Genomic DNA, 57,671 nt, shown 5'->3' with positions numbered 1-57,671 from the left:
CATCGGGTCCGGTATGGGCGGCGGGATCGTGGTCGATGGTCGCCTCGTCCCCGGCCCCAACCATCTTGCCGGTGAATGCGGGCATATTCCCCTGCCGTGGGTCCGTGCCGACGAGTTCCCACTGCCGCGCTGTTTCTGCGGCAATGAAGGCTGTCTTGAGCGATTCCTCTGCGGTCCGGCGCTGGCCGCATCATGGAAAGGCGAAGGTGAGCGCAATGCCCATGGCATAGAGGACGCTGCCGATAATGGTGACGTGCGTGCACAGAAGGCACTCGACCGCTATGTCGATCACCTTGCTCGCGCCTGCGCCCTGTTCATCAACTTCCTTGACCCGGACGCCATCGTGTTCGGTGGCGGTGTTTCCAACCTCAAGAAAACGCTCGCTCGGGTGCCGCCCCTGCTCTCTCGGCACATCATCACGCCGGAATGCCGCACGGAACTGCTTGTGCACAAGCACGGGGACAGTTCAGGAGTCAGGGGAGCCGCATGGCTCTGGAACACTGCCGAGGAGATTCGCGGCTGACCGAAGCCCCCCACCCTATTCTGTGCCGGGACTGCCCGGACCTGTTCTGGCCAGATTCCCCAGTTCCACCCAGCCGCTGTCCTGTCTGCGGCTCCCGGCGACTTGTTTCCCACCCTGACCTCACGCAGCTGACCATCGCTCACATGGACTGCGACGCTTTCTTCGCCAGCGTGGAGAAGCAACGCCGTCCCGAACTGGCGGGAAAACCGCTTCTCGTGGGCGGTATCGGGGACCGGGGCGTCGTCAGCACAGCCTGTTACATCGCGCGTCTGAGCGGGGCGCGTTCGGCCATGCCCATGCGACAGGCCCGAGCCCTGTGCCCCGACGCCATCATCCTTCCTCCAGATATGGCGGCTTATCGCAGGGTGGCGGAACACATCCGCACCCTGATGCGCGATCTCACTCCACTGGTTGAAATCCGCTCGATCGACGAAGCGCTGCTCGATCTCTCAGGCACACGCCAGCTTCATGGAGCGCCCGCCTGCGTCGTACTCGCGCGACTCGCGCTCAAGGTTGAACGGGAACTGGGCGTGACCATTTCCATCGGGCTGGCGGCCAATCCCCTGATGGCCAAGCTGGCCGCCGGGCTGGACAAGCCGCGCGGGTTCGGCGTCATCGGACGGGAAGCGCGGGAATGGCTGGCCGACAAGCCCGTTCGCATTCTTCCCGGCATCGGCAAGGCACAGGAACAAAGCCTTCATCGTCTCGGCCTGACGCGGCTGGGCGCGATTGCCGCCCTGACATTGGACGAAGCCGTGCGACGCCTTGGGCCACGTGGAGCCGAGTTGCTCGCCCGTGCCCGTGGCGAAGACCGACACCGTGTTACGCCCCACCACCCGGTAAAATCCGTCAGTTCGGAAGTCACATTCGAGCGCGATATCCGCGATCCGGTCATTCTGGAACGCGAACTGTGGAAACTGTGCGAGCAGTTGGCCATGCGCCTGCGCCGTAAGGAGGTCTCGGCCACCGGCGTCTCGCTCAAGCTGCGTACAGGAGATTTTCAGACACGCACCCGCGCGGCACGGCTGCATTCGCCCACGGTGCTGCCCGATCGACTGTTTCAGGCTGGGCGCGAACTGCTACGCCCCGAAACCGGCACACAGGCTTTCCGGCTTCTCGGCATCGGCTCAAACGGCGTAGCGCCACTGGACGCCGCCGATCCACAGGATCTGGCCGACGCACGATCCGTCGATCGCGTCGCGATGCAGAAAGCCATCGACACGCTGCGCTCCCGCTTTGGGCGCGATGCCATCAAACGCGGTCGCGCGCTGGACAGCTAATCTTTCAGACGTGAAAGCTCTGACCGCAGCCGCACCGACCTTTCTCGTTCGGGTTCTCGAACACAAAGCCGGATTCGAGATCGCTCGTACGGTAATCCATCTGAGAGCCGATGAGAAAAAGGATCGCCCTGCGGTCGATCAGAACGGTAACACCTTTGTCCGTTACACGTTCATCGCCCGCTTCCCCCGCTTCAGGCACAAACGCCATATCGTAGGCATGGCCGGAACACCCCTTGGTCGAGACGGAAATACGCAGAAGCTGGCCCGCATTCGCGCCAGCATAAAGCGTGCGCAGACGGGATGCTGCAGCCTCCGAAAGTGTCATGACAGGCGGCAGTTCACGCACGGGACGCGGGGCGGTCTGTTCGGTGATTGGCTGCGTGGTCATTGTCCGTCCTTCCAGATCAGAACATGTTCAGAGCAAGACGGGCTTCATCGCTCATGCGAGACATATCCCACGGTGGATCCCACACCACATCGACATCCGCAGACGTGACACCGGGGATTTTCTCGACAGCATCCTTCACCGCAGCAGGTAATTCCTGCGCGCTCGGACAGTTGGGAGCCGTCAGCGTCATTTCGACTTTCACCCGTCCGTCATCGTGCAATTCGATCGCATAGATCAGGCCGAGTTCATAAATATTCACCGGAATCTCAGGATCATGCACGGTTGAGATCGCCTCGATCACCGCATCCTCTGATGGGACGTCGGTTGTGGGCGCCACTTCTCCCTCGGGCGTCCAATGCGCCACCTTCGGCGTTGCCGTATCCGCTGGCCCCGTTGCGACAGGCTCAGACGTCGTCTGGGTTTCTGCCGAAGTGGCCGCCTCGGTGTGAATGGTATCGGATTCCGTCATTGCGTGAGCGCCTCCCCCAGCGCCGTCCAGGGCAGTGTGGCACACCGCACGCGGGAACGGTGTGATTTCAGTGGCAGGAAGACCTCAAGAGCTGGCGGCAGAACCGCACTTTCATGGGCCTCTTCTTCCGTGGAGCCGTTTTCCAGCATATTGGAAAACCTTGCTGCCAGTTCAAGAGCCTTCGCAGGTGATTGTCCGACCACGGTCTGGGCCATCAGATCGGCCGAAGCCATACAGATGGCGCAGCCGCGTGTCTGATGCCGGATCTCGGCAATGCACGCATCGGTCGCACGGAGCGAGAGTTTCACCCGGTCCCCGCACATCGGATTGCTCCCCTGCGCCGTTCCCGTAGCTTTTTCCGTCACACCTGCGAACAAAGGCTTTCGCGCCCGCTGCACGATCTGCTCACCATAAAGATCCACCACGTTCAGCATGGCAGCGCCTTACACGAAGAACGAACGGATACGCGTGAGCGTCTGCGCCAGCACATCGATCTCCGCCTGAGTGGTGTAGACGCCGAAACTGGCGCGCGCCGTGGCCGTCAGCTCCAACCGACGCATCAGCGGTTCGGCACAGTGATGACCCGCGCGGACCGCAATGCCATTGCGGTCAAGCAGCGTCGCAATGTCGTGCGGGTGCACATCGTCCATCGTGAACGATACCACCCCGCCCCGTTCCTTCGGACGTCCGACAATGTTCAGACCGGGCACGTCCGGCAGAACCTTCAACGCGTGCGCCGTCAGCGTTGCCTCATGCGCGCCAATGGCCTCAAACCCGATATTTTCCACCCAGTCGATGGCCGTGCCCAGCCCTACCGCTTCCACGATGGCCGGTGTACCCGCCTCGAACTTTGCGGGAACCGGCGCCCATGTGGAGGCTTCGAACGTGACAGACGAAATCATGTCGCCTCCGCCGAGGAACGGCGGCATGGCGTCGAGCAGTTCGCGTCGCGCCCACAGCACCCCGATACCCGTGGGCCCATAGAGTTTGTGCCCCGTAAACGTGTAGAAATCCGCACCGAGTTCCGCGACATTGACCTTGCGATGCACGACCGCCTGGCTACCATCAAGCAGGATTTTCGCGCCAGCGTCATGCGCCATCGCGACAAGCTGCTCCGCCGGCGTCACCGTGCCCAGCACGTTGGACATATGCGTGATGGCCACAAGCGCCACCTTGCCGTCCGACAGCAGACGACCATACGCCTCAAGATCCAGATCGCCCGTATCCGTGATCGGAGCCACACGCAGTTCGATACCCACCCGATCACGCAGCATCTGCCACGGCACAAGATTGGCGTGATGCTCCATCTCGGAGATCAACACCGCCTGCCCCGGCTTCAGCAGAGAGCCAAACGAATACGCCACCAAATTGATGGCTTCGGTGCTGTTGCGCGTGAACACGATCTCTTCGCGGGAAGAGGCACCAAGAAACTCACCCACCCGCGTGCGTGCGCTTTCATACGCCTCGGTCGCCCGCTCACTCATCCAGTGCAGACCACGATGAATGTTCGCATACTGCGTACGCATCATCGTACTCATGGCGTCGATCACAACATCCGGCTTCTGCGCCGAAGCCGCGCTGTCGAGAAACACCAGCGGCTTGCCATGCACTTTCTCGGACAGGATCGGAAACTGCGCCCGCAGATGCGACAGATCGGCGCGGGTCAGTGTGTCGTGAGGAGCCATGTTCATGCTGCCTTTTCTCCCGCGCTGACCCGCGCTTTCAGCGCCCGCTCCACCCGCTGCATTAGGAACGCCCGCACAGCCTCGTCCTGCACAAGCTCCACGGTTTCCGTGAGAAACGCCTCGACCAGCATACGACGCGCCTGATCGTCAGGAATACCGCGAGCACGAAGATAGAAAAGCTGGTCTTCATCCAACGCGCCGACCGTCGCGCCGTGACTGCACTTCACATCATCCGCGTAAATTTCCAGCTCAGGCTTGGCGTCGATCTCGGCATTGGGTGAAAGCAGAAGCGCCTGATTCATCTGATACCCGTCGGTCTTCTGCGCAATGCGCTCGACCAGCACCTTGCCCTGAAACACGGCACGCGCATGATCCATCAGCACATTGCGCACGGTCTGACGGGAGATCCCGTCCGGCGCACCGTGAAGAATGACGCTGGTGATGTCTCCCACCTGCCGTGCGCCTAGAATCTGCGCGCCATTCACATGCACACTCGCGTGACTACCCCGCAGGGCTGCGTGAACCTCGTGCCGCGCCAGCACTGCGCCAAGACCCAGCGTGAAACTGTCATACGAACCGCGCGGCTCGACATCGGCGTAAACCGTCGCCAGATGCACGGCGTTTTCTGCCTCTTCCTGCACCTTCACGTGCGTCAGATGCGCATCTTCCGCCACGTCACAGCTCAGAACTGGATTGTGAAGATACATGGCCGGACCGGCATCTTCCACGGACACAGCCAATTCGAACAACGTCAGCGAAGCACCTTCACCAAGTGCGACAGCATGGCGGGGATGGAACGAAGCATCCTCGTTGCCGGCCCCCGCCACGGAAATCAGCAGAAAAGCGCCCGCCTTCACACCTGCGCCGACGGACAGACACACACCATCTTCCGCAAGAGCCGTGTTGAGCGCCACCATCGCCTCACGGTCCGGTGCGGACTGCGTTCCGAAATCCTGCGTTGTGGCAAAGGATGTGCAGGACACACCTTCTGGAAGACGTGTTGTGGAATGGGCTGCGGAAAGGCGTCCATTCACCAGCACAAGCCGCGGCAATTTTGCCAGCGCTTCCGTGTCGCCAAACAACGCAGCAAGTGCCGCAGTAACTTTCCCCTCATCCACCATTCCCGGCGTGGCAAAAGCATGCCCGGACAGCGCGCGCAGGTTGGTGTAGTGCCACGCTTCCACCTTCTGCGTGGGCAGTCCCAGACGTTCCAGCTCACCCACAGCGGCGGCGCGCACATCGTTCGTAATGCCCGTCAGACGCCCTTCAAACGGAGCAAGTCCGCGCGAAATCGGTGTAATGGCGTTCATGCCGCCTCCTTGAGAAAAGCAGTGTAGCCTTCCTCATTGATCTGCTTTGCCAGTTCCGGCCCACCACTGCGGATGATGCGTCCCTTGGCCATGACATGCACGCGGTCAGGACCGAGATAATCCAGCAGCTTCTGATGATGCGTAATCACCAGCGCAGAGAAATCCGGGGAGCGCAGGTTCTGCACACCTTCCGCTACGATCTTCAGAGCGTCCACGTCCAGTCCGCTGTCGGTTTCATCCAGAATGGCCAGTGTCGGCTTGAGCATGGTCATCTGAAGCACCTCGTTGCGCTTCTTCTCACCGCCGGAGAACCCGACATTGACGTTGCGCTTGAGCATATCATCCGACATGGAGAGATTCTTCGTCGCGGCACGCACGGCTTTGAGAAAGCCCACCGCATCCAGTTCCGCCTCGCCGCGCGCGCGGCGCACGGCATTGACGGCGGTGCGCAGGAAATTCGCGTTGTTCACACCCGGAAGTTCCACCGGTGTCTGGAAAGCCAGAAACACGCCCGCCGCCGCCCGTTCTTCCGGCTCCATCTCCAAAAGATCACGCCCTTTGAAAAGAGCTTCTCCAGCAGTGACTTCGTAGTCCTCACGTCCCGCCAGCACATAGGACAGCGTGGACTTGCCGCAGCCATTCGGCCCCATGATGGCATGGACCTCACCCGGCGGGATCACCAGATCGACGCCACGCAGGATTTCCTTCGGACCGCCTTCCGTCTCGATGCTGGCGTGCAGGCCGGAAATCTTCAGTAATTCACTCATATCTTTCACTCCCTGACCGCACACTCAGCCAACGCTGCCTTCAAGACTGATCTGGAGAAGCTTTTGCGCCTCCACAGCGAATTCCATCGGCAGTTCCTTCAGCACATCCTTGCAGAAGCCATTGACGATCAATCCCACCGCATCTTCTTCGGACAACCCGCGCTGGCGGCAATAAAACATCTGGTCCTCGGAAATCTTCGAGGTCGTGGCTTCATGTTCCACACGCGCCGTCATGTTGCGGTTCTCAATGTAGGGCACCGTGTGCGCCCCGCACTGATCGCCGATCAGAAGACTGTCGCACTGCGTGAAGTTCCGCGCACCCGACGCTTTGGGCATGATCTTCACCTGCCCGCGATAGGTGCTGTCGGATTTTCCGGCGCTGATGGTCTTGGCAATGATCGTGGAGCGCGTGTTGCGTCCCAGATGGATCATCTTGGTGCCGGTATCGGCCTGCTGATGGTTGTTGGTCACAGCCACCGAGTAGAACTCGCCCACCGAACCTTCACCCTGCAGAATGCAGGACGGATACTTCCACGTCACCGCCGACCCGGTTTCCACCTGCGTCCATGAAATACGTGAGCGCGCCCCACGACAGGCGCCACGCTTGGTGACGAAATTGTAGATACCGCCGCGCCCGTTCTCATCGCCCGGATACCAGTTCTGAACGGTGCTGTATTTGATCTTGGCGTCTTCCATCGCCACGAGTTCAACCACGGCGGCATGAAGCTGGTTCTCGTCACGCATCGGAGCGGTGCAGCCCTCAAGATAGGAGACGGACGCACCGTCTTCCACCACGATCAGGGTACGCTCGAACTGGCCCGTGTTGCGGGCATTGATACGGAAATAGGTGGACAGTTCCATCGGGCAGCGCACGCCCTTGGGCACGAACACGAACGATCCGTCTGTAAAGACAGCCGAGTTCAGCGCCGCGAAGAAATTGTCCGCCACCGGCACCACGCTCCCGAGATACTGACGCACGAGATCGGGATAATCACGGATAGCTTCCGAGATCGGGCAGAAAATCACACCCGCTTCCGAGAGGGTTTTGCGGAAGGTCGTGGCAACCGACACACTGTCGAACACCGCATCGACCGCAACCGGAAGACGCGCCTCCTCCCCTTCCGGGACTTCCACACCGGCCAGCATCGCCTGCTCATGCAAGGGGATGCCAAGCTTCTCGTATGTGCGGAGCAGTTCCGGGTCCACCTCGTCGAGAGACTTCGGTCCCGCCTTCTTCTTCGGCGCGGCGTAATAATGCGCGTCCTGATAGTCGATGGGCGGATAGGACACGTGCGCCCAGGTCGGCTCCTTCATCTTCAGCCAGGAACGATAGGCCTCAAGGCGCCATTCGAGCATCCACTCGGGCTCTTCCTTGCGCGTCGAGATCAGACGGATGATGTCTTCGTTCAGACCTTTCGGCGCGAAGTCCATCTCGATGTCGGTCTCGAAGCCCCACTTATAGGAGGACTGGCCGAGCTTTTCGACCTGCTCACGGGTTTCAGTAACGGCTGGCATGACCCATCATCCTCCCAACGCCCCGACCGTCTCGGTCGCTGTCTTCTTTTCTCGCACGGCGGTCTCGTCCGGCAATGCCGGTCCCACGCATGGCCGTCGTGCCGATGCGCTCATTTCCGCCATTCTGGCAATCGATATGCCCGCAAGAGCCGCTCGGATGGCCTCATTGACCACTTCCCAGCTCCCATAAAGCGCGCAGTCCGCCCCATTGTCGCAACCGGCCCCGCCATTGACACAGGCGGTCAGGGCAATCGGTCCATCCACAGCCGCAATCACCCGCGCAATGGAAATATCCCGCTGCGGCATGGCCAGCCGGTACCCCCCGCGCGCGCCACGCTGGGACACCACCAGACCATTGGCTGCGAGTGTTTTGAGCACTTTCGCCACGGTCGGCTCCGGCACGCCTGTCCCCGTCGCAATGGCTGAGGACGTCACGACATCTTCGTGCCGCCCCAGTTCCACGAGGGTGAGGACGGCATAATCGGCCAATTTCGATAGCCTGAGCATGGTTCCCATCCGGTGTGACGGCCCTTTGGACCTATTGTGGACCGCATAGGTCCTGTTTCAGAACACAGATGAGGCCGTGACCCCGCCACGTCAAGCTCAAAGCTGCGCGAGGGACGTGCGCGGGACGCATGCGGCGTCCCGCTTCCGTGGCGTAGCGTCAACCGAACGCGCCAACCCCGTGGACGATGGCCACGCTGATTTCACGCATGATCTGGAACATCTCCCGCATGGGGCGGAAAATCTCTTCATGTTCCTGACGGTAGGAGTTGTCCGCCTGCGGCCCGGCGGGCTCGTGAAAATCCAGATCCGGCTTGCTGCCTGCCAGCGGAAAGACCGCGTCGAGTTCCCGCAGCACCGAGGGGATTTCCAGACACAGAATACGCTGCATCATCACTTCGCGAGTGAAGTTGCCGCGTGGCATAAAAAACGGAACACGGGTGGCCAGCAGCCAGATACGCTCGATCAGCGCGATACGGATGGCGTGCAACAATCTCTCGGGCTGGGCCATGGTGGGGGCATCTGGCCACGCCGCGCGCAAGGCCAGATGATCGGCCTGAATACGGCGGAACATGGATTGCGTGTCGGCCCAGAAATCCAACTTTTCCAGATCGTGCATCACCGAAAGATAGCGCTCACGCTGAGAGGCTTTGGCTTCCACCGTCGCCCGATCCAGCCAATAACCGGGATCGAGTAGCCACACGACACTGCGCAACACCTGATCGTTCGAGTGAGTCAGCGCATGTGCCGCGAAATCCAGCGCACGGCGGAAACGGGGACTATCGCCCAGAAAGGTTTCGAAAGTCTCGGGATGGCGGCGTGCCGCCGACCCCAATCCCTGCACCGTATTCGCCAGCCAGCCAAGCTGCTGGAGAATAGCGTTGTTGGGAATGGCGCGAAGCTGCCCCGGATGCGTGATACGCGGCGTGACTCCACGCCCCTCGCTCTGTCGCGCCGCCGGACGCGAACCTGTCTTGTCGATCAGCGATGGCCCGAACGCGCCCAGCACATCGGCATATCCACGATCCGCCACCAGTTCCGTCATGGCATCGGCAATGGTGGAGAAGAAATCCGCGGAGAAATCCGGCTGGTCATAGACCGGATCCCCCTGTCGCTGGGGGGGCGCGAACACATGCTCGGCAATCGTGATCACGCTGGCCGTCGCCAGTTCGGGCGTGCCGAACAGCAGATAACCGTCACCGCCCTGAAACGCGCTTTCCTCACGCCACTTCACATTGCGTTCGGCAAAACGCGCCCGCACATGATCGGGAGAGAGATAGGCCAGACGGTCCGCCAGGCGGAAGGGGTGCCCGCCGCGCCCGACACTCTCGCCATGCGTATCGAACAGGATGACCTCAATGTCTTCCAAATCCCACTTGCGCAGAAGATCGAGGATTTTCAGCCGTAGCCGCTCGATCAGATACGTGGCCGCAAGCTGTCCGACATATCGGCCCGAGTCGGAATAACCGAACTGGAGGCTCAACCGTCCCGTCGCGCGCAGATAGGCGCGCCAGTGCGGAGAGCGGAGCGCTTCCTCAATGATCTGTGCGCCGCCCATCAACGCCTCGCGCGTCTCGAACAGCGGCGAGATTTCGATCTTTTCCGCGATCCCGAAATGCCGGGCCAGCCAGAGCGCCGAAAGCAGCGTGTAACCGCTTTCCGTCTCCGCAATCAGGAAACGGATGGGCGTTGCGGAATCGATGTGCTTGACGATCTGCGCGATGGTCATCATCAGCCGCGCGGCCGAGGCCTGCTCGACCAGCAGCGCGCCAAAATCCACCGGCACGGCCTGCACTGTCTCCAGGGCTTCGTTGATACGCGCCAGCAGAGCGCGGCGATGCGCAGGGTCAGCCGGGTCATCGGTCAGGCGCAGACGCTGACGGATGACGTTATGGATCTGGGTGGCGTTCAACCGTGTATGACTGTGTGAGGCGGACATACCGTGTGCGAGGAAACCGGCACGGGCCACGGCCAAAGTCAACGCCGCCTGAGGCTCGGCGGTATCGATGGCGTCCTGAAGCGCATCCGCCAGCACCATCGGATCGGCAATGGCGTCGTTGGCATGCTCCACCAGCAGTTTGGCGAATTCCGCTGTCTCGACCTCATCGCCGCTCTTGGGACACGCCGCGATCTGGGCCTCCACCGTATAGCAGGCACGGACCAGCCGTGACTGGAGCGTTGCCGCCTCTACCCCGCTTGCAGCGACCTGAGCGCGAAGTCGTTGGATCTGAAAAAGCTTCATGCGCAGACGCAGGCGCAGCGTGTCCCACCAGCCGATATCGGTGCGCCCATCCGTGTCGTATCCCACCCAACTGGTCATCACGACAGGACGCGGAACAAGGGTGGACCATGATTCCGGCCATTTCTCCCGTGCGTGTGTCAGCAGGCTTTCGGTCAGTTGATCGAGCGCATCGCGTCCCCGCAGAATGGCGGCGGACGCCAGCCCGAACTCCTCTTCCAGCGTTGGCGGACCGTTGCGACGATGCGTTTCGAAAAACGGAGCGTCCTCCAGCGGCTCGGGCGCGGACGCAATAGTCGCGAGTGCCGCATAGACCTCGTTGGAGAGCGCAAAAGTGGGGTGAGCCGTGAACACGGCGGCAAAGCGGATGCGCTCCACCTGCTGCCGAAAGGTTGCCAGCGCTTCGGCTTCCGGCTTTCCCGCTGATGCTTCCGCCGTTTTCTCGATGACGAGACGCACCAATCCGTCCAGACGGCTTGCCGTGTCGGACACATTCGTCCCGCCGGGATAACGGTGTAACCGCGTGGCCCGACGCAAAAAGGCATCGTCACGCAGGCGGCGGGTGACGGCCGCGAGATCGGCTATCGTGAGCGTCTGTTTCTCCAGCATGGCGGAGACCTGCCATGACATGGACAGCACATCGTTGCTGCTGACTTCCGCCGGTTTGATCTCTTCGACATCTCCGCCCGGCTGCGCCTGCGGGCAGCCCAGCGCCAGCACGGCGCGCGCAGCGGACGAAAGATTTTCGTCACGCGCAGGAGTGGAGGAAATGTCACGCTGAACCATGCAGACCGGCCTTCTCGTGCAACGGGGAAAGAATATCGCCATTAAAGACGATACGGAAAAGTAACTTTCATCCGATCACGTCCGGTAAGGTTTGGGAAGGCTTCACGTCGATGCTATCCAGCACGTGATGAACACACGCCCTCTTACCGACGACGAAGCCCGGCACGCTCTCACCCGCCAGAAACGGGCCGCGACCGGGCTTCTGGCCTTCATGGGAGGGCTGACGGCAGTGGGCTATCTCGCCCCACTCTATGGCTGGGTCTCCGAGAATCTGTGGCTCGACACGTTGCGCGCCGGCGCCAAGGCCGGAGTGGTAGGCGGGCTGGCGGACTGGTTTGCCGTCACGGCCCTCTTCCGGCACCCGATGGGACTGCCCATTCCCCACACGGCCATCATCCCCGCCCAGAAAGAACGACTCGGACGTGCGCTCGGGCGTTTCGTGACGACGCAGGTGTTCACGGAAGAAGAAGTGGACCGGGTTCTCGCCCGCATCGACCTTCCCGGCTTCGTGGGACGTCTCCTCTCGGACCCGGCCACGGCCGCGACACTGACCAGCGGGCTGGTCGGGGCGGTGCCCCAGTTACTGGAGCGGCTGGAGGATGGACGTGCCAGCGCCGCCGTGGACCGTACGCTGCCCCTGTTGCTGGGCGGAAGCAATCTCGCACCGGTCATCGCCCGCGGCCTGCGGGCGCTGGTGGACGGCAACCATCATCAGGAAGTTCTGACTTTTCTTCTGCAACAACTGAAGTCCGGGCTACAGGCGCGCGAACCGGCCCTGCGCACCATGATCGAGGAGCGGGTGCGCGAGCAGGGAGGGCGCCTGCTTGGATGGGCCATCGGCGGCTCGATTGCCAGCAAGGTGCTGGTTGCCGCCAGCGAAGAGCTCGATCGCATCAATCCCGATGATTCCTCCATTCGGGAAGGGTTCACGGCATGGGTCCACAGCGAGATCGATCGGCTCGAGAACGACCCGAAACGGGCCGATGATCTCTCTCAGGTGCTCAAGGCGGTATTCTCGCATGAGACGATGCAGACATGGGGCACGGATATCTGGGCGCGTGTAAAACGCATGATCGGCACCGATCTTGAGCGCGAAGATGGCTGGTCCGCGACCCTTATCCGTGAGGCGCTTTTTCGGCTGGCGGCACAGGCGCAGGACGATCCCGCCATGCGCGCGCGTATCAAGGAGACGGCCCGTAAAAGCGTGCACCGCTCCCTGCCCTATCTGCGCGAGCATCTTTCCAATTTCATCGCGTCTGTCGTGGGCAACTGGGACGCCGTGAGTGTCTCGGAAAAGCTGGAACTGCGGGTTGGACGCGATCTGCAATATGTGCGCGTCAACGGCACTCTGGTTGGCTTTGGCGTGGGCGCGCTGCTCTCGCTTTTCCTCGAACTCGTCTTTGGGGTAACGGGTCAGTAACCCTTTATCCCCATTAGATTTTCCGCGCGGTCTATGCCGCCGTGATTCCGTCTGTTACGGTAGCGCCGCAAGGACAGCCGTTTGGCCTGTCCTCATCATCTTGGCCCGATGCAGGGCCAGACAACCACAGCAGGGATTCCATTCATGCGGTCGTTCGTTTCCAAGGCTCTTCTCGGTGCCACGCTGCTCGGCGGCGCACCGGCCTTCCTCGTCTCCGCTCATGCCGAGACGACGGCCCATCACCATCTCCATGGTCACCATGCCTCTTCGAAAGCTGACAATGCCGCGCACACGGCCGACAGCGAGACCGACGACCTGAACGCGAAGAGCCTTTCGGCCGCGCAGCAGGACAAGGTTCCGGCCATCGGCGCTGAGGCTCCTGCAACGACGGCCCCCACGGCTCCGGCTATGCCGATGGCGCCGGGCATGGCCATGCCGACCGTCAAGGCTCCGACCGTGACCGCACCCTCCATTTCCGCTCCGACGGTCGCTGCTCCGGCAGCAGGCACTGGCGTGACGGCCCCGGCCCTGCCGACGGCTCCAACCACGCTTCCGGCCAACGCCCCGGCTGCCGCTCAGTAATCTGCGGATTTCCCCATGATGGCGTGCTCCTGTGGACGCGCCATCATGGCTCCACGCCTTTCCGAACTATGGAAACGCTGCCCCGATCCATATGATCCGGCGACGTGATCGTCTCTTCGAAGCCAGCAAACGCACCTTATGTGATGTTTGACGCGGTCTTCACTTACTATTTCCAAGAGATTTGGTGTCCGCGGAGGGATTCGAACCCCCGGCCCCAGGATTCATACCACTTCGACTTTCGTCGCCGTGCGCTCATCGCTGCACGTTCGTGGTCTGGACTGTCCCTTCACCATAGGCCCAATGGCCGACAGGCGCTGCCCTACCAGTCTCTACACCTTTCCGGACAAAGACCCGGACTTGGCTCGGGATCGGCACGACCCGAGTAGGTCAAGCGTTCCCCGAATTTGAGCAGATCCACCACGGAGTTTCCCACCGTGGCGCCCAATTGATTCAGGAATCCTGTGCTCTATCCTACTGAGCTACGCGGACACTGTGTGCTGTGTAGCGGACCTCTGCTGCCCTCACAAGCCGGAAGGCCGGAGTGAGCGAACCCACGATCAGATCACCATATCCAGATAGAAGCCACGACGACGAAAGATCGGCATGGAGCCATCGTCGGGCAGGTCTCCCGGGGCCAGATTCACATGTGTGGACCGACTTTCTCCCTCATCCGTAAAAACAGTGAGAGAGGTGGAAGGCGCGCGGCGCGTCTTGCGTGCGATCGCAGGCTGTCGTCCGGCCAGAGCCAGCAGACTGGGCAGGTCAGAGGGAATCATGGACAGAACCTAGACAGCATCATCGGCGTCGAGCGTGCCCGACGCCGATTAAGGCTCTCTTAAAGAGGAGCGACGTCCTCGCCAGCCTGACCAAGCGCCACGACGCCGGGCAGCAGCTTGCCTTCCAGCCATTCAAGGAACGCGCCGCCCGCCGTGGAGACATAACTCATGTCATGCAGCACGCCGGCATGACGGAGCGCGGAAACCGTGTCACCTCCACCCGCTACCGTCTTGAGCTTGCCTTCCTTGGTCAGTCTGGCCGCCGCCTGTGCAACAGCGTTCGTGCCTTCGTCGAAAGGCGGGAGTTCGAACACACCCAAGGGGCCGTTCCACACAAGGGTCTTCAGGCCAGCCAATTTTTCCTTCAGAAGCGCCACCGTTTTCGGCCCCACATCCAGTGCCATCCAGCCATCGGGAATGGCTGAGACCGAAACGGTCTCCATGGGTGCTCCGGCCATGAAATCGGACGCCACGACCACGTCCACCGGCAGGACGAGTTCACAACCACGCTCTTTCGCCTTGGCGGCAATGGCCCGGGCCGTGTCGAGCATGTCCTCTTCCTTGAGCGACTTGCCCACGGACAGTCCCTGTGCCGCAAGGAACGTGTTGGCCATCGCCCCACCTACGGCGAGCATGTCCACTTTCTCGATCATGTTGTTGAGCAGATCGAGCTTGGTGGACACCTTTGCGCCGCCCACAATCGCACCGACCGGCCGAGCCGGATTTTCCAGCGCAGCTTCCAGAGCGCTCAGTTCAATCTCCATCAGACGCCCGGCAAAGGACGGCAGATGGCGCGCAACGCCCTCTGTAGAAGCATGGGCACGATGAGCCGCGGAGAAGGCGTCATTGACGTAGATATCCGCAAGGGAAGCGAGCGCCTTCGCCATATCGGGATCGTTGCTCTCTTCCCCGGGATAGAAGCGCGTGTTTTCCAGCACCACGACATCGCCGTCGTGCATGGCCGCCGTCGCGTCCTGCGCCACCTTACCCACGCAGTCCGGCACAAATGTCACTTTTTTACCGAGCGCCTTGGCGAGAGCCTCTGAAATGGGCGCAAGCGACATCTCCGGCACCGGCTTGCCCTTGGGACGATCAAAATGACTCACGACGATCACGCGACCGCCCTTCTCCGCCAGTTCCTTGATGGTGGGCGCCAGCCGCTCAATACGGGTAAGATCGGAAATCGCACCATCGCGCACCGGTACGTTGAGATCGGCACGCAGAAGGATGCGCTTGCCGCGCGGATCGAGGGAATCGAGTGTCTTGAACGACAGGGTCGCCATTGGAGCGTCCTTCCTGTTGTCCCACGCGGAAATCGTGCCCGGTCCGGGGCTGCGCCACGCGGGAACCGTTTTCAAGGGAGAAAGGGGCCAAGATCAGGCCCCTTCCGCTATGCCCTCAGAGTGAGCCGAAGAGCGCCGCCGTGTCGGACATGCGGTTCGAGAAACCCCACTCGTTGTCGTACCATGAACAGATGCGCACAAGTTTGCCACCATCGACCAGCGCCGTCTGGGTTGCGTCGAATGTGGAGGACTCGATGGCGTGGTTGAAATCGCCACTGACCAGCGGGGCCGTGTTGTAGCCAAGGATGCCCTTGAGCGGACCGGACTCAGACGCCTTTTTCAGCGCTTCGTTCACGGCTTCGACCGAGGCCGGAATGGTCTTGGGCACGAAGTCGAGCGAGACGAGCGAGACGTTGGCGGTCGGCACGCGAATGGCCGTCCCATCCAGCTTGCCCTTGAGATGCGGCAGCACGAGACCGACAGCGCGGGCGGCACCCGTGGACGTCGGAATCATGTTCAGGCCGGCTGCGCGGGCACGGCGCAGATCCTTGTGCAACGTGTCCACCGTGCGCTGATCGCCCGTGTAGGAATGGATCGTCACCATGTAGCCGCGTTCGATGCCAAAGGCGTCGTCCAGCACCTTGGCCACAGGGGCAAGGCAGTTGGTCGTGCAGGAGGCATTGGAGATGACCGTCATGTCCTTGGTGAGAACATCCTGATTCACACCGTAGACGATGGTGGCGTCCACATCGGTGGCCGGAGCCGAGACGATGACCTTGCGCGCGCCAGCGGCAAGCAAAGGAGCGGCCTTTTCCTTGGACGTGAACAGGCCCGTGCATTCCATGGCCACGTCAACACCGCTCAGCGGCACCTTGGCCGGGTCACGTTCGCAGGAAACGGTGATCGGATCCCATGTACGACCATTGGCGGCAATGATGAACTTGTTGCCATCCACCTTCACCTCGGCCGGGAAGCGGCCATGGATGCTGTCATAAGCCAGCAGATGCGCATTGGCCTCGACGCTACCGAGGTCGTTGATCACGGTGGGGATCACGTCCGTGCGACCGCTCTCGATAATGCCGCGCAGCACAAGACGCCCGATGCGACCGAATCCATTGATCGCGATTTTGACTGCCATCAGATCTCTCTCCGTCTTTTTCTTGTTGTAGGCCCTCGGTGAAGAAGGCCGGTCGTTGACCTTACGATGGAGTGGTGGCGCGCATCCGCCGTCCTTGCGGACGGAGCGATTGCGCCCCACCTGTCTGGTCCGCTCGACTCTCCCGGTTGAGGCACGCATGGACGTGCGCACAGACGACAGTCGGCGTGACACCGAAGCTTTGGTACAGCGGGTCGAACCCCGATGCCATACCGAATTCTTCCGTGCCGATGAAAACTCCTCTTTCACCGATCCAGCGCTCCCAGCCGAACCCGGAAGCCGCCTCAATCGCGACGCGCGGCTGCGTGCCCAGAACCGCGTCACGATAGGTTCGATCCTGCCGTGTGAACAGTTCCCAGCACGGCAGGGACACCACGGCTACACGGATGCCATCCGCCGCCAGCATGGCGCGGGCCTGACGGGCAACGGACAGTTCTGGACCGGAGGCAATGAGCGTCACGTTGCGGCGACCAGCGCCTCCTGTTGCTTCTTCCAGCACGTATCCTCCACATTCTGGCCCCCGCGCCGTCCGTCGCGCACGGGCGGAAGGAAGTGAGAAAGCGTCTGTCTGCTCGGACAGGTTTCGACCCAGCACGATGACGGAAGGACCATCACTCCACCGCAGCGCACCGAGCCACGCAGCAGCCACTTCCTCCGCATTGGCGGGACGGAAAAGCGCCAGATGCGGCATCGCGCGCAGGCTGGCGAGTTGCTCCACCTGCTGCCACAAGGCGCTTGCCGCGTCCGGTGAATCTTCGACCAGAACGCAGAGCAACCGCTTGCGGGCAAGCGAGGCAAATCGGAGGGCCGGACGCATCCGGTCGGCGGAAGAGAGCGGGGCCGCACCACACGGCAGCAAACCACCATGCAAAGCCAGCCCGTTCATGAGCCCCACCATCGCAGGTTCACGCGGCCCGCAGGCCAGCGTGGTGTGATGCGAAGTTTTTGTGGGAGCACCGAGAAGGGAGGCCGCCTCCGCCCCTCCGATGAGCGAAACAAGTTCGGGCAACAGATCCGCTAGTGTCGCCTGCCCCAGAAGCCCCTCCTGAACGAGAGCGGCTTCGTCCTCCTGTTCGTCATGCGGCGTCATACGCCACAGGCGTAGGAAATCCTCTTCCAGACGCGGAATGGTCCGGCTGTCCATAATGCGCTCGAATTCGGCGCGCTGTGTGTGCTGGTTGAGCCTGCGAAGCCATGTGCGTCGTGCCGCCTGACCACGCGGCACCGTCGGCTCGGAGGGCAGGACGAGCGGTGTTTTTCCCGGATCGCAGACAAGCAGACTCGGCTTGCGGGCGCGGCGGATCCCCGCCAGGGCGTTCATCAGAGCCTCGGGATCGTCACCGCTCGTGCGGCGCACGGACCACCCGGACGCCTCGATACGATCGAGCGCCCGCGTGAGGTCTTCCCGTGTGGCCGGAAAGGCGGCGTCAGGACTTGCAACGATCACCGCCAGCCGCTCCAGGCGGAAGCGTCCGGCCAGAACCGCCGCCTCAAGAGCCACACCGGTTTCCAGATCGCCGGGAAGCGCCAGCAGCCACGTCCGGTGATCCACCAGCGAGCGCCCAAACCGACGGGCAAGAAGCTGTTCCGCCAGCGCCATGCCGGAGGCGGCGGCTATAGCCTGCCCCGGAAGACCGCCCGCCAGACCGAAAAGTTCGTCCTGCGTCGAGCGCGGAAGGGATGACGGGGGAGCCGTCTCCGCCAATGCAAAAGCCGAGCGCAATGGAAGCAGTGAGGGAGACGAGACGACGAGGCGATCCCGATCCGGCCAGAGCGGCGCCTGTGGATCGAACCGCAGGATGCGATCGCGCAAAAGCGCTGTGACCGCCCACAACACTTCTGGAATAACCCGCTCTGCGCCCGCCCTCACACCGGCAAGCGGTTGGGGAGAACGTCTGGTCAGACGGGAAGAACCGGAGACATGAGGCATGGAAGAACTAAATCCTCCCTGTCGGAAGGGGCCGCGGCTCCTGCGGGTCTTGTGGATCGCGTGCAGTCGTGGCTATAGGCTCCAAGCGGTCCCGCGACAAGTGCGGTGACGGCTTGCCGTATCTTCAACTTCCTGCAAGCGTCTGCCTCATGCCGCACCCCTTCCCTGCCTCCTTTTTGTTCCGCTCTCGCAGACGAGATACGCCGTCAGCGGTGAAGGTGAAACCGCAGGCCACCCGTCGCCATGTGTTGCGTGGCGGCCTGATCGGGGGAGCGGGATTTCTTGCCGGATGCAAGCTGCTCGATCAGCGGACATTCGACCCCAATGCGAGTCGACCGCCAAAAGTCTATATTCCGCCGCCGCCGCCCGGTCCGCCGCCCATCCCCCCACTGATCGAAGTGCTGGCCGGAACGCCCCGGTCACAGTGGGAAAGCGCCGTCCAAACCGTGACGCGCAAAGCCCTCGACCGCAAACCGAACATCCTTTTTCTTGTGCGTGTTCTGGCCCCGCCGGGCATCAGCGAAGACGCCACGCGCGACGCTCTTCAGCGTGTTCTGGCCGAAGAAGGACAGCCTATTGCGGACACCATCGTGGGGGCCGGAGCCGATCCCGCACAAGTGGAGATGTCGGCCATGCCGGATTCGAGTGTGGCGAGTCCGCGGGTGCAGGTGTATGTTCGCTGACATTTCCCGATAACCAGTAAGTGTTGCGGGTTGTAGGTGCGCGTGTCCCGATTGTATCTGGGAACAAACGGCACATGGGAGACGGCTTCGGACCGGCCGGAGATCGTCGACAGAAGGCAGAGCCGGATTTTGCATGTTCTCAGGGGCTTGGCCCACTGAAGAAATCTTCATGACTCTCTTGAATCCTTGGCTTTTCGGCTTGGGAAGAGAGAAATGGACCGTGCGGAAAGGCCCGAACAGGAGTGGAGCAGGGTGAGTATTCGTAACGCGAGACACCCGTTTTACGATTTTTGTGACGATGCTTTGGCGGATATCCGCAGACAGGGACGTTACCGGACCTTCACTCCCCTTGCCCGTGATGCGGCCCGCTACCCGGTCTATGAAGAAGAATTGGCCGATATTCCGCAGGGCCGTGAAGTCGTGGTGTGGTCCTCCAACGACTATCTCGGCATGGGCGTGGAGCCGGAAGTGTGCGAGGCGGCCATCAGCGCCATTCGTGAACATGGTGCAGGCGCTGGCGGAACCCGCAACATCGCCGGCACAAGCCCGCTGCACAAAGCGCTCGAAGCGGAACTGGCGTCCCTTCACGGCAAGGAAGCGGGGCTGCTCTTTACCTCCGGCTATGTTTCCAATCAGGCCAGCCTGCAGACGATCCTCACCTCCATGCCGGGCTGGATCTGTTTCTCCGACCGCCTGAACCATGCCTCCATGATCGCGGGCATCAAGGGTGCGCGTGGGTCCACGACCATCATTTTCGAACACAACGATCTGGCAGACCTCGAAGCCAAACTTGCAGCGGCCCCGGTCGATGCCCCCAAGTTGATTGCGTTCGAGAGCGTCTATTCCATGGACGGCGACATCTCGGACATCGCAGGCATCTGCGCGCTGGCCCGTCGCTACAACGCCCTGACCTATATCGATGAGGTCCACGCGGTTGGCCTGTACGGCGAACAGGGTGGCGGCGTTACGGACCGTGATGACGTGTCCGATCAGGTGGACATCATTGAGGGCACACTGGCCAAAGGGTTCGGTGTGCATGGTGGTTACATCACCGCTTCCGCCTCCATCGTGGATTATCTCCGCTCAGCCGCATCGGGATTTATCTTCACCACCTCTCTTCCGCCATCAGTCGTCGCGGCTGCGTTGACGAGTGTGAAAATGGTGCGCGCCCAGAACTGGCGGCGTGAGAAAATGTTCGAGCGCGTAAACACCTTCCGCGCAAAGATGCGGGCGGCTGGCGTGCCCTTCACCATGACGCCAAGCCATATCGTTCCGGTGCCTGTGGGCGATGCCGAGCGCTGCAAGATCATCAGCCGCCGTCTGCTCAACGAATACGGGCTGTACGCCACACCCATCAACTATCCGACCGTGCCGCAGGGAACGGAACGTCTGCGGCTTACGCCCGGCCCGTTTCACACAGACGAGATGATGGATCAGATGGTTGCGGCTCTGAAAACACTGTTGGCGGAAGTGCCGCTTCCAGTGGTGTCCGACAACGTGCGCGGCATGGCGGAAGCAGCGGCCTGAAGCATTGGGCAATGTGACCACGTGGACTGCCTTGATTGGGTCTCTCCACATGGTCGCGATTGCATATGTCGATGTGCAGTCTGTCCGCTACTAAATGATAAGTGCAACGGAAGCATTTTCGCATTGCCCTGCCTCTGCATGACAAGTCAGGGGTAGGAAACGCTTCACAAGCACTACCGAGAAAAGTTCCATCAAAGACGCAAGAGGCTTTTATCATCAGGCTTGCTGGATAAACTCATCGACCAGCCACCCAATTCACGCCTCCACCGAAGAACGGAGAGACCATCATGAAAAAGAAGCCTCTCATAGCGCTGGCTATCGTGGCCCTTATCCTCTCCGTCGCAGGCCGGAGCATCTGGAACATCGTCCGGCCATTGGCCCAACTGGTGTGAGAGGGAATTTCGTGAAGAAGCGTCACCTCTTCCTCATCGCAGCGCTTATTTCTCTTGGGGCCTGCTGTGACAGACCATCGCCCCCTACGCCGACGGATGCAGCGCTTTCATGCAATTTCGATCATCTGCCGGGTGAGAAAACCGTCTGCGGACAATCGCAGTGATCCTACCTCCATAAACGCAAAAAGCCGTCCCGAAGGACGGCTTCTGGTCGGAAATCCCGGCGCTTTACGCAGCCTGAAGATTCACCGCCGATTCCTTGCCATTACGGCCAGCTTCGACGTCATAGGAAACTTCCTGACCTTCGGACAGAGTTCCCATTCCGGAACGCTCAACAGCCGAAACGTGAACGAAAATGTCTTTCGTTCCGTCCTCAGGCTTGATGAAGCCATAACCCTTGGCAGTATCGAACCACTTTACGGTGCCTTTTGACATAACAAGGCTCCTTCTTCTCAACACGACGGTCGCACGTAAAACACGCACGAAAACACTAACTTTTAGAGGGATGATGAACGCAGCATGCGTCGAAAACCCGGATAAAAGCATCCGTCGAATTCGACTCTGCACAGATCGCCGTCTGGAACACAAGCGAAAACGCACGGCGAACCCGGAATACTTTCCCGCCCCTCCAAACGTCCGTCCCCTTCTCCTGCGTGCATGACCATCCTAATGTGGCACGCCGCCGCACATCGGCAGCCGGATCACACAACGATGAAAACGGGGACAGGATGAGTGTTCGTAGAGCCAGACTGCGGGCCAGCGCAGCCTTCATGCTGCTGGCATGTGCGCCAGCTCCTCTTTTCCCGGCTCAGGCCGCTCAAGACGCCCCGCCTCCTTCTTCTACCACAGCGTGCTCCGGAAACTGTTCGGACGCGGCGCTGATCGACGATCTCGAGCAGCGCACCTTTCGCTGGTTCTGGGACGCATCCGATCCACGCACTGGCCTCGTGCCGGACCGCTATCCCTCTCCCCAGACCTTCGCCAGCGTGGCATCTATCGGTTTCGGCCTGACAGCCTACGGTATCGGAGCAAGCCGCCACTATATCACCCGCGAAGACGCCGCTGACCGTACACTGGTCACGCTCCGCTATCTCTCACAACTTCCCCAGAACGATACGCCGGACGATGCCGCCGGGTTTCACGGCTTTTTCTATCATTTTCTGAACAACCAGACCGGCCTGCGCTTCAATCACGATATCGAACTGTCCAGCATCGACACCGCGCTGCTGATGCAGGGCGTGCTGTTCGCTCAATCCTTCTACGACCGCGACACCTCAACCGAACAACAGATCCGCTCCCTCGCCGACCAACTTTACCGCAATGTGGACTGGCAGTGGATGCGCCGCCCCGACAACCGACTGAGCATGGGATGGAGTCCGGAGCACCAGTTCATCGCCAATTACTGGGAGGGCTATAGCGAGGGGATGATGGTCTATATCCTCGGCCTCGCCTCCCCTTCGTCTCCATTGCAGGCCGCCTCATGGCAGGCCTGGATCTCGACCAATGACAAACGCTGGGGCGATTCCAACGGCCAGACGTTCCTGAACTTTGCTCCTCTTTTCGGTCATCAGTACAGCCACGCATGGATCGACTTTCGCGGTATTCAGGATGAATGGGTCCGCACCAAGAACATCGACTATTTCGAGAACAGCCGTCGCGCCGCCTACGCCCAGCGTGCCTACGCCATTGCCAATCCCGGAAAATGGCAGGGCTACGGCGCCAATGTATGGGGGCTGACGGCCTCCGATGGACCGGGAGAGACGGATCGGGACGTGGACGGTCAGAAGCGTCACTTCCTTTCTTATTCCGCTCGCGGTACCGGTCGCGACTACACACAGGATGACGGCACCATCGCTCCCACAGCCGCCGCCGGCTCGATTGCCTTCGCGCCCGAGATCGTGCTGCCCACACTTCGCAATATGAAAACACTTTATGGCGGCCAGATTTATGGGCGTTATGGTTTCGTCGATGCGTTCAATCCAACCTTCAAGGACGGCAAATCCTATTGGTCGGACAAGGAATATGTCGGCATCGATCAGGGTCCCATTCTGCTGATGATCGAAAACTGGCGCAGCGGTCTTGTGTGGAACGTGATGAAGCGCAGCCCCTATATCCGCACGGGACTGGAGCGGGCTGGATTCCAAGGTGGTTGGTTGGAGAAAACCACGCCTCCTGTCACCCATTCGCAGGCAACGCCGGTGGCTGCGCCTTCCAAGGGCTGAAACGTCCAAACGCGTCCTCATAATCCCGCCCAGCAAGGAGATACCTTACTTATGGCCGAAGCTCCCCACTCTTCAGCGGACACTATGGGAGATCGGCTGCGCCGCCTCCGCGCGCTCATGGAGGAACACGATCTCGCGGGCCTGATCGTTCCCCACAGCGATGAATATCTGGGCGAATACACACCTGCCTGCGCCGAACGTCTGGCATGGATCACGGGCTTCACCGGCAGCGCGGGACTGGCGATCGTTCTGCGTGAGCGGGCGGCCGTCTTCTCGGACGGACGCTACATCACCCAGATGGACGATCAGGTGGACGGCGAAATATGGGACCGGCTGCACATCAGCCAGACCCCGCCACAAGAATGGCTGAAAGACCACGCTACCCCGGCCGAGCGTATCGGCTACGACCCGCGTATCATCAGCGCTGCAACACTGAACACCTTCGCCCAATCCGGTGCGAACCTCGTCCCCACTTCCGAAAATCTGATCGACCGTGTGTGGGCAGATCGTCCAGCCGCGCCACATTCCCCTGTCATCCTTCATCCGCTTGCCTTCGCAGGAGAGACAAGTACCGCCAAGCGGGGTGCGCTGGCCGCCGATCTTGCGCAGGATGGGCAGGACGCCGTTGTTCTCGCCGATACGACATCGGTGGCGTGGCTGCTCAACATTCGTGGAGCGGACGTGCCCTGCACGCCGGTTGTGCTCGCCTTTGCCATCCTGCACCGCGATGCCCGTGTGGACCTGTTTGTGGAGCCTGACCGAGTGGCGACCGATGTGCGCGACGGCCTGGGAAGCGAAGTCTCCATCCTTCCACCAGCGCACCTCGAAGCGTCTCTGGCCGCATTGGGGAAGAAAACCGTCGCTCTCGATCCCACGACAACGCCCGTATGGTTCACGCAGGTACTGGAACGGCACGATGCCCGGATCGTGGAGGCGAACGATCCCTGCGCCCTTCCCCGCGCCCGCAAGAACGACGTGGAACAGCAGGGCGCCCGTACCGCCCATCTGCGCGATGCCGTGGCGGTCTGTCGCTTCCTGCACTGGATGGACCAGCACGCCATAGGCTCGACCGAACTGGGGTTGGTGAAGCAGCTTGCCGCCTTTCGCGCCGAAGCCCCGGATTATCGCGGCGACTCGTTCGACACCATAGCCGGTGCGGGTCCGAACGGAGCGATCATCCATTACCGCGTCACACCGGAGACGGACCGCACCATCGAAGCCGATACGGTGTGTCTGATCGACAGCGGCGGCCAGTATCCTGACGGCACCACCGACATAACCCGCACGGTCTGGACCGGGTCGGGCACACCGCCTGCCGAAGTGAAGGCCGCCTTCACCCGCGTGCTCAAGGGCAACCTCCGACTGGGAGCGGCCGTCTTTCCCCAATGCGCGCCGGGGAGCGCCCTCGATGCCCTCGCCCGACTCGCGCTGTGGGAGGGACGGCTCGATTTCGATCATGGCACCGGTCATGGAGTGGGCAGCTATCTGTCCGTGCATGAGGGTCCGCAGCGCATCTCCAAGATGGCCAACAAGGTAGCGCTCGAACCGGGCATGATCGTTTCCAACGAGCCGGGTTATTACCGCCCCGGCGCATTCGGCATCCGGCTGGAAACGCTCGTGCTGGTCACCGCTCCCGAGCCGGGACCGGAAAACCGCATGTTCCTGTCATTCGAAACGCTGACTCTGGCGCCCTTCGACAAACGTCTGATCGATGTGGAACTGCTGGGCGCGGACGATGCGGCGCGGCTCGATGAATATCATGCGCAGGTGCTGAAAAAGGTCGGTCCGCTGCTGCCTGCGGAGACGGCTGCATGGCTCTCACATGCCTGCTCTCCCATCAACAGGAAGTGAAAACACGCGATTGCGCGTCGCCATCGGAGCCATTGCGGGGCAGAACAGGCGGCGGATGCACAGGGAGTTCAAGATGAGCAACAGTAAAACCATCCCCGCCACCCTTATTCCGGGCGACGGTATCGGTCCCGAGATCATGGACTCGGTCGTCGAAATCCTCGACGCGGTTGGCGCGCCGTTCAAATGGGAACGCCACATCGCTGGCATGGCGGGCGTGGATGCGGTCAACGATCCGCTGCCGAAAGAAACCATCGAGAGCATTCGCAAGACAGGTCTGGCGCTGAAAGGCCCGCTGACCACCCCCGTCGGCGGCGGCTTCAAGTCCATCAACGTCACGATGCGTCAGGAGTTCGAACTCTACGCAAATCTTCGTCCCACCAAGACCATTATCCCCGGTGGCCGCTACGAGAAGATCGACCTCGTGATCGTGCGCGAGAACCTTGAAGGCTACTACGCCGCGATGGAGCACACGATCCCCGCGAACGGCGACTCCAAGGGCATTGCGCTCTCGGGTGGCTACGTCTCGCGCAAGGAATGTGAGCGCATCGTCCGCTTCGCCTTCGATTACGCCGTGAAGAACAACCGCAAGAAGGTGACGCTGGTCCACAAGGCCAACATCATCAAGCAGATGTGCGGCATGTTCCTCGAAGCCGGTCGCAAGGTGGCCGAGGAATACAAGGGCCGCGTCGAGTGTGACGAGCGTATTGTGGACGCCTGCTCCATGCAGCTCGTCACCAATCCGTGGCAGTTTGACGTCATCGTGACCACCAACCTGTTCGGCGACATCCTGTCCGATCAGGCCGCCGGTCTGGTGGGTGGCCTCGGTCTCGCGCCGGGCGCGAATATCGGTGAAAAAACCGCGATCTTTGAGGCCGTGCATGGTTCGGCTCCCGACATCGCGGGCAAGAACCTCGCCAACCCGCTGGCCCTGCTGCTCGCTGCGGTGATGATGCTGCGCCATGTCCGTCGTGACGATCTGGCCGACCGGATCGATACGGCAATCACCAACCTGATCACCAGCGGCAAGGTCCGTACCCGTGACATGGGTGGTGAAGCCGGCACCAAGGAACTGACGGCCGCGCTGAAGCAGGCGCTCGTCTGATCCCCGGTTCCTGCTAACGCCGGATCTGTTCCGGCGCTGACTGCCAGAGACCCCGCTGATTTTTCAGCGGGGTCTTCGCGTATCGGGGCTTTTCTTCACCAGTTCGGGAAAACGTCTGTAGAGACACGAAATTCTGGTGCGGTTTACCAGAAAATTACCACTCTCCCCCATTCTCCCACGAGCCTTGCAAATGGGAGATCCCCTACCCGTGACCGTCACCACGGCACAGTCCGAACCACCACGCCGCAAGGCTCCACGCAATGTGGAGACGCGTCCGGATGTCCGGCTGGCCCCACCCCTCATTCTTTCTCCGCGTCGCTGCCTTTCGACCCTGCGTCTGACAGGCGCCGATCTCCAGCCCGCGCCGACACCCATCATCAGCCGCCCTTCTGTACGACGTGGCCGACAGAAAGATCCGGCCTGGGGGCGCCTTCTCTCGGATGGATGCGCAGCAGCAGCGAGTCTGCCGCCCGGATGTCGCCTCTCACTGCCAATCGAACATGCCGGACCGCTTCCCGAAGACCTGCTGACGCGCCTGACGACGGCCCTGACGACGCACGATTTCGAAGCCAATCGTCTCGACCTTGAATTTACCGAGATCAGCCTGACGGAAGACACCGATACTCTGTTCTATTCCCTCGCCGCGTTGCGTGATGTTGGCGTGGGCCTGATTCTGGCGGGCTTCGGGTCCGGTACGTCCAGCCTAACCCTTCTGAGAGACCGCACATTTGCCGGTCTCCTGACCGGGGTGAAGCTCGATCGCCATCTCTTTCAGACAAGCGATGATGAACAGCAAACCGTTAACCGCAGCATGGCCCACGCCATTATCCGACTGGCCAGCGATATGGGGCTGACCACGCGCGCGGATGGGGTGGATACGGCGGACACTCTTTCCTTTCTTCAATCGATCGACTGTCGGGAAGGCGGTGGCATGGCGCTGGGAACAGCGGAACCGCTGCCTGACTTCCTGCGACTGTATGCCGACGAGAACGTGTCCCCTCTCACCACCTGAAATCAGACATGGACAGGCAGGCGGTCGAACTCTATCTCCGCCCGTCATGACGTCCTCCTACGCCCTCACCCGGATCGGTATCGATTTCGGCACGACCAACAGCGTCATCGTGATCGCGCGGCCCGACCGCACGATCCAGACCATTCATTTTCCCATGCAGGACGGCTCCACCACCGAAACCTGCCGCACATTGCTGGCCATCTGGCAGGAAATGGAAGGTGGACGCCGCGTGCTGGAACGTGCCGTGGGCGCAGACGCAATCGAGGCGCATCTGGACGACCCGGCCGAGACCCGCCTGATCATGTCCATGAAGTCCTATCTGGCGCAGGCCAGCTTCCGTGAAACACAGGTGTTCGGCCAGCGGCTGTCACTGGAACGCCTTATCGCCACTTTCTTGCGCGAACTGATGAAGCTGGGCGGCCTCTCCCCGGCCGATTGCGCCGTGACGGTTGGGCGGCCGGTACATTTCGTGGGCGAGAACGCCGATGATGCTCTTGGAGAGAAACGCTTGCGGGCCGGTTTTGCCGAAGCGGGTTTCGCCGATGTTTCTGTCATGCTGGAGCCGGAAGCCGCCGGATGGCGCTTCATGCAGCGTCTTGATCGCCCCGCCACTGTGCTGGTGGGGGATTTCGGCGGCGGCACAAGCGATTTCTCGGTCATGCGCTTCGATCCCGGCGGAACGCAGGCCACCCAGCCACTAGGACACGCCGGTGTAGGACTGGCAGGGGACCAGTTCGACTTCCGGATCATCGATAACGTGGTGGCGCCGTCTCTCGGCCGCGACTGCACTTTCCGCATCATGGGCGGAGAACCTCTGCCAGTGCCCATCGAATGGTTCCGTGCGCTCGCCCGCTGGCACCGCCTTTCGCTGATGCGCACACCCCGCATTCTCAATGAAATCGCGGATGTCGCGCGCACCGCCTCCGAACCACAGAAGCTGGAAAACCTCATCGAGTTGATCCGCGAACAGCGCGGACAGGAACTCTACAATGCGGTCTCGGCAACCAAACGCGCCCTCTCTTCCGCCGAAACCGCACAGCTCAGCTTTTCTCAGCCCGGTCTGAACATCGAGACTTCCATTTCCCGTGAAGAGTTCGAGCGCTGGATTGCTCCCGACATCGCACAACTCGATGAAGGCATTGATCGCGCCATGAATGAAGCGAATCTGACACCCAATCAGATCGATCGCGTCTTCCTCACCGGCGGCACCTCCTTCGTGCCCGCCGTGCGCCACCTGTTTACTTCGCGTTTTGGAGAAGAGCATGTGGAACTCGGAGGCGAGTTCGTCTCGGTGGCCGAAGGTCTGGCGCTGGCCTCCGCGTAATCCATTCTGGACGAATCAGGTCAGCGTCCAACGGGTGTTGTCAGTCGCGGCTCCAGAAGCGACATTCATCACCATGAGACGGTTTCCCGCACGCGCCCGCCTGCCGCTTCTGGCGGCCCTTCTTCTCTCGCCCCTCATTACGCCAGAAATGGCGTGGGCCGTTCCCATGCCGGAGAAACCGGAAGTCGCTGGGGACGCGCTTTCGCCCGCCCTCACCTCCTCCACGCAGATATGGGACGCTGTGCAGGCTCTTCCCGATGGACGCCTGATCCTCGAAGCGCCGGGCTGGCTGGGCAATCCCACCCCACAGTTGAGCGTCAGCGCAAAAGGCGCGGCCCCCACGCCCTATCCCAACAGCCGCTGGAATACGGACGCAGGCGATCCGGCACAGCGTTTCGTCGCCATCACCGGCATGACGCTGGCCTCCGATGGGAGTCTGTGGGTCATCGATAGCGGTGTCCCGGACCGTGAGAAGCCACCTGTGGCGGGACCGAAACTGATCCAGATCGAAACTCAGAACAACACCGTGCAGAGAGTGATCGAACTTTCTCCCAATGTTCTGCGACACGGCAGCGTCCTCGGTGGCATCGCCATTCATGGCAACACGGCCTATGTGCCGGATTCCGGTGATGCCGGGCTTGTCGTGGTCAATCTCGATGACGGCTCGGCCCAACGGTTTCTCGATCACGTGCAGGCACTGACCGCTGGACGCCCCATCACCACCCCGTCCGGCACAGTAAAAGCACCGGACGGGCGGCCCATCGCCATTGACGCCAGCCTGATCGCCATCAGCCCGGATGGCCAATGGCTCTATGTCCAGCCCTATTGCGGACCGCTTTACCGTATTGCCACCTCTCTGTTCGACGATCCCGACTCCACGAACACTGCCCTGCAGGAGAGCGCCACGCTGTGGTACAAAACGCATGCTCTCGGTGGTTTGACAGTCGGACCGGACGGCACGCTCTACTGGTCCGATGTGACGACTGGCAGCATCGACAGCTACACGCCGGGCCGCATCCCGCATCATCTCATCACCGATCCGAGACTGCGCTGGCCGGGCGGCGCTTCGCTTTCTGGCAACACCCTCTACGTGCCCGCCTCGCAACTCGATCAGGCCGCACGCTTCCAGAACGGCCACGCCACAGTGCAATGGCCTGTCACGGTCTATGCGCTGCACCTGCCCGATGACGCCACATCGGACGTTTTGCGCAAATAGTCCCCTCCCCGACGGCGCCTAGACCGGCTATGGAAGACACATGAAATACGTTTCCACCCGTGGTCAGGCCCCGACCCGCTCCTTCTCCGACATCCTGCTTGCCGGTCTGGCGGAGGATGGCGGCCTCTACATGCCCGAGAGCTGGCCGCAGTTCTCGAAAGACGAATGGCGCGCCATGCGCTCGCTGTCCTACCCGGAACTGGCGGCGCGCATCATCGCCCCCTTCGCGGAAGACTCGCTAACGCATGAGACGCTCAGCAAGCTGTGCCACGATGCCTATGCCCGCTTCGATCACGCGGCCATCGTGCCGCTCACGCAGATGGAAGACGGACTGTTCGTGCAGGAGTTGTTCCACGGGCCGACTCTGGCCTTCAAGGACATGGCCATGCAGTTGCTCGGGCGGCTGTTCGACCATGTGCTGAACGAGCGTGACGAACGCGTGACCATCGTGGGAGCGACCTCCGGCGACACCGGCTCCGCCGCGATCGAAGCCTGCCGTGGCCGCGAGCGCCTGACGGTGGCCATTCTGCACCCTGAAGGCCGCACTTCCGAAGTGCAGCGTCGCCAGATGACCACGGTGCTGGACCCGAACATTCACAATCTCGCGGTTCAGGGCACGTTCGACGACTGTCAGGATCTGGTGAAAGCCATGTTCGCGGATCTTCCGTTCCGCACAGACATGCACCTCTCCGCCGTCAACTCCATCAACTGGGCCCGCATCGCCGCCCAGATCCCCTATTACGTCTATTCCGCGCTTCAGCTTGGCGCGCCGGATCGCGAAGTTTCGTTCGCTGTCCCCACCGGTAATTTCGGCAACGTGCTGGCCGCATGGGTCGCACGCCAGATGGGTCTGCCGGTGAAGCATCTATGCGTTGGCTCCAACCGCAACGACATCCTCACGCGATTCCTTCACAGCAACGACATGAGCACCCGCAAGGTTGTACCCAGCCTGTCGCCGTCGATGGACATTCAGGTCTCCTCCAACTTCGAGCGCCTGCTGTTCGAGGTGATGGGACGGGACGCACAAGCCTGCGCCAACCTGATGACCGGCTTCCGCACGACGGGAAAGATGGACGTCCCTTCCAAGGCATGGGAGGCCATCAGCACCCTGTTCTCCGGCAAGGAACTGGACGACGCGGCCACGACCGCCGAAATCCGCTCGCTGTACGAGAAAAACCGCTATCTGGCCGATCCACACACCATCATTGGCATTGCCGCAGGCCGCGCGTTCCGTGAGCCGGGTGTACCCATGGTGGCCATGGCGACGGCGCATCCGGCGAAGTTCCCAGATGCCATGCGTGAAGCCACTGGAATTACGCCCGCACTGCCCCCATCTCTGGCGGACCTGTTCGAGCGCGAGGAGCGCTACCGCGTGGTGTCCAACGATCTCACGGTCGTGGAAGACGCCATCCGGGCCAGCGTCCTCGCCAACTCACGCTGATCCCCTTCCGGGCGGGAGGCACTCCCGCCCCCTTTCAGGATACACATGACCGATCCCATCCAGACGACCCGCCTGCCTTCCGGCCTGACCGTTGTCACAGAGCGCATGGAGCGCGTCGAGACCGTCTCATTCGGAGCCTATGTCGCCACCGGCACCCGCGACGAACGTCCCGAGGAAAACGGCGTTTCCCATTTCCTCGAACATATGGCCTTCAAGGGCACGACCTCGCGTTCTGCCGCCCGAATTGCGGAAGAAATCGAGAATGTGGGCGGCCACATCAACGCCTATACGGCGCGCGAGCAGACGGCCTATTACGTCAAGCTGCTCAAGGGTGATCTGGGGCTGGGCATCGACATCATCGGTGACATCCTCTCCCACTCCACGTTCCTGCCCGAGGAAGTGGAACGCGAACGTGGCGTCATCCTTCAGGAAATTGGGCAGGCCAACGACACGCCTGATGACATCATCTTCGATCATTTTCAGGAAACGGCGTTCGCAGGCCAGCCGATGGGGCTACCCACGCTCGGAACGGAAAGCCTGATCCGCGAGATGAGCCGCGACACCCTGATGGGCTATATGCGCGCTCACTACACTGCGGACAACATGATCGTCGCCGCCGCAGGCAACCTCCATCATGACGATGTGGTGGAGCGGGTGAGCCGTCACTTCGCGGATCTGCCCTCCGGCAAGAAAATGCCCCGCGTCACCAGCCATTACACCGGCGGCGAATACCGCAAGGAAAAGGAACTCGATCAGGCACATATCCTGCTCGGCTTCCCGTCTGTGCCCTATGGAGACGCGGACTATCATGCAGCCCTGCTGCTTTCCACCCTTCTGGGCGGAGGCATGTCCTCACGGCTGTTTCAGGAAATCCGTGAAAAACGCGGACTGGTCTATTCGGTCTATTCCTTCATCACGCCCTTTCTCGATGGCGGTCTGTTCGGCATCTACGCCGGAACCGGCAAGGAGGAAGCCCGCGAGCTTCTGCCCGTGACACTGGATGAACTGGCCAAGGTGCAGCAGGCCATCACCACACCGGAACTGACCCGCGCCCGCGCCCAACTCAAGTCTTCGCTGCTCATGTCACTGGAAAGCACGGGTAGCCGGTGTGAGCAGATCGCTCGACAGCTTCAGATCTTCGGTCGCCTGATCCCGATTGCCGAGACCGTGGCGAAGATCGACGCTGTAACACCCGATGACATCAGCCGCGTGGCGCGGCGCATCTTCCGCGCGCAGCCCACACTCGCCTGCCTCGGTCCGGTGGATGGCGTGATGTCTTTCGGCACGCTTGAGGAGCAACTTGCGGCATGAGCACCTCTCCCCTCGACCTCGCCTGCGAGATTGTCGCACGCGCCACGAAACACGGTGCCGATGCCGCTGACGCCGTCTATGCAGGCGGTACAGCTTTGGGCGTGAGCGTGCGCAACGGCGTCACGGAAGAACTGGAACGCTCCGAGACCACCGATCTCGGCCTGCGGGTGTTCGTGGGGAAACGCTCCGCCATCGTCTCGACCTCCACACCGGATCCGGCCGGATTCGATGCGCTGATCGAGCAGGCGCTCGCCATGGCCCGTGTGCTGCCTGAAGACGCCAATGCTGGCTTTCCCAACGGCGTGGAACTGATCGGGCGGGTGGAAACCAACACGCTCGATCTGATGGACCCGACGGAGACGGATGCGACGCAGTTGCTCGATCGCGCCCGTCGCACGGAAGATGCCGGACGAGCCATTGAAGGCGTGACCAATTCAGCCGGAGCCAGCGCCTCATGGGGGCGCACTCAGGTCGCGCTGGCAACTTCACGCGGCGTGGCCGGACAGTACGGCCGGACGCGGCACTCCATTTCCATGAGCGCGCTTGCCGGTCACGGTACCGCCATGCAGCGTGATTACGACTACCACAGCACCGTTCATCTGGCGGATCTGGATGCTCCGGAAACTATCGGTGCCAGCGCAGGACGCAAGGCCGTCGCCCGTCTGGATCCGGTACAGCCGCGCACCGGCGTCCTGCCGATACTCTTTGCGCCGCGCATAGCGAACAGCCTGCTTGGGCATCTTGCCGGTGCGATCAACGGTGTGGCCATCGCCCGTGGGACATCGTTCTTGAAAGCGCATATGGGCAAGCGCATTTTTCCGGCAGATCTGCGTGTGATTGATGATCCGCATCGTCAGCGCGGCCTTCGCTCGCGTCCTTTCGATGGTGAAGGTGTGCAGGGAGCAACGCTCGATCTCGTGGCGGATGGCGTTTTGCAGCACTGGCTGCTTGATGGCCGCAGCGCACGTCAGTTAAAGCTGCTTTCCAATGGACGAGCGGTCCGTGGCGCGTCTTCCCCTCCGTCTCCGGGCGTGTCCAACCTGTTTTTCGCGCCCGGAACCGCCACGCCTCAGGAACTGATGTCCGATATCGAGGAAGGTATCTACATCACCGAAATGATGGGCTCCGCCGTTAACGGCATTACCGGCGATTACAGCCGTGGCGCCTCCGGTTTCATGATCCGCAATGGCCAGCTTGCCGATCCGGTTGCAGAATTCACGGTTGCCGGCAATCTTCTGGACATGTTCGGGCGAGTACAAGTGGCAAACGACCTGTCCTTCCGCTTCGGAATGGATTCACCCACCGTTCGCATCGACGCCATGAGTGTCGCGGGCAACTGAATCTTTCCTCAACCGTAAGCAACGGGTTGCCGGGTGATCTTCGATCATCCGTTTCTGTGTAATCGGAGGTGCGTTCTGTCCACCATGAAGTCTCGTTCCACCACGGCTTTTGCCGCCGTGGCCATTGCCCTGTCTCTCTTCTCCGGTATCGCGCAGGCGCGCCCCGGCGAAGGAGGATCGATGGGCAGTCGGGGAAGCCGCACATGGTCGGCCCCTGCTCCCACGCGCACATCCCCCTATGGCGCAGCCCCGATGGAACGCTCCATCGCTCCGCGTCAGACACCGGGTTACGGGATGCCGGGTCAATCCGCGCCGCGTTATGGCAACGCGCCGATGATGGGCCAGTCGCGTCATCCTTTCCTGACCGGCTTTATGGGCGGCATGCTGGGAGCGGGCGTGTTCGGTCTTCTGTCCGGGCATGGTTTCCTCGGTGGCGTGCATGGTCTGTTCGGGTTTGTCGGACTGCTGCTCCAGATTTTTCTGGCCGTGATCGTGATCCGCTGGCTGTTCGCCCTCTTCACGCGCAACCGTAATGGCGGCGCCGGCTCTGCCGGAGCGTTTCCTGTGGGAGCCGCCGGGAGTTCAAACGGTCGCACAGCGCCATCCACGCTTCAGATCGGGGCGCAGGATTATCAGGCTTTTCAGACACTGCTGCTGAACATTCAGACCGCATGGAGCCAGCAGAACATCCCCGCATTGCAGGGCATGGCGACACCGGAAATGGTGAGCTATTTCAACCAGCAGCTTGGCGCTCTTGCCAGTCGGGGCGAACGCAATGTCGTCTCGGACGTACGTTTCCTGCAAGGCGATTTGGCCGAAGCATGGACTGAAAACGGCTACGATTACGCCACGGTCGCCATTCGTTACAGCCTGATCGACCTGACCACGGACATGACCGGTCGTGTCGTGGCGGGAAGCTCCACCGAACCGGTTGTAGTGACGGAACTGTGGACCTTCGTGCGGCCGTCGTCGGGCGGCGCATGGCTTCTCTCAGCCATCCAGCAGGCCCGCTAATCTTTCACGGCGTTGTCGTCGCTGTCGCTCCCGCTCCGACGGGAGGCGACGGTGACGATGGCTCCTCATCGCCCCACTCTTCCTGCAAAGCCTTGAGCCGGGCCGTCCACTCCGCTTTCTGCCGTGTCATCTGATATTGACGCCACAGGCGAATGCCGAGCACTCCCCCTTCAAAAGTGAGCCATGCCAAAGCGGTCGCGCCCCAGCTCAAAATTGACGTCATGGGATCGGAAAGAATACCGAAAGCCGCATCCAGCGTTCCATCGGCCGACCACAACTGATGAAAAGGATGGATCAACGCGGCAAAGGCATAGGGCGCCAGAATCCGCGCCATTTCTTCACTGCGACGAAAATCAAGAATATGAAGTATCAGCACAGGCGCGAGCAGGACTCCGATCAGCAAGGCATAGCCGGGCATCCATGCCAGTGCCGCGCCACAGACCAGCCCATGCCACCACTTCATGCCCCCGATCCGGCGTGTTCCCGCTGAAGACGCACTCACAGCACCAGCTCCACACACAATGCGCCCACCATCGCCATCATGCCCACCGATGTAGCTATACGTACAATCTCAAGACGCGCACGAGGTGTTATCTCAGGCTTCCAGGTGCGCGCCTGTGCAAGTGAGGCTTCAATGCTCGCCGCTTCACGTTGCGCCGCCGTCCATTCCTGCTGATCCCGGGTAAAGGCCGCCTTATCGGACAGCAGTTCGTTCATTTTCTGAAGGTCTCCCTCACCCGCAGCAGTCGCGAGAGCTCCCCCCGGGCCGTCCGGGTTTTCCGACTGCGCCAGCGTTTCAGGGCTGCGGTCAGATGAGGAAGAAGCTGGCGGCCGACACCCGGCAACGGTCCCGTCGCCAACTGCTTTTGAAGGCGTGCAAGCAAAAGCAGGTCTGAAGTCCATGACGAGCGATCGGGCATCAGATCGTCAAAATATTCAATGACACCGCTGCGATGAACGGACGCCACCAGAAAAGCCGTCATATGTGCGTCCAGAAGAGCATTAGAGCCTTGGGGAATGGCCGAGCGTGTGGCGTTGAGCCAATGAAGAAGGGCTCCAGCGCTGGAAAGACGCTGTTCGATGCATCGTGACGACAAACAGGACTGGAAATGATTGAAGACATAGGCCAGACGCACAACGGACGTCGCATCGTCCACCTGCGCTTTTCGGGCCGCCGCCTGCATCTGCTGGCAGGCCGTATCCTGAATGGGCACTGAAGAGATTTGGCCGAACCGCGCCAGCTTTCCGCTGCGCAGAATGGTGACAATCGTCGTAGGCACATCGAAGGGAAACGCTCCGGCGCTTTCCATAGAGCTAACCACCAGTTGCCCCAAAGCATCCGGCCAGAACCACATTTTTCCCCAGAACATGGGCAATGAAGGTTCAAGAAGCGCCACAATCTCCATGAGGACGGAGTTACCCAGCACTCCGTCCTCAGCGAGAGTAATATCCTTGGCAATCGATGCTAGACGTCCGGCCGTCTGCGTCATCCCCATTTCATGCAGAAGCCAGCGTTCGACGGTCCCGCGCATGAAAAGGTCCGTAAACTCCTTGGGATGCAAGGTCGCCCGCCAAGCCAGATCTCGCGTCGTCCTCACCTTCATCGGGCCGACCTGAATTGGGATGGTCGCAACAGGAGTTTTACGTGCCACATATCCCTTGTGTGCTGCGGCATTGAGCAGATCGCGCGGCGCTGGCCGGGCTGCCGGATCATCCGCCAACATGGCCGCAAGCATCGCCTTCGCTTCGACCGAAAGGGAAAGATGGCCCGCGAGCGCTGCAAAACTTCCCTTTGCGAAGCGCTCTTCCAGATTGGCACCTACCACATCGGCAGCGTAGGACGGACATCCGCTCAGAAGCCACGCGGCGACGGCCCCCAGAGCGAACACATCATCCGCGATCGTGCCGCGCCCTCGTCCTGCAGGAAAACACAGCACGGATGACAACGGTTCGAAACGGTCAGGTTGCCAGAAGGCGGACGGTCCGGCTACGGCCGGACCAAGTCGGACAGGCAACCGCCCCCCCGGATCGAACATGTTATCGGGCCGAATGGCGCGATGCGTCAGTCCAGCTTCCTTGTAAGCATGCAAAGCGGCTGCGACTGGCTCGATCACGCGCTCAAGAACGGATTTTTCCGTCCACCCGCCCGTTTCCATCAGGGAAGGGCCGGGGGGCGCGTCACAGACGATCCAGACCGAACCGGAACTGTCATCTACCGCGTGGATTGTCAGGGTATTGGGAGCCCGAACGCGGGCGAAAGCTGCGGCGTTTTCCCGAGCCGCATGAAAGGCATCCGGGGCCAGAGCCACCAGTTCTGCTGAATGAGATATCTGGTCGCGGACGACGCACGTCTTGCAATGAGCAAGTTCGGGAGCGGCGTGCTCCGTTTCCACGACATAACGGCCACCGATGACAAGGCGTCCGGAAGTCCCGGTTGCAGACAGATCGTCCTCTGCAATGTCCTCGTCGTCGGCCATGTAACTCTTTCCCAGTTTGTGAACGGGAAAGAGTTAGCAGCCGGTGCTTAACGGACCGCTTACATCATGCAGCCCAAAGCCGGTTCAGGCGTCGAAAGGATCCTTCACCAGAATCGTGTCGTCACGCTCAGGACTTGTGGACAACAGCGTCACCGGTGCTCCCACCAGTTCCTCAATGCGGCGCACATATTTCACCGCCTGCGCCGGGAGATCGGCCCAGCTACGGGCGCCCTGAGTCGATTCGCCCCAGCCTTCCAGCGTCTCATAAACCGGCTTCACACGTGCCTGCGCCGCCGAACCTGCAGGGAAGCGACGGATCACCTCTCCATCCAGTTCATACCCCACGCACACCTTGATCTCGGCCAGACCGTCAAGAACATCCAGCTTGGTCAGCGCCAGCCCGTTGACGCCACCGACCTGCGCCGCATGCTTGACCAGCACGGCATCGAACCAGCCGCAACGACGCGGACGCCCCGTGACCGTGCCGAACTCGTGACCGCGCTCACCCAGCGTCCGGCCCGTTTCATCGAACAGTTCGGAAGGGAATGGTCCCTCACCCACGCGGGTGGTGTAGGCCTTGGCGATGCCCAGCACGAAACCCGCGGCGTTCGGCCCCATGCCCGAACCGGTCCCGGCGTTGGACGCCACGGTGTTGGAACTCGTCACGAAGGGATAGGTGCCGTGATCGACATCCAGCATGACGGCCTGCGCACCTTCGAACAGGATGCGCTTGCCGCCCTTGCGTTCCGCTTCCAGAAGATCGGCCACAGGCGCCATATAGGGCAGCACTTTCGGTGCTATGTCGATGAGGAAGGCGATAACTTCCTCCTTTGTGAACTGCTCCGCGCCCAGCCCGGCCAGCAAGGTGTTATGGTGCAGCAGCAGTTCGTCCACCTTCCAGTCCAGCGTCTCCGGCTCGGCCAGATCGCACAGACGGATCGCGCGACGCGCCACCTTGTCCTCATAGGCCGGACCGATGCCCCGTCCCGTAGTGCCGATCTTGCGGTCACCGCGCGCGGCTTCACGCGCGCGGTCCAACGCGCCATGCAGCGGCAGGATCAGAGGCACGTTTTCAGCCACTTTCAGGGTTTCGGGAGAAACCGGAAGACCTTGTGCCTGCACACGTCCGATCTCGGCCAGAAGCGCCTGCGGGTCCACCACCACGCCATTACCGATGATGCCCAGCTTGCCCCGCACCAGCCCTGAAGGCAGCAGCGAGAGTTTGTAGACCTGATCGCCCACGACAAGCGTGTGACCGGCATTGTGGCCGCCCTGAAAGCGGACCACGACATCGGCGCGGCTCGCCAGCCAATCGACGATCTTGCCTTTACCCTCGTCCCCCCACTGGGTTCCGATTACGGTGACATTGGACATGCGCAGTTTCCCCTGCGGTGAAATTCAGGCCCGGAGGCCGGAGGAGTTGGAATCAAGCGGAGACGAGCGGCACCAGCGTATCGCGTCGGGCGATGTGAGTGCAGCCAAGACGTCGCGCTTCCCGCTCAGCATCGCTCTCAGCAGCAAGCGCGGCAACCGTGATGTGCCCTTCTTCGCGCAGCCTGCGCGCCTGTGCCGCATCGGTCCCGAACGGCAGATAGACACGTGGCGCGACATGCACGGGTGGAGCCGCACGAAACACGGCGCCCGGCCGCAATGTAAGGCCGCAGGCCGGTTCGTTATCGTTGCTGCGATACCGACCGCCGCGCCCGAGTTCTTCCTGTGTGGTCAGGGAATAGACCGTCAGGCAGACGCCCGTGTGGTATTTCCAGCCACGAAACTCCACTGGATCGACGGTAATCTGAATACTTGGCAGACGCGCACGGATGGCCGCGACCGTTGCCGTCAGCCGATCACTGAACTGCCGCGCCTGTTCGGGCAGATGAACTTTCCCGAGCGCTGCCAGCGCCTGTTCGGCATCGCCTGCGGCGCTGAGCAATGCAATAAGCGTCTGGGCAATCACACCACCATGCTCGGCCACAGCCGCCGCATCCTTGCGATCCAGCGCATGCATGAGCGCCGTACGGGCGGCCGGAGTCAGACCAGCCTGCTCGATCAGGCATGGCACCAGTGGCGGCATGGTGAGATCGAAGGACAGATCCGCAACGCCCACGCGCCCAAGTGCTTCCGCCACCACGCTGACGACCTCAGCATCCGCCTCGGCGCTGTCGGGCCCCAGCAACTCGATACCCGCCTGTGCGATCTGGCGCGCGTCCTCACCCGCAATATCGTTACTCACCAGCACGACCTGCCCGGCGTAGGACAGGCGCAACGGACGAGGCGCATCGCGCAGGCGCGTCGCGGCAATACGAGCCACCTGCGGCGTGATATCGGGCCGCAACGCCATCATACGGCGCGTGTCCGGGTCCATCATCCGAAATGCCTGCTCGGCCAGAGCGGCTCCCGCCCCGCCCAGTAATGTGTCCTCAAACTCCAGAAGCGGCGGTTCCACACGCTCGTAACCGTGGCTTGCGAACACGGACAGGAGCGCCTGTGTGCCGTTAGCCTCCGTCTGGGCGTCAAGCGGAAGACGGTCGGCAAAGCCGGGCGGCAGAAGCGCCGGAGAAGGAAGCTGATCGCACGTCATGCTGCGCTCATACCATTGGCTGGAGTGCGGGTCATGTGCCGAGATGTCCTCACGACCGCAATGTCGCGCCGGTCGCCTTGGCAACGGCGGCTACGACCTTGTCGCAAGCGACTTCGATCTCCCCATCCGTCAGGCTGGCGCCTTTCGGTTGAAGCACGACTTCGACCGCGACCGATTTCTGCCCTTCCGGCAGCTTGTCGCCTTCATAAACATCGAACAACGACACATTCGCGATCAGGTTGCGTTCCGCACCCCGGGCCGCACGGAGAACATCGCCCACAGGCGTATCTTTTGCGACAACGAAAGCGAAATCGCGGCGCACCGGCTGGAAAGGCGAAAGTTCCGGGGCAGTCTTCTTGCGGCGCTTCGGCTCGGGGATACGATCGAGGAACACCTCGAACGCCACGACGGGCGCATCAAATCCGGCCTCTTTCAGCAAGGAAGGATGCAGTTCCCCGAAATTGGCCAGCACCGTCTTCGGCCCCTGACGCAAAACGCCCGAGCGGCCCGGATGATAATAGCCCGGCGCATCGGTGGTCACACTGAGAGCCTCCGGCGACACTCCCAGAGAAAGCAGCACATCCAGCGCATCGGCCTTTGCGGCCATGAAGGTCATGGGCAGTCCACCCCCACCGGGCTGGCGTGGCGTGTGGCCACTGCGCACACCTGCGGCAAGAGTGGTCTGGCTCTCCTCCCCGAAAGCCGCTCCGATCTCGAAGAGAGCGACATCCGCCCAACCCCGCGCCGCGTTACGCTGGGCTGCCGCCACAAGACTCGGCAGAGGTGTGGGACGCATCTGGTCCAGATCGGCGGCGATGGGATTGAGCAGCCGCAGCGATTCCGGCGCCTCCCCATAGCGGGCAGCGTCCTCATGCGCGATGAAAGAGAAGCCGATGGTTTCCATCAGACCGCGTGCCGCGAGCACACGGCGGGCCTTCGCCAGACGTGTACGTCCCGGTGTCAGCGCGACTCCCGGCACTGTGGAACGCAACGGCAAGGCGACGGGCGGCACCTGATCCAGCCCCTTGATCCGCAGGATTTCCTCGATCAGATCGCATTCGGGTTCGATTTCACGCACCGAGTCTTCCAGCAGCATGCAACGATCCGCTGCAATGGTGGGCGACGGATCGAGGACGACCGGCTGGGCGATGTCATTGCGCCATGAAGGCACGCTGACAGTGACAGACTCCGCATCCTGTTGTCCCACCTCGAAGCCGAGATGCCCCAGAATGTCGATGCTCTCCTTGGGGGGCACATCCAGCCCGCCAAGACCCGCCACACGAGCAAAACGCAGACGCGCCGAACGCTGCCAGTGCGGTTCCGCGCCTGCAGACACGACGTCGCTGGCCTCTCCCCCACACAGATCGATCATCATGCGTGTGGCGGCCTCCAGCGCTGCCACCGGCAACGCCTGATCCACCCCACGCTCGAAGCGATAACGGGCATCGGAGTTGATGCCCAGACGACGGCCGGTCAGGGCGATACGAATGGGATCGAACAGCGCGCATTCCACGAACACATCCGTCGTGCCGGCGGAAACCTCGGTCTCCGCCCCACCCATGATGCCTGCAATGGACTGCACACCGGCACCATCCGCAATCACGCAATCTTCGGCCGTGACGATATGGTCCTTGCCATCAAGCGTGCGGACGCTCTCCCCCCCGCCACGGCAGACCGTGAGCGTATCGCCCTTGATCCGCGCCACATCGAAGACGTGCAGCGGACGCCCGAGATCGAGACAGAACAGGTTGGTGATGTCCACCAGTGTGGAAATGGAGCGCAGCCCCACGGATTCGAGCCTGTCGCGCAGCCATTGCGGGCTGGGTCCGTTCTTCACACCGCGAATGGTGCGTCCCAGCACCCACGGGCAGGCCTCCGGCCATTCCCGCTTCCATGACACAGGCGACGGAAACGTGCCCTCCACCGTCTCGGCCAGAAACGGCTTGAGCTTACCCAGACCGGCTGCCGCCAGATCGCGCGCAATGCCGCGCACAGCCAGCGCATCGCCCCGGTTGGGGGTTATGGCGATATCGATGACCGTATCGTCCAGCCCGGCGAAATCGGCATAAGACTGACCGGGGAAGGTGTCCTCGGGCAGTTCGGCAATGCCGTTCGATTCCTCGCCAAGCCCCAGTTCACGCAGCGAGCACAGCATTCCGCCACTGGCTTCACCACGGATCTTGCCCGCCTTGATGGTGATGTCGAGCCCCGGAACATATGTCCCCGGCGGCGCGAAGATGACAGCTAGCCCCGTACGGGCGTTGGGCGCCCCGCAGACGACCTGCACGTCCTGAAACCCCGGACCGGCATCGACCTTGCACACACGCAGGCGATCCGCATTGGGATGTTGCATGGCCTCCACGATGCGGGCGGTCAGGAACGGCTCCAGCGCCTTGCCGCGCTGCTCCACGTCCTCAACCTCAAGGCCGATGCGGTTCAGCGTGGCGCAGATGTCTTCCACCGTGGCGGCGGTGTCGAGATGCTCATGCAGCCAGGATAGCGTGAACTTCATGGATCAGACTCCCTCGTGCAGCAGGGCGGGCGCGAGCGGATCGGTCCCGTAGTGACGCAACCAGCGAACATCGCTTTCATAGAAGGAACGTAGGTCGGGAATGCCGTTTTTGAGCATCGACAAGCGCTCGATGCCCATACCGAAAGCAAAGCCCTGCCACTCTTTCGGGTCCAGCCCACAATTGGCCAATACGCGCGGATGCACCATGCCCGAGCCAAGCACTTCCAGCCAGTCATCACCCCCACCGATCTCGCCGGTCTTGCGCGACCAGCCGATATCGACCTCCATCGAAGGCTCGGTAAACGGAAAGTAGGAGGCGCGAAAGCGCACCGGCAGTTCCGGCTTGCCGAAGAAGACCCGCAGGAACTCGATCAATGTCCCCTTGAGGTGGCCGAGCGTGATGCCGCGATCGACCACCAGTCCCTCGCACTGATGAAACATGGGCGAATGGGTCGCGTCGTGATCGGCGCGGTAGGTCCGGCCCGGAGCGATGATGCGGATCGGCGGCTCCTGCCCCAGCATCGTGCGGATCTGCACGCCCGAGGTCTGGGTGCGCAGCACACGCGCCCCCTCGCCTTCTTTGGACGGAAGATAGAACGTGTCGTGGTCGGTGCGGGCGGAATGGTGTTCGGGCGTATTGAGCGCGGAAAAGTTGTGCCAGTCCGTTTCAATGTCGGGCCCTTCGGCCACGGTAAAACCCATCGCGCCGAAGATGGCCGTGATTTCCTCCACCGCCTGACTGACGGGATGGATGCCGCCACGCGGTGTCTCGACAACAGGCAGAGTCACATCCACGCGCTCAGCGATCAGCCGCGCGTCAAGCGCTGCGGCTTCGATCTCACGTCCGCGCTCTTCAATGGCGCGGGTCAGTTCATCGCGCAGGCGGTTGAGCTGCGCGCCACGGGTCTTGCGCTCTTCGGCGTCCATGCGCCCAAGCTGTTTGAGCAGTCCCGTCAGCCGCCCCGATTTACCGAGAAAGGCCACCCGGATCGCGTCCCAGCCACGCTGGTCCTGCGCCTCGGCAAGAGCCGCCAGGCACTCCGTACGGAGCGTATCGACATCGTCGCTCATGTGACCTCATCCACGTCTGATGCCTCCGGGGTGCGGGAGGCGGGGCCGTCTGCCAAGGGCGGATAGCCGCTTCACGGGCGCGAGAAAACCCCCACGTCCAAATCCCGGCACACACCTGATGCGGACACAGCCACCATCGCCCGCGTGGAGACAAGGTATTCTTCGCCCCATTCCGGCCCACCCGGGACCGGATCGCACGACTCTCATTCCTGCCTTCAATTCCTTTTCAGCACGAGATGAAATGATCCTTTTTCTTTCACGCATGTCCGGCCGAACCGGCGTGACGGGTGGCTTTTCCACCCGATGTCTCCTCGCCATGGGGCTGACCTCGGCCCTGCTCCTCACCTCAGCGCCCGCTCAGGCCGGCAGTTCGTTCCAGACCAATCAGATCGACGGAAGCACCACGGTTTCCGGCACGGGTGAAACCCTTGCCCAGTTGGTGAGCGCAATCCAGTCGAACACGACCGCCATCAATTCGGTCACGTCCTCGGTCAACAACGCCTATCTGCTTGCCGTCGGCGCCATCCAGTCCTCGCTGCTCGGCACGTCAGGCGGCGTGGCGGTGCTGGATTCCACCGGCGCCATGACTTCTCCCCTCTCCACGACGACCGCCACCGCGAGCGACTACGCCACCATCGGGTGGAACGCCGACCAGACATGGACTGTCAATTCCGGCACCGGCACGCAGTACGCCAATCCGAAAATCGCTTTTAATCACCCTTGGACAATGGGGTATGACTCATCGGGCAATGCCCAGACCGATGACTACATGCCGCCCACTCATCTACGGCTCGGCGGATCGCAGGAATTCGACGGTGTACCGCTCTTTGTTCACAACGTGCCTTACAGCGAAGGCAATATGGGTATCGTCGAAGGCGTCTTTCTGCAGTCCGAGAATATGCGTGGCTCCATCGCGGGTGTCGGCCCGGGCGGAGCGGATGCCGTAACGACCTATGACAACTACGATGTCGTCGCCCGTTATACCTTCGCCGGCCCCAGTTCGCCCATTTTCACCGCCACCGGCAGCGCCGTCACAGCGCCTGATGGCCAGACTCATATTCCGGTATTTTACAGTTGGGGGGCCACCTTCGCCAACCCGTTGCCTCAGGCATGGTCGGACTGGATCAAAAGCCACCCTCATACCCGCATGATTACCAACGAGATTGGCGTGGCCCCGTCTTCTCACAAGAACGCCACCTATGTCGGCATGCTGACTGGCTACGCAATGGACGACAATGGTCTCGTAAAGACCGTAACGACCGATGGCTGGCGTATTTTCGACCAAGCCAACATCAGTGGCGCTTCCACCACCAACGAGATCCCTGGAACATCGTCCATGGACGGAACGACACCAGCTATCGACACCGTGTGGTCCGATTTTGGTGATCCCGCCATCATGTTCGGCGCCTACACCAAAGCCTTCGACGCCAATACCATCTGTTACATGCCCGGCCCTACGCCACACGCCACACCCGGCGACATCAACGATCCGACCGGCAAGATAAACAACCAGCTCCGCGCGTGTGAAGGGATCGAATACGATCTATGGGATGACGACACCACGGGCGAAGCGGGCGTCATGCACGGTATCACCGTCGCCTACAGTGGCACCACATCTCCCGCCGCAGACAGCTTCGACATGGCGCTTGCCGGAGGCAACGCCAATATGATCCTGCTTGAAGGCGAATGGTATTCGATGAATATCGGCTCCCGCTCCTTTTCCTCGGCGGGATATGGTGGCCCTGACTATGCCGCTGATTCGAAGAAAGTCGTGGCCGACTTCGGACAGTCCAATCGTCCCGGCTGGGATGCCGATGCGGCGTCTCCCGCCTATTCCCACAACATGCGCGTGACGATCTGGAACACGCGCAATCAAGACGACACCAGCAACCAGAACGATTACAATGATATCACCACAAGCGTTGGCGTGCAGGTGGATGGTCACGGCGATGTCCACCAACTCAGCATGGATGGCACAGTGCAGGAACACATGGAGTTCAATCCTGCCAGTTTCCCCAACGGGATTGCCCTGTGCGGTTATTACGGCTGTGGGTTTGCCGTAAACATCTATGGGACGCCAGAGTTCACCGATAACGCCGTGATGCATGCGGGCAAGTCTCTTATGCTTGAGGACCCTAACGACACACTTCGCGGCTATATCTATGGAAACGCGGACGGGACCACTCACGTCCTCGGTGCGGCGGGCCTGACCAAGGACGCCCTTACCGTTGACGGTGGCCTCAAAATGAATGGCGCCATCACCAATCTAAGCTCCACCTACGCCTCCCTGCCCACCTCCGGGAGCGCCACAGGCGCCCAGATTTACTGCACGGACTGCTATGCCTCCGCCGGTTCCTCTGCCCACAAGGGCATTCCCGTGTGGTGGAACGGCACGGCATGGACCGACGCACTCGGAATAACGGCCCTGCACTGACAGGAATAGTTTGTCTGCGGGATATGACGCTTCATTTGGCAGAGACTTCAACAAGGCGCATAGTGCCGACCTACGGGCGGAAACCCCGCCCGTAGGCACCCTGCCCATTTGGACAGGTGGCCTACCCGCCGTTCCGCAGAGCCATTGCCCGCCCGGCACAGCTTCCCGGAAACGGTGAAGCCCGAACCATGCCGCGGCCCGCTGGCGCTCCGCCAAGACCCCGGCGCTACAGGAGCCGCCTTCATGACCGTCGGTCGTTTTCCGCTGACCCGCCTGCGTCGCAATCGCTTCGATCGCTCCACGCGCAGGCTGGTGGGTGAGAATGTGCTCACCACTGATGACCTGATCTGGCCGATCTTCGTCATGGAGGGCACCAACAACGTGACCGAAGTGGAGTCGATGCCCGGCGTGAAGCGCGTCACGCTCGATCGCCTCGCCGCTCACGTCGAACCCGCCGCAAAGCTCGACATTCCGGCGTTGGCCATCTTTCCCGTCACCCCGTCCGAGGTGCGTGACGAAAAGGGTACCGAAGCTCTCAATCCCGACAATCTGATGTGCCGCGCCGCCCGCGTGCTCAAGAAAGAGTTCCCCGATATGGGACTCATTGGAGACGTGGCGCTCGATCCCTACACAAGCCACGGCCATGACGGGATCATTCGTGACGGTTACGTGGTGAATGACGAGTCCGTGGCGATCCTCACCCGGCAGGCCACCAATCAGGCGGCTGCCGGCATCGACATCATCGCCCCTTCCGACATGATGGACGGACGCATCGAGACCATGCGGCGCGATCTGGACGAGAACGGCCTCGTCAACACACGCATCATGTCCTACGCCGCCAAATACGCCAGCGCCTTCTACGGCCCCTTCCGTGACGCACTCGGCTCAGGCGGTCTGCTCAAGGGCGACAAAAAGACCTACCAGATGGATCCGGCCAACTCGGACGAGGCGCTGCGCGAAGTCGAGAGCGACCTGCTCGAAGGCGCGGACATGGTCATGGTCAAGCCGGGCATGCCTTATCTCGACATCATCTGGCGCGTGCGTGAAACATTCGCCGTGCCGACCTTCGCCTATCAGGTGTCGGGCGAATACGCGATGCTGATGGCCGCCATCCGCAATGGCTGGCTGGACCATGAACGCGCGGTCATGGAAAGCCTGCTCGCCTTCAAGCGCGCGGGGGCGAACGGCATCCTGACCTACTTCGCCGTGGAAGCCGCCGAGCGCCTCAGAAAAGGCTGACACGCCCCACAGGAAACGTCTTCGTTGACGGAGGCGTTTCCTCTTCGGCATCATCTCTCTTCCCGGTCGGCTCGCTCATCCAACCGCAGGAAGGGAGGCGCTACGAGACGATGACGTTTTCATCCCGCCACCCCCAGTTTTTCTACACCACGGCCCCTCTGCCCTGCCCCTATCTGCCGGACAGAGTGGAGCGCAAGGTCGTCACCGACCTCACCGGCCCGAACGCGGAAGCCCTGCACGACCGACTCTCGCGTGCTGGCTTCCGGCGTAGCCACATGATCGCCTATGCCCCCGTGTGCAGCGGATGCAACGCCTGCGTGCCCATCCGCCTGCCCGTGGAGCGCTTCCAGCGCACCCGCACCCAGCGGCGCACATGGAACATGAACGTGGATCTCGAAGGCTTTGAGGTGCCGCCCCGTGCCACCCCAGAACAGTTCGATCTCTTCCAGCGCTATCAGGCCACGCGCCACGCGGAAGGCGACATGGCCAGCATGAGTTTTGCCGATTACCGCTCGATGGTGGAGGACACCCCCATCGACACCTGCATGATCGAGTTCCGCAATCCGCACGGGGAACTGCTCATCACCTCGCTGGTGGATCGGGTGAGTGACGGCCTGTCCGCCGTCTACAGTTTCTATGAACCCGACCTGCCGAACCGCTCGCTGGGCAGTTTCTCCATCATGTGGCTCGTTGAACATGCGCGCACACTTAGCCTGCCCTATGTCTATCTGGGCTACTGGATAGCGCGCAGCCCCAAGATGGCTTACAAATCAGGCTTCCATCCCGCCGAAATCCTCGCCGGTGGAGTATGGCGCGATCTCGACGCATGCGATCTACCGCCTGCGTGACAGGATTTGTTCGCGCCCCTAGAATGACATTACTGCCCGTGAACCTACGGCCCCGGAGGCACGACCATGCGCATACTTCTCGTTGAGGACGACCCGACCGTTCGCAGCTTCGTCGCCAAGGGTCTCACGGAGACAGGCCATCTCGTGGAACAGGCCGACAACGGCAAGGATGGTCTCTTTCTTGCCGTAAGCGAGAAGTTCGACGTCATCATTCTTGACCGGATGCTGCCCGGCGGCATCGACGGACTGCGTATTCTCGAAACCCTTCGCGCCCAACACAACGCCACGCCCGTGCTCGTTCTCTCCGCGCTGGGTGACGTGGACGATCGCGTGGCGGGACTGAAAGCCGGCAGTGACGATTACCTGACCAAACCCTTCGCCTTCTCCGAACTGCTGGCCCGCGTGGAAGCGCTCGGACGTCGTAGCCGCAACGAAACGGTACCACAGACACGGCTCGAAGTGGGTGGGCTGGAAATGGACCTGCTCTCGCGCGCCGTGAAGCGGGAGGGACAGAAAATCGACCTCCAGCCGCGCGAGTTTCGCCTGCTGGAGTTTCTGATGCGCCACGCCGGACAGGTGGTAACGCGCACGATGCTGCTCGAAGGCGTATGGGACTACCATTTCGATCCGCAGACCAACGTCATCGATGTTCATGTCTCGCGCCTGCGCCAGAAAGTGGACAAGCCGTTCGACAAGCCCATGATCCACACGGTCCGCAACGCCGGTTACATGCTGAGCGCCGACTGACCGGCCACCGCGCCCGATGACCGATCCGACTCCACCGTCCGATGGGCACAGGCGCTCGCGCCGCCGCTTCTCCCTTGCGGCCCTGCGCCATCACATCGGCGGCCTGCGCTCAGCCGGGGTGCGGTTCGCGCTGGGCTACGCCGTGCTCTTCTGGGTGTCGGCCGTTCTGTTCCTGTCCGTCATCTGGTGGGGCACTGCCGAACTGATTGAGCGACAGGTGGAAGCCTCCGTCGCCGCCGATGCTCGCGCCCTGTCCGAACGCTGGACCGATGGCGGCCTATCCGCCCTCGCGCTGACCATCGAAGACCGGCTGGAAGACAACGTGGACGATGACGCGCTCTATCTGCTCGTCGATCGCAACGGTGTCCGCGTCGCCGGCAATCTGCCCTCATGGCCCGAAGCCGTCGCCATGAGCAATGTGTGGTACCAGCTCACCATCCGCCGCGCCGGTGTGCGCGGCATTGCGGAAGTGCAGGGTTTTGACCTCCCGCGTGGCTACCGTCTCCTCGTCGGGCGCGACGTGCGCGACCGTACTGCCCTGCGTCATCTGCTCACCGACACACTGCTCTGGGCATGGGTCGTCATCACGGCGCTCGCACTCCTCGGCGCACTGCTGGTGCGCAAGATGTTTCGACGCATGGTCTCCTCCATCGCACGCACCACCTCGGCCATCGCTCACGGCGACATGCACCGCCGCATGCCCCTGTCCGGACGCGGCGACGAACTGGATGAGGTGAGCGAGGCGATCAACGAGATGCTCGACCGCATCGCGCGGCTGATGGACGGCGTGAAGCAGGTCTCCAACGCCATCGCGCACGATCTGCGCACTCCCATCACGCGCGCCCGCGCCCAACTCGAATACGCGGCTCTCCATGCTCATGACGAAGGCACGCTGCGCGCCGCCATCGAAGAAGGCGTGAACGATCTGGACAACATCACCGCTGTTTTCGAGGCGCTCCTGCGCATCGCCCAGATCGAGGCCGGCGCGCGACGTTCCGCCTTCGCCACCTTCGATCTCGTGCCTGTCCTGCAAGACATCGTGGAGTTGTATGAACCCCTGGCGGACGAGCAGGACATCCGTCTGGTGCCCCGCCTGCCCGAGCAGGTGAAATTCTACGGAGACCGCTCGATGATCCAGCAGGCGGTTTCGAACCTGATCGACAACGCCCTCAAGTTTTCCCCTCAGGGAGGAGAGGTGACCATCGCCATCGCGACCGGACCGGATCTCCTCCATGAAGACCGTCCCGATGCGCGCGTCGCGACCATCACCGTGAGCGATGAAGGAATTGGCATGAGTGAAGCGGACATCGAACGCGCGTCCGAACGCTTCTTCCGGGCCAATGCGGCACGCAATACGCCCGGTTCCGGCCTCGGTCTCTCGCTGGTGCAGGCCATCGTGCAGTTGCATGGTGGCACGCTGCGCTACATTCGGCGCGAACCGGGCCTGTCCGTACGCATGACTCTGCCGCTTCCCCAAGAAGCCAGCAAAAACGAGGTGGCTGACATGACGCAGGATTCACCCACATCTCATGCTCACGACAAAGAAACCTGATATGATATAAATCATGAGACACATGCCCCTCCCGGTCGTGCTGCCGATCCTTGCCATCGGACTTTGCGGTGCCGCCGCCGCGGCCCATGCTCAGGATGATGCAACATCGGCCCGGCAGCTCTTCTCGCGGGAACCGACGGGCCTGAGGGGGACTCTGCGTGCCCAGACCGTTTCCGTCGAGGTGCCGGAGGCCACAGGGGCAGAGGCTTCAAAGGCCGATCACTCGCTGGTTGTCACCTCCGACAGCCGTGACTACTGTCGGCGCCTTGTCCGGGCAATCGAAGCGCATGACGACGGTCAGCATCGGTCTGTCGGCACGCTGAGGGAAGAAGGGCAGACCCTGTGCAGCGAGGGTCACATCCGGCTGGGCGTGTCCCGGTTGCGTGAAGCCCTTGCCATTCTCAAAGGCCGAAATCATCCATGAAAATCATACATTCGCGTCTGTGCGGCTTGCTTGCGATGCTCGCTGCCAGCGCGCCGCTGCCCGCTCTCGCGCAACAGGCGGATCGTGACGCCTCCACCACAAAGCTGGACGTAAGCGGCACAGGCTCGGTCGAAGCCCAGCCCGATCAGGCAACGGCCATTATGGTTGTGGAAGAAGAAAACGCCAGCGCTGCCGCAGCCCAGACGCGGGTAAACCAACGGGTGCATCAGGCAATCGAACTGGTCCGCAAGACACCGGCGCTCGATGTTCACGCCGCTTCCTACAATACGTCGCGTGAGCGGCATCCCAACAACAACGCGACAAGCTGGGTGGCCCGGCAAACACTTCGCATTCAGGGCAAAGATCTGGCCACCCTGCTCGATGTCACAGGCAAGCTCCAAGGCATGGGACTGGTTCTGGAAGGCGTGAACTGGACGCTCTCACCCGAACACACCCGCGACCTGCAACGTCAGGCCGAGAAGAAGGCGCTGGACGATATGCGTCAACGCGCCAATGACGTGGCTGGGAATCTGGGGCTGAAGGTGGTGTCCTTCGCCGAACTGTCCGTCAACGAACCGATGGTCTACCGCCCGATGGTGATGATGGCGCGCATGGCGGCGGCCAGCCCCGAGGCCACACCGGAAGAGCAGACGGTCAGCGCCAATGTCCACGCAAGCGTGATCCTCGGCCATTGAAGAAGAAGGCGTGACACTTCACCGTGTCACGCCTTTTCCAGATCAGGGCGAAACGCTGGCGCCCAGAACCTTCAAAAACTGCGCCAGCCATGCGGGATGGGCAGGCCAAGCTGGCGCGGTGACCAGTTGGTCGTCCGTCACGGCCTCCGTCACCGGAATGTCCATATAGGTGCCGCCGGCCATCTCCACCTCCGGACGGCACGCCGGATAGGCAGAGACCTTGCGGCCCTTCACCAACCCGGCCGCCGTCAAAATCTGAATACCGTGGCAGATGCAGGCAATCGGGCGGTCGGAAAACGCCTTCACGATCTCAAGCACCTTGGAATCGAGGCGCAGATATTCCGGCATGCGGCCACCCGGCACGACCAGACCGATGTAATCGTCCAGATTCAGACCATCGAAATTCGCTGTCAGGGCAAAATGATGACCCGGCTTCTCGCTGTATGTCTGGGCGCCCTCGAAATCATGAATAGCCGTGATGACCGTCTCACCCTTCTTTTTTCCCGGTGAAACCACATCGACGGTGTAACCCACCATGGTCAGCGCCTGATACGGCACCATGATCTCGTAATCTTCGACATAATCGCCCGCCAGCATCAGCAGCTTGATCTCGTCGGCCATGGTGGGTCTCCTTATCGTTCTTTCAGGCGCGGCATCAGTTCTACGAAGTTGCAAGGACGATGACGGTTATCGAGCTGGAACACGAGAATATCGTCCCATCCATCCTTCACGGCCCCTGTCGAGCCGGGCAGCGCGAAGAGATATGTGCCGCCCGCCACACCTGCCAGTGCCCGTGACTGAATCGTGGACGTGCCGATCTTCTGGTACGACAGCATCCGAAACAGTTCACCGAAGCCTTCGATGCGCTTCTCGATCACCTTCTCAAACGCTTCCGGCGTCACGTCGCGTCCAGTCACACCCGTCCCGCCGTTCGTGATGACCACATCGATTTCAGGATCGGCAATCCAGTCGAGCAACCGCGTCGTGATGCCCTCGACATCATCGCGCTCGATGGCTCGCGCAGCGACGACATGCCCGACCCCTTCGATACGCTCGACCAACGCCTGTCCCGATGTGTCGGTTTCGAGAGTGCGCGTGTCCGAAACCGTCATCACGGCGATGCGGACCGGCAGAAAAGGGCGAGAGGTATCGATGCGTGTCATAGGAGCAGCATATTCCGACCTTCGGCGATCGAAAAGCCACCATCCCGCACATGTCCCCTCCCATACCGGAGGGGACATTTCGTTTCAGATGTAATGCTCGGCCAGTGGCGCGAACCCATTGAAGCGGGTCGAGCAATAGGTTGAGACATATGCGCCTGCATTGAGCAGTTCGATACGATCGCCGGATTCCAGTGACAGAGGCAACGCGTAGGGCGAACGCTCATAGAGAATGTCCGCGCCATCGCAGGTAGGGCCAGCCAGCGCCACCGGGCCCGTCTCTTCCCCATCGCGCGCCGTGCGGATGGCATAACGGATGGCCTCGCCCTCCGTCTCGGCAAGGCCGCCGAAACGCCCGATGTCGAGATAGACCCAGCGCGGACCGTCCTCGCGGCCACGCTTGCTCACCAACACGACTTCAGCCGACACGACGCCTGCCGCACCGGCGATGAAACGTCCCGGCTCGACCAGCATCTCCGGCAAAGCGTTGCCGAAATGCTTACGCATCGCTACCGAAATGGCCTCTCCGAACGTGTCGATATCCGGCACGTCTTCACGGTAGCGAATGGGAAAACCGCCACCCAGATTGACCATGCGCAGGTCCAGCCCTGCCGCGGACAGATCGCTCACAAGCGCTGCCACCCGGCTGATCGCCATCTCGTAGCTGTCCGTCTCGATCTGCTGACTGCCGACATGAAAAGACAGACCGTAGGGATCGAGACCCAGATCACGGGCACGCAGCATCAGTTCGCGCGCGCTTTCCACCGTGGTGCCAAATTTGCGCGACAGCGGCCATTCCGCGCCATAATTGTCCACCAGAAGGCGGCAATACACTCGCGAACCCGGCGCATGACGGGCGATCTTGTCCAGCTCTTCCTCAGAGTCGAAGACGAACAGACGCACGCCCGCCTCCCACGCGCAACGGATAGCGGATACTTTCTTGACGGTATTGCCGAACGAAATGTCTTCGCCGCGCGCACCGGCATCAAGGCACATTTCGATCTCTTCCCATGACGCTGCGTCAAATGAAGAGCCGAGCGACACGAGCCGATCCAGAATCGGACGGGCAGGATTCGCCTTTACGGCGTAATAGATACGGGCAAGCGGCAGAGCGGCCTGAAGCGCGCGATACCGCTCTTCGACAGCATCGACATCCACCACAAGACAGGGTGTAGCCGGCTGCTTCTCCGCGAGGAACTGCGAGATTTTGGGAGTCATCGCACTTGAAACCTTCTGCGCCTGCCAGAAAGGAAAAGCCATGGCAGGCTGTGTTGCGAAACGGTCTAACGGACCAGCGACCAAGACTGAATCCCGCATGGGATCCCAGTTGCCAGAACGCTTGACGTCGTTGCGTAACCTCAGTGGGCCAGTGGCACGTGCGTTGCTGCGTAGGGAGCCGCTTATGCTCCTGAAGACACACTCACGCAACAGAAAACTTTCATCGCACCGAAAAGAGTGGAATTGCAGAACCACTTTCCTTTAAGGACGGTGCATTATCACTCCATCACGCGGTCAAGACCGCGCTCCTGCCCTGTCCCTTTCCCGGACAGCGAGAGGGCCTGATGCTCCGGCATTACGCCCAGCTTGTGCAATTTGTGGCCGAAATTCCTCATGGCCCGTCCGGCGTCAGGTTCCCCCGAGACGCACCCATCGTTCCCGAGGTTCCGACCGAGATGAGCTCATCCTTGTCAAACGCCCCCACCACGCCCCCCACTCTCAATATGGAGAATGGCAAGCATGCCGACGTTTCCAAAAACGCGACTGAGCGTCGCCTGACCTCTCCCCAGCAGCTCACAGCAGCTGACTGGCGGGCTGTATGTCGCTCCACAATCGGGGCCCTCATCGCGGGACCGACGACACTGGTGGCCGCTGGCTGCGCGTTCTACGCCACGCTGGCGCTTTTCCCCGCCATCAGCACATTGATCTCGATCTATGGTCTGGCGTTCGATGTGCAGAGCGTCGGTCCGCAACTGGAAACGTTGCGCAACCTTCTGCCGCCCGCGGCCTACACCATCATTCAGGAACGGGTGCAGCAGCTTGTCTCTGTCTCCCACAGCTCCCTGACCTTCAATCTGGCCATCGCCACAACGATTGCCTTGTGGTCAGCTTCTGCGAGCATCAAATCCATTCTCTCGGCGCTCAACATTGCCTACGGAAAGACCGAGACCCGTAATTTCGTGAAGTTTCAGGCACTTGCGATGACACTGACCTTGGCCGCCACGCTGGAAGCGTGCCTCGGACTTGCGTTCATGGTCGCCGTGCCGATCCTGTTTGCCTATCTCCCGATCCTGCTGCATGTGGAACCGCCGCCGGGGTCAATGGAGTTGGCCATCCGCATGGCCGGCCTCAGCATCATGTCGGTGCTGATGGTCTTCGCTTATATGATTCTCTACCGCTTCGGCCCGTGCGGCCACCACACCGAATGGCGGTGGGTCGTGCCGGGTGCGATCACCGCCACGGTCATCTGGCTCGCCGCAGCGTCGGGTTTTTCGTATTATGTCGCCAACATCGCGAGCTACGGCTCGACCTACGGCCCTCTGGGAGCGGTCGTCGCCATCATGATGTGGTTTTTCGTCAGCGCGTGGGTGGTATTACTGGGAGCGGAATTCAACGCGGAAATCGAAGCTCTAGCCAAAGGCGTCAAACGAGAAATCCTGCACGTCTGAAGCGCGCTTCAGCGCTCCGGCGCCTCAGCCACTTCGACGGCCTCACTTTCCGTCAAAGGATGCACGCTCACATGCGCGACCCCACTGTGCAGCATGCCAAGTTGCTCCGCCGCGGCATGGGAAAGATCGATGATGCGGCCATGCGAATAAGGCCCACGGTCCCGCACCGTCACGACAACCGCTCGTCCCGTATCTTCCGACCGAACCAGCAGTCGTGAACCAAGAGGTGCCGACGGATGGGCGGCCGTAAGCTCTGTGGGATCGAAACGGTTGCCCGATGCTGTGCGCCGATGCGCGAATCGCCCGCCGTACCAACTGGCCATCCCATGCTGAACACGCCGGGTCATGGTGGCGACACCTTCGGCCCGCCGGGTAAGTGCTGCGCGAACGGATGCCGCCCATGATGTATGCGAAGAAAGCGTGGAGGAAGTATCCATCGTGCTGGTTTCAGCAGCCTGTGCCTCGACGGCGGCACCACCGCATCCCAGCATGGCAGCCACAGCGAATCCTGAAACCCACATTCTTCGCAAAAAGCTCACCCGTTCATCCCACTGCTGTTTACAGTCCCATTCATTAGACGATCATGGCAAACAAAAGGCAAATAACGGACAGAAACACTCCGTAACACCTTGCACGACTGACATCATTTCATCACACGACACTTGGAGCCATCCTCCGGTCGTGCTAACGGCCCGCCATCATGGATCTTCCGCTGATTGCCGTTCTCAACGGCCCCAACCTCAACATGCTCGGTCTGCGCCAACCGGAAGTCTACGGCACAACGACGCTCGACGATGTCGAGCAGTTGTGCGCGCAGGTGGCCGAGAAGCTGGAAGTCGGCATCGACTTCCGCCAGACCAACGGTGAGGGTGAACTGATTTCCTGGGTGCAGGAATGCCGAGGCCGGGCGCAGGGCATCATCATCAATCCCGCCGGCTATTCCCACACCTCCATCGCGCTGCTCGATGCCCTGCTGGCCGTCGATCTGCCCGTGATCGAAGTGCATATCTCCAACATTCATCGCCGCGAGTCGTTCCGACACCACTCTTATGTGTCGAAGGGCGCGCTCGGCGTGATCTGCGGTCTGGGTGTGCAGGGCTATGCCCTCGCACTTCAGGCCATGGCCGACATCATTCTCAACGAGGACACGCAATGAGCCGACTGCTCGTAGACGCAGATGCCATACGGGCACTCGCCGACATCCTGACGGACACCGGTCTGACCGAGATCGAAATCGCCGAGAAGGACAGCCGTATCCGCGTCGTGCGGGCCGTCTCCACCGCCGCCGTAGCACCCGCTCCGCAGGCTGTAGTCGCAGCCCCTGTTGCAACCCCGCCCGTGGCGGCCGCACCTGCGGACCTGTCGCGCCACCCCGGCGCCGTGAACAGTCCGATGGTCGGTGTGGCCTATCTGGCACCCGATCCATCGTCTCCGCCGTTCGTAACGGAAGGCCAGAGCGTGACTGCCGGTCAGACCCTGATGCTGATCGAGGCAATGAAGACCTTCAACCAGATCAAAGCGCCCAAAGCCGGCACCGTGAAGCAGATTCTCGTGGCCTCCGGCGATCCGGTCGAGTTCGGTCAACCTCTCGTCATTGTTGAGTGATGTTTTCCAAGATCCTCATCGCCAATCGCGGCGAAATCGCCCTGCGGGTGCTCCGCGCCTGCCGTGAAATGGGCATCCGCACCGTCGCCGTGCACTCCACGGCCGACGCGGACGCCATGCATGTGCGCCTCGCGGACGAGGCCGTATGCATCGGCCCGCCCGCAGCCCGCGAGTCCTATCTTAACGTGGCCGCGATCCTCTCCGCCGCCACCATCACCGGCGCGGAAGCCATCCATCCGGGCTATGGCTTCCTCTCCGAAAACGCGGATTTCGCCGAGACGGTGGAAGCGCACGGTCTGGCCTTCATCGGCCCAACCGCGGAACACATCCGCACCATGGGCGACAAGATTACGGCCAAGACCACGATGGAGGCTCTTGGCGTGCCGCTGGTTCCCGGATCGGACGGAGAACTCGCCAATATCGATGAGGCCCGCGAAGTCGCGGCTCGTGTGGGGTATCCCGTGCTCATCAAGGCCGCCGCCGGTGGCGGTGGTCGCGGCATGAAGGTGGCCCATAGCGAGGGCGAACTGGCGGAAGCGTGGAGCGTTGCCCGCACGGAAGCGCTGGCGGCTTTCGGTAACGACGCGGTCTATCTGGAAAAATATCTCGATC

General features: G+C 61.7%; 53 protein-coding genes (2 of these 53 cut by a window edge). 28 read left to right on the top strand and 25 right to left on the bottom strand.

What is annotated here, in order from left to right; genetic code table 11:
• Both GOB87_RS05555 and GOB87_RS05550 read left to right on the top strand, forming a co-directional pair.
• Positions 1 to 523: the 3' portion of an ROK family protein gene (locus GOB87_RS05555; RefSeq protein WP_166313614.1), read on the top strand. 407 nt of this gene lie to the left of the window's left edge; only the last 523 of its 930 coding nucleotides appear in the window; the start codon falls outside the window, past its left edge; its stop codon occupies positions 521 to 523.
• On the top strand, positions 427 to 1,803 hold the full coding sequence (locus tag GOB87_RS05550; RefSeq protein WP_373320672.1) for a DNA polymerase IV: 1,377 nt from the start codon (positions 427 to 429) through the stop codon (positions 1,801 to 1,803). Before GOB87_RS05555 ends, GOB87_RS05550 begins: the two co-directional genes overlap by 97 nt.
• A gap of 4 nt (positions 1,804 to 1,807) precedes the next feature.
• On the opposite strand, the gene GOB87_RS05545 is transcribed toward GOB87_RS05550, so the two are convergent.
• The 9 genes from GOB87_RS05545 to GOB87_RS05505 form a co-directional block, all read right to left on the bottom strand.
• Positions 1,808 to 2,191: a HesB/IscA family protein gene (locus GOB87_RS05545; protein ID WP_166313610.1), complete on the bottom strand. Its 384-nt coding sequence runs from the start codon at positions 2,189 to 2,191 to the stop codon at positions 1,808 to 1,810.
• 16 nt (positions 2,192 to 2,207) lie between these two features.
• A complete protein-coding gene (locus tag GOB87_RS05540; RefSeq protein ID WP_194303218.1) occupies positions 2,208 to 2,660 on the bottom strand; it encodes an SUF system Fe-S cluster assembly protein in 453 nt (150 codons plus the stop codon).
• Positions 2,657 to 3,094: a Fe-S cluster assembly sulfur transfer protein SufU gene (sufU, locus tag GOB87_RS05535; RefSeq protein WP_166313608.1), complete on the bottom strand. Its 438-nt coding sequence runs from the start codon at positions 3,092 to 3,094 to the stop codon at positions 2,657 to 2,659. The genes GOB87_RS05540 and sufU overlap by 4 nt, the downstream gene beginning before the upstream one ends.
• 9 nt (positions 3,095 to 3,103) lie before the next feature.
• On the bottom strand, positions 3,104 to 4,351 hold the full coding sequence (locus tag GOB87_RS05530; RefSeq protein WP_166313606.1) for an aminotransferase class V-fold PLP-dependent enzyme: 1,248 nt from the start codon (positions 4,349 to 4,351) through the stop codon (positions 3,104 to 3,106).
• A complete protein-coding gene (sufD, locus tag GOB87_RS05525; protein ID WP_166313604.1) occupies positions 4,348 to 5,655 on the bottom strand; it encodes a Fe-S cluster assembly protein SufD in 1,308 nt (435 codons plus the stop codon). Before sufD ends, GOB87_RS05530 begins: the two co-directional genes overlap by 4 nt.
• Positions 5,652 to 6,422: a Fe-S cluster assembly ATPase SufC gene (gene sufC, locus GOB87_RS05520; protein WP_166313602.1), complete on the bottom strand. Its 771-nt coding sequence runs from the start codon at positions 6,420 to 6,422 to the stop codon at positions 5,652 to 5,654. The genes sufD and sufC overlap by 4 nt, the downstream gene beginning before the upstream one ends.
• Positions 6,423 to 6,446: 24 nt before the next feature.
• Positions 6,447 to 7,937: a Fe-S cluster assembly protein SufB gene (gene sufB / locus GOB87_RS05515; protein WP_166313600.1), complete on the bottom strand. Its 1,491-nt coding sequence runs from the start codon at positions 7,935 to 7,937 to the stop codon at positions 6,447 to 6,449.
• A gap of 6 nt (positions 7,938 to 7,943) precedes the next feature.
• Positions 7,944 to 8,444, bottom strand: coding sequence for an SUF system Fe-S cluster assembly regulator (locus GOB87_RS05510; RefSeq protein ID WP_166313598.1), 501 nt, complete (start codon positions 8,442 to 8,444; stop codon positions 7,944 to 7,946).
• 157 nt (positions 8,445 to 8,601) lie between these two features.
• Complete coding sequence (locus GOB87_RS05505; RefSeq protein ID WP_166313596.1) at positions 8,602 to 11,466, bottom strand: phosphoenolpyruvate carboxylase; 2,865 nt, start codon at positions 11,464 to 11,466, stop codon at positions 8,602 to 8,604.
• 127 nt (positions 11,467 to 11,593) lie between these two features.
• On the opposite strand from GOB87_RS05505, the gene GOB87_RS05500 reads away from it, so the two are divergent.
• Both GOB87_RS05500 and GOB87_RS05495 read left to right on the top strand, forming a co-directional pair.
• Entirely contained in the window at positions 11,594 to 12,886 is a 1,293-nt protein-coding gene (locus GOB87_RS05500) for a DUF445 domain-containing protein (RefSeq protein WP_166313594.1), read from the top strand.
• A gap of 144 nt (positions 12,887 to 13,030) precedes the next feature.
• Entirely contained in the window at positions 13,031 to 13,468 is a 438-nt protein-coding gene (locus GOB87_RS05495; protein ID WP_166313592.1) for a hypothetical protein, read from the top strand.
• 557 nt (positions 13,469 to 14,025) lie between these two features.
• Here GOB87_RS05495 and GOB87_RS05490 read toward each other — a convergent pair.
• The 4 genes from GOB87_RS05490 to GOB87_RS05475 form a co-directional block, all read right to left on the bottom strand.
• Positions 14,026 to 14,244 carry a hypothetical protein gene (locus tag GOB87_RS05490; RefSeq protein WP_166313590.1) on the bottom strand — a complete coding sequence of 73 codons (219 nt, stop codon included), beginning with the start codon at positions 14,242 to 14,244 and terminating at the stop codon, positions 14,026 to 14,028.
• Between the two features lie 59 nt (positions 14,245 to 14,303).
• Positions 14,304 to 15,527, bottom strand: a complete 1,224-nt coding sequence (locus GOB87_RS05485; protein WP_166313588.1) for a phosphoglycerate kinase — start codon at positions 15,525 to 15,527, stop codon at positions 14,304 to 14,306.
• A gap of 115 nt (positions 15,528 to 15,642) precedes the next feature.
• A complete protein-coding gene (gap, locus tag GOB87_RS05480) occupies positions 15,643 to 16,665 on the bottom strand; it encodes a type I glyceraldehyde-3-phosphate dehydrogenase (RefSeq protein ID WP_166313586.1) in 1,023 nt (340 codons plus the stop codon).
• Positions 16,666 to 16,726: 61 nt separating this feature from the next.
• Positions 16,727 to 18,613: a transketolase-like TK C-terminal-containing protein gene (locus tag GOB87_RS05475; protein WP_166313584.1), complete on the bottom strand. Its 1,887-nt coding sequence runs from the start codon at positions 18,611 to 18,613 to the stop codon at positions 16,727 to 16,729.
• A gap of 245 nt (positions 18,614 to 18,858) precedes the next feature.
• On the opposite strand from GOB87_RS05475, the gene GOB87_RS05470 reads away from it, so the two are divergent.
• From GOB87_RS05470 to GOB87_RS05460, 3 genes are all read left to right on the top strand, one after another.
• Positions 18,859 to 19,296, top strand: a complete 438-nt coding sequence (locus GOB87_RS05470) for a hypothetical protein (protein ID WP_373320675.1) — start codon at positions 18,859 to 18,861, stop codon at positions 19,294 to 19,296.
• Between the two features lie 252 nt (positions 19,297 to 19,548).
• The gene (hemA, locus tag GOB87_RS05465; RefSeq protein ID WP_166313580.1) at positions 19,549 to 20,823 is read left to right on the top strand and encodes a 5-aminolevulinate synthase; all 1,275 of its coding nucleotides are present in this window, start codon (positions 19,549 to 19,551) and stop codon (positions 20,821 to 20,823) included.
• 403 nt (positions 20,824 to 21,226) lie between these two features.
• Positions 21,227 to 21,379 carry a hypothetical protein gene (locus GOB87_RS05460; protein WP_166313578.1) on the top strand — a complete coding sequence of 51 codons (153 nt, stop codon included), beginning with the start codon at positions 21,227 to 21,229 and terminating at the stop codon, positions 21,377 to 21,379.
• A 64-nt stretch (positions 21,380 to 21,443) separates the two neighbouring features.
• Here the strand turns inward: GOB87_RS05460 and GOB87_RS05455 are convergent, their stop codons facing one another.
• Positions 21,444 to 21,650: a cold-shock protein gene (locus GOB87_RS05455; RefSeq protein WP_166313576.1), complete on the bottom strand. Its 207-nt coding sequence runs from the start codon at positions 21,648 to 21,650 to the stop codon at positions 21,444 to 21,446.
• A gap of 335 nt (positions 21,651 to 21,985) precedes the next feature.
• Here GOB87_RS05455 and GOB87_RS05450 point away from each other — a divergent pair, with 335 nt between their 5' ends.
• From GOB87_RS05450 to GOB87_RS05405, 10 genes are all read left to right on the top strand, one after another.
• Positions 21,986 to 23,437, top strand: a complete 1,452-nt coding sequence (locus GOB87_RS05450; protein ID WP_373320674.1) for a glucoamylase family protein — start codon at positions 21,986 to 21,988, stop codon at positions 23,435 to 23,437.
• Between the two features lie 51 nt (positions 23,438 to 23,488).
• Positions 23,489 to 25,288, top strand: coding sequence for an aminopeptidase P family protein (locus GOB87_RS05445; RefSeq protein ID WP_242006176.1), 1,800 nt, complete (start codon positions 23,489 to 23,491; stop codon positions 25,286 to 25,288).
• Between the two features lie 73 nt (positions 25,289 to 25,361).
• Complete coding sequence (locus tag GOB87_RS05440; RefSeq protein ID WP_166313572.1) at positions 25,362 to 26,390, top strand: isocitrate/isopropylmalate dehydrogenase family protein; 1,029 nt, start codon at positions 25,362 to 25,364, stop codon at positions 26,388 to 26,390.
• 190 nt (positions 26,391 to 26,580) lie between these two features.
• Positions 26,581 to 27,402, top strand: a complete 822-nt coding sequence (locus GOB87_RS05435) for an EAL domain-containing protein (protein WP_166313570.1) — start codon at positions 26,581 to 26,583, stop codon at positions 27,400 to 27,402.
• Positions 27,403 to 27,448: 46 nt separating this feature from the next.
• The gene (locus GOB87_RS05430) at positions 27,449 to 28,726 is read left to right on the top strand and encodes an Hsp70 family protein (RefSeq protein WP_166313568.1); all 1,278 of its coding nucleotides are present in this window, start codon (positions 27,449 to 27,451) and stop codon (positions 28,724 to 28,726) included.
• A 73-nt stretch (positions 28,727 to 28,799) separates the two neighbouring features.
• Positions 28,800 to 29,942 (top strand): L-dopachrome tautomerase-related protein, encoded by a 1,143-nt coding sequence (locus GOB87_RS05425; protein ID WP_166313566.1) that lies wholly within the window; start codon positions 28,800 to 28,802, stop codon positions 29,940 to 29,942.
• A gap of 40 nt (positions 29,943 to 29,982) precedes the next feature.
• Positions 29,983 to 31,383, top strand: coding sequence for a threonine synthase (thrC, locus tag GOB87_RS05420; RefSeq protein WP_166313564.1), 1,401 nt, complete (start codon positions 29,983 to 29,985; stop codon positions 31,381 to 31,383).
• Between the two features lie 45 nt (positions 31,384 to 31,428).
• The gene (locus tag GOB87_RS05415; protein WP_166313562.1) at positions 31,429 to 32,694 is read left to right on the top strand and encodes a M16 family metallopeptidase; all 1,266 of its coding nucleotides are present in this window, start codon (positions 31,429 to 31,431) and stop codon (positions 32,692 to 32,694) included.
• Positions 32,691 to 34,034: a TldD/PmbA family protein gene (locus GOB87_RS05410; RefSeq protein ID WP_166313560.1), complete on the top strand. Its 1,344-nt coding sequence runs from the start codon at positions 32,691 to 32,693 to the stop codon at positions 34,032 to 34,034. Before GOB87_RS05415 ends, GOB87_RS05410 begins: the two co-directional genes overlap by 4 nt.
• 84 nt (positions 34,035 to 34,118) lie before the next feature.
• Positions 34,119 to 35,048: a TIM44-like domain-containing protein gene (locus GOB87_RS05405; RefSeq protein WP_166313558.1), complete on the top strand. Its 930-nt coding sequence runs from the start codon at positions 34,119 to 34,121 to the stop codon at positions 35,046 to 35,048.
• 4 nt (positions 35,049 to 35,052) lie between these two features.
• Here GOB87_RS05405 and GOB87_RS05400 read toward each other — a convergent pair whose 3' ends face one another.
• The 7 genes from GOB87_RS05400 to pheS all read right to left on the bottom strand — a co-directional run bounded on the left by GOB87_RS05400 (position 35,053) and on the right by pheS (position 43,689).
• Positions 35,053 to 35,550 (bottom strand): hypothetical protein, encoded by a 498-nt coding sequence (locus GOB87_RS05400; RefSeq protein WP_166313556.1) that lies wholly within the window; start codon positions 35,548 to 35,550, stop codon positions 35,053 to 35,055.
• A complete protein-coding gene (locus GOB87_RS05395; protein WP_166313554.1) occupies positions 35,547 to 35,765 on the bottom strand; it encodes a hypothetical protein in 219 nt (72 codons plus the stop codon). The genes GOB87_RS05400 and GOB87_RS05395 overlap by 4 nt, the downstream gene beginning before the upstream one ends.
• The gene (locus GOB87_RS05390; protein WP_166313552.1) at positions 35,762 to 37,525 is read right to left on the bottom strand and encodes a protein kinase family protein; all 1,764 of its coding nucleotides are present in this window, start codon (positions 37,523 to 37,525) and stop codon (positions 35,762 to 35,764) included. The genes GOB87_RS05395 and GOB87_RS05390 overlap by 4 nt, the downstream gene beginning before the upstream one ends.
• Before the next feature lie 84 nt (positions 37,526 to 37,609).
• A complete protein-coding gene (locus GOB87_RS05385) occupies positions 37,610 to 38,899 on the bottom strand; it encodes an adenylosuccinate synthase (protein WP_166313550.1) in 1,290 nt (429 codons plus the stop codon).
• Between the two features lie 52 nt (positions 38,900 to 38,951).
• Entirely contained in the window at positions 38,952 to 40,106 is a 1,155-nt protein-coding gene (locus GOB87_RS05380) for an ATP phosphoribosyltransferase regulatory subunit (RefSeq protein ID WP_166313548.1), read from the bottom strand.
• Between the two features lie 49 nt (positions 40,107 to 40,155).
• Complete coding sequence (pheT, locus tag GOB87_RS05375) at positions 40,156 to 42,618, bottom strand: phenylalanine--tRNA ligase subunit beta (RefSeq protein ID WP_166313546.1); 2,463 nt, start codon at positions 42,616 to 42,618, stop codon at positions 40,156 to 40,158.
• A 3-nt stretch (positions 42,619 to 42,621) separates the two neighbouring features.
• Positions 42,622 to 43,689, bottom strand: a complete 1,068-nt coding sequence (gene pheS, locus GOB87_RS05370) for a phenylalanine--tRNA ligase subunit alpha (protein WP_166313544.1) — start codon at positions 43,687 to 43,689, stop codon at positions 42,622 to 42,624.
• 262 nt (positions 43,690 to 43,951) lie between these two features.
• Here pheS and GOB87_RS05365 point away from each other — a divergent pair, with 262 nt between their 5' ends.
• From GOB87_RS05365 to GOB87_RS05335, 7 genes are all read left to right on the top strand, one after another.
• On the top strand, positions 43,952 to 46,123 hold the full coding sequence (locus GOB87_RS05365) for a hypothetical protein (RefSeq protein ID WP_242006175.1): 2,172 nt from the start codon (positions 43,952 to 43,954) through the stop codon (positions 46,121 to 46,123).
• A 243-nt stretch (positions 46,124 to 46,366) separates the two neighbouring features.
• Positions 46,367 to 47,362, top strand: a complete 996-nt coding sequence (gene hemB / locus GOB87_RS05360; protein WP_166313542.1) for a porphobilinogen synthase — start codon at positions 46,367 to 46,369, stop codon at positions 47,360 to 47,362.
• Positions 47,363 to 47,472: 110 nt separating this feature from the next.
• Positions 47,473 to 48,210, top strand: a complete 738-nt coding sequence (locus GOB87_RS05355) for an arginyltransferase (RefSeq protein WP_166313540.1) — start codon at positions 47,473 to 47,475, stop codon at positions 48,208 to 48,210.
• Positions 48,211 to 48,276: 66 nt separating this feature from the next.
• Positions 48,277 to 48,957 (top strand): winged helix-turn-helix domain-containing protein, encoded by a 681-nt coding sequence (locus GOB87_RS05350; RefSeq protein ID WP_166313538.1) that lies wholly within the window; start codon positions 48,277 to 48,279, stop codon positions 48,955 to 48,957.
• A 16-nt stretch (positions 48,958 to 48,973) separates the two neighbouring features.
• Positions 48,974 to 50,509 carry a sensor histidine kinase gene (locus GOB87_RS05345; protein ID WP_166313536.1) on the top strand — a complete coding sequence of 512 codons (1,536 nt, stop codon included), beginning with the start codon at positions 48,974 to 48,976 and terminating at the stop codon, positions 50,507 to 50,509.
• A gap of 13 nt (positions 50,510 to 50,522) precedes the next feature.
• On the top strand, positions 50,523 to 50,933 hold the full coding sequence (locus tag GOB87_RS05340) for a hypothetical protein (RefSeq protein ID WP_166313534.1): 411 nt from the start codon (positions 50,523 to 50,525) through the stop codon (positions 50,931 to 50,933).
• Positions 50,930 to 51,628 (top strand): SIMPL domain-containing protein, encoded by a 699-nt coding sequence (locus GOB87_RS05335; protein WP_166313532.1) that lies wholly within the window; start codon positions 50,930 to 50,932, stop codon positions 51,626 to 51,628. The genes GOB87_RS05340 and GOB87_RS05335 overlap by 4 nt, the downstream gene beginning before the upstream one ends.
• Before the next feature lie 42 nt (positions 51,629 to 51,670).
• Here the strand turns inward: GOB87_RS05335 and GOB87_RS05330 are convergent, their stop codons facing one another.
• The 3 genes from GOB87_RS05330 to GOB87_RS05320 form a co-directional block, all read right to left on the bottom strand.
• Complete coding sequence (locus GOB87_RS05330) at positions 51,671 to 52,249, bottom strand: DJ-1/PfpI family protein (protein WP_166313530.1); 579 nt, start codon at positions 52,247 to 52,249, stop codon at positions 51,671 to 51,673.
• 11 nt (positions 52,250 to 52,260) lie between these two features.
• Positions 52,261 to 52,791 (bottom strand): molybdenum cofactor biosynthesis protein B, encoded by a 531-nt coding sequence (gene moaB, locus GOB87_RS05325; RefSeq protein ID WP_166313528.1) that lies wholly within the window; start codon positions 52,789 to 52,791, stop codon positions 52,261 to 52,263.
• An 84-nt stretch (positions 52,792 to 52,875) separates the two neighbouring features.
• Positions 52,876 to 54,006, bottom strand: a complete 1,131-nt coding sequence (locus GOB87_RS05320; RefSeq protein ID WP_166313526.1) for a type III PLP-dependent enzyme — start codon at positions 54,004 to 54,006, stop codon at positions 52,876 to 52,878.
• A gap of 455 nt (positions 54,007 to 54,461) precedes the next feature.
• Here GOB87_RS05320 and GOB87_RS05315 point away from each other — a divergent pair, with 455 nt between their 5' ends.
• Positions 54,462 to 55,454: a YihY/virulence factor BrkB family protein gene (locus GOB87_RS05315; protein ID WP_166313524.1), complete on the top strand. Its 993-nt coding sequence runs from the start codon at positions 54,462 to 54,464 to the stop codon at positions 55,452 to 55,454.
• Between the two features lie 8 nt (positions 55,455 to 55,462).
• Here GOB87_RS05315 and GOB87_RS05310 read toward each other — a convergent pair whose 3' ends face one another.
• Complete coding sequence (locus GOB87_RS05310) at positions 55,463 to 55,945, bottom strand: septal ring lytic transglycosylase RlpA family protein (RefSeq protein WP_242006180.1); 483 nt, start codon at positions 55,943 to 55,945, stop codon at positions 55,463 to 55,465.
• Between the two features lie 209 nt (positions 55,946 to 56,154).
• Between GOB87_RS05310 and aroQ the strand changes: the two genes are divergently transcribed.
• The 3 genes in view from aroQ to accC are tightly spaced (each overlapping or abutting the next) and all read left to right on the top strand, a layout consistent with a single transcriptional unit that may run on beyond the window.
• On the top strand, positions 56,155 to 56,610 hold the full coding sequence (gene aroQ / locus GOB87_RS05305) for a type II 3-dehydroquinate dehydratase (RefSeq protein WP_166313520.1): 456 nt from the start codon (positions 56,155 to 56,157) through the stop codon (positions 56,608 to 56,610).
• Positions 56,607 to 57,059: an acetyl-CoA carboxylase biotin carboxyl carrier protein gene (locus tag GOB87_RS05300; RefSeq protein ID WP_166313518.1), complete on the top strand. Its 453-nt coding sequence runs from the start codon at positions 56,607 to 56,609 to the stop codon at positions 57,057 to 57,059. The genes aroQ and GOB87_RS05300 overlap by 4 nt, the downstream gene beginning before the upstream one ends.
• A protein-coding gene (gene accC / locus GOB87_RS05295; RefSeq protein ID WP_166313516.1) for an acetyl-CoA carboxylase biotin carboxylase subunit crosses the window boundary here: on the top strand, positions 57,059 to 57,671 show its 5' end (the start). It continues 731 nt past the right edge of the window; the window shows 613 of its 1,344 coding nt (coding positions 1–613); it begins with the start codon at positions 57,059 to 57,061; the stop codon falls past the right edge of the window. Before GOB87_RS05300 ends, accC begins: the two co-directional genes overlap by 1 nt.

Origin of the sequence: Acetobacter estunensis (assembly GCF_011516945.1) — a bacterium.
Classification (GTDB): domain Bacteria; phylum Pseudomonadota; class Alphaproteobacteria; order Acetobacterales; family Acetobacteraceae; genus Acetobacter; species Acetobacter estunensis.
Note: the sequence above shows the minus strand (reverse complement) of the source record. Positions and strands in the feature narration are given on the sequence as shown.

Coding starts and splice junctions, on each gene's coding strand:
- GOB87_RS05550 (WP_373320672.1), top strand. CDS start 427: ATGCCGCACGGAACTGCTTGTGCACAAGCACGGGGACAGTTCAGGAGT.
- GOB87_RS05545 (WP_166313610.1), bottom strand. CDS start 2,191: ATGACCACGCAGCCAATCACCGAACAGACCGCCCCGCGTCCCGTGCGT.
- GOB87_RS05540 (WP_194303218.1), bottom strand. CDS start 2,660: ATGACGGAATCCGATACCATTCACACCGAGGCGGCCACTTCGGCAGAA.
- sufU (WP_166313608.1), bottom strand. CDS start 3,094: ATGCTGAACGTGGTGGATCTTTATGGTGAGCAGATCGTGCAGCGGGCG.
- GOB87_RS05530 (WP_166313606.1), bottom strand. CDS start 4,351: ATGAACATGGCTCCTCACGACACACTGACCCGCGCCGATCTGTCGCAT.
- sufD (WP_166313604.1), bottom strand. CDS start 5,655: ATGAACGCCATTACACCGATTTCGCGCGGACTTGCTCCGTTTGAAGGG.
- sufC (WP_166313602.1), bottom strand. CDS start 6,422: ATGAGTGAATTACTGAAGATTTCCGGCCTGCACGCCAGCATCGAGACG.
- sufB (WP_166313600.1), bottom strand. CDS start 7,937: ATGCCAGCCGTTACTGAAACCCGTGAGCAGGTCGAAAAGCTCGGCCAG.
- GOB87_RS05510 (WP_166313598.1), bottom strand. CDS start 8,444: ATGCTCAGGCTATCGAAATTGGCCGATTATGCCGTCCTCACCCTCGTG.
- GOB87_RS05505 (WP_166313596.1), bottom strand. CDS start 11,466: ATGGTTCAGCGTGACATTTCCTCCACTCCTGCGCGTGACGAAAATCTT.
- GOB87_RS05500 (WP_166313594.1), top strand. CDS start 11,594: ATGAACACACGCCCTCTTACCGACGACGAAGCCCGGCACGCTCTCACC.
- GOB87_RS05495 (WP_166313592.1), top strand. CDS start 13,031: ATGCGGTCGTTCGTTTCCAAGGCTCTTCTCGGTGCCACGCTGCTCGGC.
- GOB87_RS05490 (WP_166313590.1), bottom strand. CDS start 14,244: ATGATTCCCTCTGACCTGCCCAGTCTGCTGGCTCTGGCCGGACGACAG.
- GOB87_RS05485 (WP_166313588.1), bottom strand. CDS start 15,527: ATGGCGACCCTGTCGTTCAAGACACTCGATTCCCTCGATCCGCGCGGC.
- gap (WP_166313586.1), bottom strand. CDS start 16,665: ATGGCAGTCAAAATCGCGATCAATGGATTCGGTCGCATCGGGCGTCTT.
- GOB87_RS05475 (WP_166313584.1), bottom strand. CDS start 18,613: ATGCCTCATGTCTCCGGTTCTTCCCGTCTGACCAGACGTTCTCCCCAA.
- GOB87_RS05455 (WP_166313576.1), bottom strand. CDS start 21,650: ATGTCAAAAGGCACCGTAAAGTGGTTCGATACTGCCAAGGGTTATGGC.
- GOB87_RS05450 (WP_373320674.1), top strand. CDS start 21,986: ATGCTGCTGGCATGTGCGCCAGCTCCTCTTTTCCCGGCTCAGGCCGCT.
- GOB87_RS05445 (WP_242006176.1), top strand. CDS start 23,489: ATGGCCGAAGCTCCCCACTCTTCAGCGGACACTATGGGAGATCGGCTG.
- GOB87_RS05440 (WP_166313572.1), top strand. CDS start 25,362: ATGAGCAACAGTAAAACCATCCCCGCCACCCTTATTCCGGGCGACGGT.
- GOB87_RS05435 (WP_166313570.1), top strand. CDS start 26,581: ATGGGAGATCCCCTACCCGTGACCGTCACCACGGCACAGTCCGAACCA.
- GOB87_RS05430 (WP_166313568.1), top strand. CDS start 27,449: ATGACGTCCTCCTACGCCCTCACCCGGATCGGTATCGATTTCGGCACG.
- GOB87_RS05425 (WP_166313566.1), top strand. CDS start 28,800: ATGAGACGGTTTCCCGCACGCGCCCGCCTGCCGCTTCTGGCGGCCCTT.
- thrC (WP_166313564.1), top strand. CDS start 29,983: ATGAAATACGTTTCCACCCGTGGTCAGGCCCCGACCCGCTCCTTCTCC.
- GOB87_RS05415 (WP_166313562.1), top strand. CDS start 31,429: ATGACCGATCCCATCCAGACGACCCGCCTGCCTTCCGGCCTGACCGTT.
- GOB87_RS05410 (WP_166313560.1), top strand. CDS start 32,691: ATGAGCACCTCTCCCCTCGACCTCGCCTGCGAGATTGTCGCACGCGCC.
- GOB87_RS05405 (WP_166313558.1), top strand. CDS start 34,119: ATGAAGTCTCGTTCCACCACGGCTTTTGCCGCCGTGGCCATTGCCCTG.
- GOB87_RS05395 (WP_166313554.1), bottom strand. CDS start 35,765: ATGAACGAACTGCTGTCCGATAAGGCGGCCTTTACCCGGGATCAGCAG.
- GOB87_RS05390 (WP_166313552.1), bottom strand. CDS start 37,525: ATGGCCGACGACGAGGACATTGCAGAGGACGATCTGTCTGCAACCGGG.
- GOB87_RS05385 (WP_166313550.1), bottom strand. CDS start 38,899: ATGTCCAATGTCACCGTAATCGGAACCCAGTGGGGGGACGAGGGTAAA.
- GOB87_RS05380 (WP_166313548.1), bottom strand. CDS start 40,106: ATGACGTGCGATCAGCTTCCTTCTCCGGCGCTTCTGCCGCCCGGCTTT.
- pheT (WP_166313546.1), bottom strand. CDS start 42,618: ATGAAGTTCACGCTATCCTGGCTGCATGAGCATCTCGACACCGCCGCC.
- pheS (WP_166313544.1), bottom strand. CDS start 43,689: ATGAGCGACGATGTCGATACGCTCCGTACGGAGTGCCTGGCGGCTCTT.
- GOB87_RS05365 (WP_242006175.1), top strand. CDS start 43,952: ATGTCCGGCCGAACCGGCGTGACGGGTGGCTTTTCCACCCGATGTCTC.
- hemB (WP_166313542.1), top strand. CDS start 46,367: ATGACCGTCGGTCGTTTTCCGCTGACCCGCCTGCGTCGCAATCGCTTC.
- GOB87_RS05355 (WP_166313540.1), top strand. CDS start 47,473: ATGACGTTTTCATCCCGCCACCCCCAGTTTTTCTACACCACGGCCCCT.
- GOB87_RS05350 (WP_166313538.1), top strand. CDS start 48,277: ATGCGCATACTTCTCGTTGAGGACGACCCGACCGTTCGCAGCTTCGTC.
- GOB87_RS05345 (WP_166313536.1), top strand. CDS start 48,974: ATGACCGATCCGACTCCACCGTCCGATGGGCACAGGCGCTCGCGCCGC.
- GOB87_RS05340 (WP_166313534.1), top strand. CDS start 50,523: ATGAGACACATGCCCCTCCCGGTCGTGCTGCCGATCCTTGCCATCGGA.
- GOB87_RS05335 (WP_166313532.1), top strand. CDS start 50,930: ATGAAAATCATACATTCGCGTCTGTGCGGCTTGCTTGCGATGCTCGCT.
- GOB87_RS05330 (WP_166313530.1), bottom strand. CDS start 52,249: ATGGCCGACGAGATCAAGCTGCTGATGCTGGCGGGCGATTATGTCGAA.
- moaB (WP_166313528.1), bottom strand. CDS start 52,791: ATGACACGCATCGATACCTCTCGCCCTTTTCTGCCGGTCCGCATCGCC.
- GOB87_RS05320 (WP_166313526.1), bottom strand. CDS start 54,006: ATGACTCCCAAAATCTCGCAGTTCCTCGCGGAGAAGCAGCCGGCTACA.
- GOB87_RS05315 (WP_166313524.1), top strand. CDS start 54,462: ATGAGCTCATCCTTGTCAAACGCCCCCACCACGCCCCCCACTCTCAAT.
- GOB87_RS05310 (WP_242006180.1), bottom strand. CDS start 55,945: ATGCTGGGATGCGGTGGTGCCGCCGTCGAGGCACAGGCTGCTGAAACC.
- aroQ (WP_166313520.1), top strand. CDS start 56,155: ATGGATCTTCCGCTGATTGCCGTTCTCAACGGCCCCAACCTCAACATG.
- GOB87_RS05300 (WP_166313518.1), top strand. CDS start 56,607: ATGAGCCGACTGCTCGTAGACGCAGATGCCATACGGGCACTCGCCGAC.